Below are 55,940 nucleotides of genomic sequence, written 5' to 3'. Positions count from 1 at the left end.
ACGCGGGTGTAGGTCGTCGTGCGGCCCGGCTCGAACTTCGCGAGGCGATAGGGGCCCGAGCCCAGCGGCGGCTCCAGGGTCGTCTCGGTGACGCTGCGCGGCTTGCCGTTGGCGTCCTTGGCGGTCCACCAGTGCTTGGGCAGGACGCGCAGCTGCCCGATCACCTGCGGCAACTCGCGGTTGCCGGTCTCCGTGAAGGTGAAGGTCACCTCGTGCGGCCCGGTCACCGCGGCCTTGGCCACGGTCTGGTAGTAGGCGGCGTAGAACGGGCTGTTGGCCTTGAGCACGTCGAAGGACCAGACCACGTCCTCGGGCGTGATCGGCTGGCCGTCGTGCCAGCGGGCGTTCTCGCGCAGCCGGTACGAGACCGAGCCGAGATCGGGGGCGATCCGGACCGCCTCGGCGAGCAGGCCGTAGGAGGTGAACGGCTCGTCCGAGGACTCGGTCATCAGCGAATCGTAGATCTGCTGGATGCCGTTCTCGAGGTCACCCTTCAGGCCGGCGACGACGATGTTGAAATTGTCGAACCCGCCCTGGGCCCCGAACCGGACCATCCCGCCCTTGGGCGCGGCCGGGTCGGCGTAGTCGAAATGCTTGAAGTCGGGGCCGTATTTCGGCTGGCCCATCAGCGTGATCGCGTGGGTCCACTGGCCGTTGGCGGCCGGCAGGGTGGCAGGCAACTCAGCCGGCGTCGACGGCATCGCGGCCGGTTCCTGCGCACGGGCCGGGGCGAACTGGAGGCAGGCGGCGAGGAGTGTCGCGGCGAGGAGGCGTCCAGTCACGGTCTGCGCTGTCACGGGCAGGCTGTCTCCGTTGCGTCGGGCCCGCGCGCGGCGCGGACATCTCGAGAGTACCGGGGTCATAGGACGCGGGCGGCCACCCGTCGACCATGCGCCGCCGCACAGGACCGCGCGCGCGCCGCGCGCGACCCGCCGCGGGGCCGCGTCACGCCGCCCGCCCCCGGCGGCCCTCGACCAGCCACATGGCGAGCAGGGCGGCCGCCAGCGCGGCCAGCGCCGCGAGGCCGAGCGCCAGCGGGTAGACCTCGACGCCGCGGATGTTGGCGCTGTCGCTCGGACGGAAGCCGATCCAGTCGCTGCCGGCGAGGCGGCCGCCGCGCACCAGCGCGAGGCGCGGCACCTGGATGCCGCCGGTCTCGGCGACCCGGCGGACCGAGCCGCCCGATCCGTCGGCCGCGGCCTTCAGGCGCTCGGTGTCGCTGAACACGTCGGCCAGCTCGCGCGGGTTGGCCGGCCCGACGCTGACGAAGGCCACGAGGTTGCCCGAGCGCAGGGTGTGCAGGCCCAGGGTCTCCGCGTCGAAGGTCGCGGTGAACAGGCCGGGCTCCTTGGGCTTGAGCGTCAGCGTCGTCACCTTGCCGGTCGGGCCCGTGACAGTGACCGGCTCGGCCTGGTCCGCCATCGTCTGGCGCTCGACCCGCACCTCGCGGCCGCGCCCGGTGGTCTGGGCGCGCAGGGCCTCCTCCTCGAGGGCCGGCTCCTTCATCAGCCAGTGGCCGAGGCGGCGCAGCAGGTCGAGATAGGGGCCGCCCTCCTGGTAGCCCCGCGCCCAGAGCCAGGCGTGGTCGGACAGGAGCAGGGCGACGCGGCCCTTGTCCTCGCGCGACAGCGCGAGCAGCGGCAGGCCCTCGGCCCCCGACAGGATCGGCTGGATCCCCGGCCGGGTCCTGGCCTCGACGATGCGCAGCCAGTCGCCCCAGGCGGGCGGGCTGGCGTCCGAGCCCGGCAGGGCGCGCGTCACCGGGTGGCGCTGGCCGATCTGGGTCGGCGTCGCCTTGTAGGGCTTCTCGACGACCCGCCCGTCGGGGTCGCCGGGCAGGATGCCGGCGAGCCGCGTGCGGGCGAGGCTGGCCGGTCCGGCGAATTCGGGACCGGCGGCGATCAGCAGGGCGCCGCCCTCGCGGACGTAGCGGACGATGTTGTCGAAATAGGCCTGCGGCAGCACGCTCTGGTTGGCGTAGCGGTCGAAGATGATCAGGTCGAAGTCCTTGATCTTCTGGACGAACAGCTCGCGCGTCGGGAAGGCGATCAGGGAGAGTTCCGAGATCGGCGTGCCGTCCTGCTTCTCCGGGGGCCGCAGGATCGTGAAGTGGACGAGGTCGACGTTGGCGTCCGACTTCAGGAGGTTGCGCCACGTGCGCTCGCCCTGGTGCGGCTCGCCGGAGACGAGCAGCACCCGGAGCTTCTCGCGGATGCCCTCGATGGGCAGGACCGCCCGGTTGTTGACCGTGGTGAGCTCGCCCGGCAGCGGCTCGACCTCGATCTCCACCACGTTCGGGCCGCCGTGCTCGATGCGCAGGTTCAGGGAGAACGGCTTGTCGGTGGCGACGTCCCGCCGGCCGATCTCCTCGCCGTCGCGGCGCACCGTGACGACCGCGTGGCCGGTCCCGCCGCGCTCCATGACCTCGGCGCGGATCGTCAGGTCCTTGCCGACGATGCCGAAGCGGGGCGCCTCCAGGAGCTTGATCTGCCGGTCGCGCTCGTCCGGGTGTCCGGTGACGAGGACGTGGAGCGGCGCCTTGATGCCGAGCTGGGCCAGGGAGGCGGGGATGTCGTGCACCACGCCGTCGGTGAGCATCACGATCCCGGCGAGCCGCTCCGGCGGCACGTCGGCGAGCGCCTGGCTCAGGGCCGTGAACAGCTTGGTGCCGTCGTCGCCGTCCTTGGAATCGGGCACGTCGATGAAGCGGGGCTCGATGTCGGTCAGCGCCCCGAAGCGGCGCTGCAGCTCGGCGCGGACCGCGTCGGTCATCTGCGGCCGGTCGCCGAGCTGCTGGGAGCCGGACCGGTCGACCACGACGGCGGCCACGTCCTTCACGGGCTCGCGGTCCTCGCGCACCAGCGCGGGATTGGCGAGCGCCGCCAGCACCAGGGCGAGGACGAGGACGCGCAGCAGCGCGGTCCGGCCGCGGGCCAGGACGGCGAAGACCGCCAGGACGGCGACGATCGCGCCCAGGACGGCGATGGCCGGCCAGGGCAGGAGGGGGGTGAAGCTGAGGCTCAGCATCGGGCGGAGCACTCCGGATCCGTGAGGCGACGCCGCGCTTCGCTCCGGGCACCGCCACGCTCACGCGGCGGCGCGCGCAGGCGCGACGGGCTCCCTCTCCCGTACGGGAGAGGGCTGGGGTGAGGGCCGGGAAGTTTCGGGCTCAAGCGCGCCGTCGACGTGCCGACAGGGAGCGCCGCGTCCGGGGAGACATGGTCCCTCACCCTGTCGCTCTCCCGCACGGGAGAGGAGACCCGCGCCCCGTCCTGCCGACGCGCCGCCGCGCGCGCGCTTCGGATCTGCAGGCACGCAGAGAAGGGAGGGGAGGCGGCCGCGCGCTGTCTGTCCAAAACCATCACTGCCCCAGCCGCTCCAGCAGCGCGGGCACGTGGACCTGATCCGCCTTGTAGTTGCCGGTGAGCGTGTACATCACGATGTTCACGCCACCGCGGAACGCCATCTCGCGCTGGCGCTGGTCGCCGCCCACGACCGGATACAGCGGCTCGCCCCGGCGGCCGACAGCCCAGGCGGCGGCGAGGTCGTTGCCCGTGATGATGATCGGGCTCACGCCGTCCCCCGCGCGGGCCGGGCGGCGCTCGGCGCCGTCCGCGGCCGGCGGCAGCGCCTCCACCCAGGTCTGGCCCGTGGCGTAGCGGCCCGGGAAGCTGTCCACGAGGTAGAAGGCCTTGGTCAGCACGTGGTCGAGGGGCACCGGCTCCAGTTCCGGCACCTCGAGCGTCGCCAGCATCTTCCGGAGATAGGCCCCTTCCGGGGTGGGCGGCCCGCCCGGCCGGGCGGTGAGCGCGTCGCGGGTGTCGAACAGGACCGTGCCGCCGTTGCGCATGAACGCGTCGATCTTGCGGATCGCGACGTCCGAGGGCTGCGGCCGGTTCGGGGCGATCGGCCAGTAGATCAGCGGGTAGAAGGCCAGCTCGTCCTTCGCCGGATCGATCCCGGCGGGCTCGCCCGGCTCCAGGGCGGTGCGCGCGGCCAGCATCTGGGTCAGGCCGGTGAGGCCGGTGCGGCTCGCCTCGTCGACGGCGGCGTCGCCCGTGATCACGTAGGCGAGGCGCGTGACCAGCGCCGATTCGATGCCGTTCGGCCGGTTGGCCGGGGGCTCCTCCGCGCCGGCCGGGCGCACCGGCAGGGCGGCGAGCAGGACCAGGCCGGCGAGGGCCAGCACGGCCGGCCGTCCGCGCAGGCGGGCCGCCAGACCGCCGCGGCGCAGGAAGCCGCCGAGCCACAGTCCCGCCAGGGTGTCGAGCGCCAGCAGCAGCAGCGCCAGGGTGAACAGGCTCGGCCGCAGGTCCAGGGTCTCGGCCCCGGCGAGCGACCCGAACCGGGCGCCGTCGAGGGCCGCGGTGTCGAGGGGCGTCAGCCGGTCATCCGGTTTCAGGGCGTTCACGCTGATGCCTCCGTCCGGCGGGCCGTAGAAGCCCGGCGGATGCTCAAGGTTCGCCCGGTCGGTGTAGTCGGCCGACACCGCGGTGGCCGAGGCCGGCGGCGAGCCCAGCGCGCCGAACCCGTCCAGCGTCACCCGCGGCGCGAGCACCGGCGCGGCGGCCCGCGCGGCGTCGCCCTGCACCGGCGCCGAGGCGCCGGCCAGCGCCACGACGCGCCGAAGCATGTCGATGAACAGCCCGGAGAGCGGCAGGTTCGACCACGTCGTGTCGGCGGTGACGTGGAACAGCACGATCGTGCCCTGGCCGCGCTTCTGCGCGGTGACGATCGGCGTGCCGTCCTGCAGGGACGCCCAGGTCCGGTTCGGCAGGTCGCCGTCCGGCTCGGCCAGGATCTGGCGGCGCACGCCGATATCGGCGGGCGGCGTCAGGCCCGCGAAGGGGCTCTCTGGCGGGAAGGGCGCCAGGGTCTTGGGGCTGTCCCAGGAGAGCGTGCCGCCGAGCGTCCGGCCGCCGCGCCGCAGCCGCACCGGCACCAGCGGGTCGTTGCCGGCGGCGAGCCGCGGGCCGGCGAAGCGCAGCAGCATACCGCCGTCCTTCACGAAGCTCTCGATCCGCGCGGTGGTCCTCTCGTCGAGGGCGCCGACATCGGCGAGCACGAGGACCGAGACCTGGTTGTCGAGGAGCTGGTTGATCGAGTCCGCCGTCCCCTTGGCGCCCCGCGGCTCCTGCACGTCCGCGAAGGGCTGGAGCGCCCGGGACAGGTAATAGGTCGGCGCCAGGAGGGGCTGCGCCTGGTCGAGCGTGCCGCCGAACACGAGGCCGACGCGGCGGCGCTTGCCGCGCTCGTCCTGCAGGACCACGGCGCCGGCCGAGCGCTCGCCCGCGATCTCCAGGCGGCTGATGCTGTTGCGCAGCTCCACCGGCATCTCGAAGGTCGCGTCCGCCTCGGTGGCGTCGGCCGCGAAGGCGAAGTCGCGCTCGGCCAGCGGCAGGCCCTTCTGGTCGAGCGCCCGGATCACCCCGGCGTCGCGCTCGTTCGGCGCCGCCCGCAGGGCGTGCGTCACGAGCTTGCCGGCATTCTCGGTGGCGGTGAGGGCGAGGGCGGGCGGCCTGTCGGCCCGCAGCACCGTCAGGGCCGCGCCCTTGTCGCCCGCGAGGTCGGCGAGGCCCTTGGCGAAGCGCGTGTCGTTCGCGCCGGCGACGCCGTCGCTGATCCAGACGAGGCCGGCGCCGCGGTTCTTGTCGAGGAAGGTCTCGATCGTCGCGAGATGCGCGTCGCGGGAGGGGAGGATCGGGCGCGGCGCGAGGGCGCGCAGGCGCTCCAGGGCGGCGGCCGGTGTCTTCGCCTCGAAGGCCGCGGGGGCGTCGGCGAGGCCGATCACCGCGACGGGCCGGCCGTCCCGGGCGGCGCCCTCGACCGCGTCGGTGGCGACGCGCAGGCGGTCGCGCCAGTCGTGGGCGGCCGGGAAACCGTTGTCGAGGAGCACGAGGAGCGCGCTGCGGCCACCGCCGGCCCCGATGCCCCCGGCGTTCCAGACCGGACCCGCGACCGCGAGGATCAGCGCGGCGGCGATCAGGAGCCGGAGGATCAGCAGCCAGGGCGGCGTGCGGGCCGGGGTCTGCCGCTGCGGGACCAGGTCGGCGACGAGCTTCAGCGGCGGGAAGTTGATCCGCCGCGGGCGCGGCGGGGTCACCCGCAGCAGGAACCACAGGGCCGGCAGGCCGATCAGGGCGGCGAGCGCCAGCGGGGCGGCGAAGGTCAGACCCAGCATGGCGGCCTCACTCCGTGCCGCGGGCGGCGATCAGCGTGGCGAGCCGCAGGGCCGCCTCGCTGGCCGGCCGGTCCGTGCGGTGGATCGTCAGCGTCCAGCCCTGTCCGCGGGCGATGGACGCCAGCGCGGCCCGGTGCTCGGCGATCCGGGCCCGGTAGCGCGCCCCCCAGGCGTCGGCGTCGCCGATATCGAGGCTGAGGCCGCCCTCGAGATCGTGCAGGACGGCCTGGCCGGTGAACGGGAAGGTCTCCTCGATCGGGTCCACGACCATGAGGAGATGGCCGCGGCTGCCGCGGCCGGCGAGGCTCTGCACGGAGGCCGCGATCCGGTCCGGCGCGGTCAGGAAATCGCCGATCAGCACCACCTCGTCGAAGCGGGCGGGGCTGGCGCGGGGCGGCAGGTCCTGAGTCAGGCCCGCGTGGTCGGCCACGAGCGCCTGGGCCAAGCGCTCGACGATCCCGCGGGAGGCGCTCGCGCGGGTCAGCCCGAGCAGGCCCACCCGCTCGCCGCCCTCCACGAAGGCGTCGGCCAGGGCGAGCCCGAGGACGAGCGCCCGCTCGACCTTCGGGGCCGAGGCGAGGTCCGACACGAACCCCATCGAGGCCGAGCGGTCGATCCACAGCCAGATATTGTGGGCCGCCTCCCATTCGCGCTCGCGCACGTAGAGCCGGTCGTCGCGGGCCGAGCGGCGCCAGTCGACGCGCGCCGCGGCCTCGCCGGTCACGAAGGGGCGGAACTGCCAGAAGCTCTCGCCCGGCCCCGCGCGGCGGCGGCCGTGGAGGCCGTGGGCCAGCAGGCTCGACACGCGGCGCGCCTCCAGGACGAGGCGGGGCATCTTGTCGGAGAGGGCGGTCGCGCCCTCGCTCTCGCGCCGGCCTGGGGTGCGCCTGCCGGCGTCGAGGGCGTTCGTCGCGACCAAAGTCAGAGCTTCTCCGCGAGCTTGGCGATCAGGCCCTCGATGGTCTCGCCGTCGGCGCGGGCGGTGTAGCTCAGTGCCATCCGGTGCTTGAGCACCGGCTCGGCCAGCGCCTTCACGTCCGCCACCGAGGGCGCGACCCGGCCCTCGATCAGCGCCCGGGCGCGGGCGGCGAGCGTCAGCGCCTGACTCGCGCGGGGGCCCGGGCCCCAGAGGAGCTTGTCCTTCACGATGGCGTCGCCGCTGTCCGGCCGGGCGGCGCGCACGAGGTCGAGGATCGCCTCGACCACGGCCTCCCCCACCGGCAGCCGGCGCACGAGGCGCTGGGCGGTGAGCAGCTGCTCGGTGGACATCACGGCCCGCGGCCGCGCCTCGTCCACGCCGGTGGTCTCGATCAGGATCCGGCGCTCGGCGGCGCGGTCGGGGTAGCCGACGTCGATCTCCAGGAGGAACCGGTCGAGCTGCGCCTCGGGCAGCGGGTAGGTGCCCTCCTGCTCGATCGGGTTCTGGGTCGCCAGCACGTGGAACGGCCGGGGCAGGTCGTGCCGGGCGCCCGCCACCGAGACGTGGCCCTCCTGCATGGCCTGGAGCAGGGCCGACTGCGTGCGCGGGCTCGCCCGGTTGATCTCGTCGGCCATCAGGAGCTGCGTGAAGACCGGCCCCTGCACGAACCGGAAGGCCCGGCGGCGCTCGGCGTCCTCCTCCAGGATCTCGGTGCCGAGGATGTCCGAGGGCATCAGGTCCGGGGTGAACTGCACGCGCCGCGCGTCGAGGCCCAGCACCGTGCCGAGCGTCTCGACCAGCTTGGTCTTGGCGAGGCCCGGCAGACCGACCAGCAGGCCGTGGCCGCCGGCCAGGATAGTCACGAGGGCGAGATCGACGACCTCCTCCTGGCCGAAGATCACCCCGTGGATCGCCTCCCGCGCCGCGCCGACGGCGGCGAGGCAGCTCTCCGCCGTCGCCACGATGCCGTCGTCCAGGGTGGTGGCCGGGCTGATCCCCTGCGTCATGCCGATATCCATCTCCTGCCCGGGCCCCGCGGGACCCGCCGGCCAATCCCGCAAGTGTGGGGCTTCTGGTGCCGGGCTGGCAAGGTCGGGATCGCCGCACGCCCGTTCGCGGCCGATTTCGCGCTGCGCGAGGCCGGCGCGCATGCCGGCGGACGCGACCTCCGCGTCTCTGGGCGATCGCCGAGCTTGCCCCCGCTCTTGGCGTGGGCGACCCGGACCTTTAGGAAGGCGCCCAAGCCGGGGCGATCCTCACCCGCGACCGCCGGACCGGCCGAACCCTCTGATGTCTCTCGCGGATCGCGGCGTGGGCAGCTTTGCGGGCTTCCCGCGTATCCGGACCTGACCATGCGCCTTCGAGATGTGTTCGTCGTCGGATCGTCGGACAAGGCCGGCCTCGCCGGCGCGGCGCAGTCCCTCGCGCGCCCTCTGACCCGGCGGCTCAAGGGCCGCCGCCGCGGCGAGCCCCGGCAGGCGGACCTCGTCCGCGCGGTCAAGGAATCCGGCCTGTTCGATCCGGCCTGGTACGCGAGGCGCTACCCCGACGTGGTCGGCGAGGGGATCGACCCGGCGGTGCACTACGCGGTCCACGGCGGGCGCGAGGGGCGCTGGCCGCACCCGCTGTTCCACGGCGACCTCTACCTCGATTCCGTCCCGGGCCTCCGGGCCGAGGGCACCAACCCGCTGCTCCACTACCTCGACCGCGGCGCCGCGGCGGGCATCCGTCCCAACCCGCTGTTCGATCCGGACTGGTACGCGACGCGCTACCTCGGCGGCGCGGAGCACCGCGCCCGGGCGTTCTCCGACTTCCTGTCGCGGACCGACACCGACCCGTCGCCTCAGTTCGACACCGCCTGGTACCTGTCGCGCTACCCGGACGCCCGCGCGGCCGGCGGCAACGCCCTGAGTCACTTCTACGAGACCGGCCGGAAGCAGGGCTACCTGCGCAACCCGGAGGAGTTCGCCGGCCTGTCGCGGCACGTCGACCTGATCCGCCGGTCGGGCCTGTTCGACGCCGCGTTCTACCGCGCGCGCTGCCCGGAGGCCGAGACCAGCGGGCTCGAGCCCCTGGAGCACTACGTGATGGCCGGCGGCTACCGCCGCTACGCGCCCCACCCGCTGTTCGATCCCGACTGGTACGCGGCCCAGTCCGCCGCGGTGCGGGCCGACAGCCTCAACCCGCTGGTCCACTACCTCGAGCACGGCGCCGCCGAGGGCCTCGACCCGGGCCCCTGGTTCGACACGCGCTGGTACACCGAGACTTTCCTCGGTGACGACGCGGCCGGGCAGAACCCGCTGGCGCATTTCCTCGCCGATGGCGGGCGCACGACCAGCCCGTCGCCGCGCTTCGACGCGCCCTGGTACCGCGCCCGCTACCCGAAGGTCGCCGCGCTCGGCCTCAACCCGCTGATCGACTACGTCACGACCGGCCTGGAGGCGGGCCGCCTGACCCGCCGCGTCCCCGGCGCCGCGGTGCCGGAAGCCTCCGACGCGCGCCTCTCCTGCCTGAAGCGTGAGCCCCGGCGGCACGGCCGCACCGCCCTGTTCATCACCCACTGCCCCGAGGGGCGGATCCGCGGCCACGTCGAGCCCTACCTGCGGGCGTTCGCGGAGAACGGGACCGACCTCGTCCTGATCATCGCCGCCGACCAGCACAAGAACGCCGTGCCCCAGGCGATCCTGGATCTCTGCGCCTCGGTCTACCTGCGCGAGAACAGCGGCTTCGACTTCGCCGCCTGGGCGCATGTTCTCCTGGAGGACACCGACCTCCTCGATTCCGAGACGCTCTACCTCGCCAACGACAGCCTCGTCGGGCCCCTCGACCGCGACGACTTCGCCGGCCTGCTCGCGAAGATCGACGCCTTCCCGGAGGCGGTGATCGGGCTGGCCGACAATTTCTATTACAGTCACCACCTCCAGAGCTTCTTCCTGGCCCTGAAGCGGCGCTGCCTGTCGTCCTACGCGTTCAGCCACTTCCTCCTGTCGGTGGCGAACTGGCCGGACAAGAACGCGGTGATCACCGAGTACGAGCTGACCTTCTCGCAGCGGATGCGCGCGGCCGGGCTCGGGATGCGCAGCCTGTTCTCGGCCCAGAACAAGCACATGTCGCTGGTCAACGACCCGCGCAACAACCGCACCCTGTTCGACTGGGAGAACATGCTCAGCCAGGGCTTCCCGTTCGTGAAGCGCTCGCTGCTGGGCGAGCACGCCGCGATCGGCGGGGCGGCGGTGCGGGAGGCGATCGCCGAGCGCGGCTTCGACCTCGACCGGCTCGACGTGACCTACACGTATCCGGGCGCCAGGATCTGGGCGGATCTGCGCAGGCCCCAGGCGCCGGCGCGGCCGCTGCGCGTCGCCTTCGTCTCGCCGATGAACTACGCCAACGGCCTCGGCGTCGCGGCCCGCAGCTACGCCCGCGCCCTGCATCGGACCCCCTTCGCGCTGAACGTCCACCCGATGGAGCGGCCGTTCCACGTCCACGCCCGGGTGGCGCCGGCGTGGCAGGCCCGGACCTTCTCGGGCCCCGCCGACGTCGCGCTGGTGCATTTCAACGGCGACAGCTGGCACTCGCTGATGAGCGACCGGCAGCGGGCGATCGCCGCGGAGGCGCGGCTCAAGATCGGGCTGTTCGTCTGGGAGACCTCGCACGTGCCCGGCGGCTGGCTGCCGACCGTCGACGGCCTCGACGCGATCTGGGCGCCCACGGAGTTCTGCGCGGCGATCTTCCGGCAGATCACCGACATCCCGGTCGACGTCGTGCCCTACGTGGTCGAGAACGAGGCCGGCGAGCCGCCGAGCGCCGCCGCCAAGGCCAACCTGCGCAAGACCTTCGCGATCGACCCGTCCAAGCGGGTGATCCTCTATGCCTTCGACGGCTCGAGCTACCTCGCCCGCAAGAACCCGCACGCGCTGATCCGGGCCTTCCGGGCGGCCGGGCTGGGACAGGCGGGCTGGCAGCTCGTGCTCAAGACCAAGCACGTCTTCGACCTGCCGGAGGAGGGCAAGAAGCTCCTCGACCTCGTGGGCACGTCCGGCGACGTGGTGGTGATCGACCAGCCGCTCTCCCAGAACGAGCTGGGCGCGCTGTTCGACCTCTGCGCGGTCTACGCCTCGTCGCACTCCTCGGAGGGGTTCGGCCTGACGATCGCCGAGGCCATGGAGATGGGCAAGGTCGTGGTCGCCACCGATTACGGCGGCTGCCGCGACTTCCTCGACGCCACCTGCGGCTTCCCCGTCAAGGCCGAGGTCACGGCCCTCGACCAGACCTACGGCCCGTACCTGCGGGGCGCCGAGTGGGGGCAGGTGGACGAGGCGGACATGACCCGGGCCCTCAACGACGCGGCCCGGGCGGTGACCGGCGGCGACGCGGCCCGGATCGGCGCCGCCGCCCGGGCGCGCATCCGCGAGCGGCTGTCCATCGGCGCGGTGGCGCGAGTCATGGAGGCGAGCCTGACCCGCCTCCTGGCCGCCGAACGATCCTGACGTTCCGGAGACGCGACCCGTGTTGAAGAAGAAGCCGGTCCCGGCCCCGTCGAGCTCGTGGGGCACGCTCCCGTGGCCGGACGCGATCCTGCCGCTGCCCCTCGACGCGCAGCTCCGCCCCCTCGACGAGCGCCGGCTCGCCCAGGTCGCGGCCGGCCAGTTCCCCGCCTGCCGGGCGATCTTCGTCGCGCCCGCGGCCTCCGAGCTGCGCCCCGACCTCGCCGCGCACCTGACGCGCGCGCTGGCGGAGCGGCCCGATATCGGCATCTTCTACGGCGACGACGCCGTGGTGGACGGCGCCGGCCAGGTCCGCAGCGTCCACTGCAAGCCGGCCTTCAACCCGGCCCTGCTCATGGCCGACGACTACATCGGCTACCCGCTCCTCGTCCGCGTCTCGGCCCTGGCCGGGCTGAGCCCCGACTTCGGCCTGCGCCACGGCAGCGCCGCCTGGTTCCGGTTCCTGCTCGGCGCGATCTCCGCGGGGATCGGCATTGACCGGATCCCTCAGACCCTGATCGCCTCGCCGCTGGAGCGCCCGAAGGCGACCCGTGCGGGGCGCGCCCACGCCCTCGACCGGTGGTTCGAGGCGTCCGGCATGCCGCTGCGCGCCGCCCCCGGGCTGACCGCGGACACGCTGGAGATCCGCCGGAGCTTCGACGCGCGGCCGGCCGTGACCCTGGTCGTGCCGACCAACCAGAGCCGCCCGAAGGACGATCAGGGCCGCGTCGTGGAGGGCGCCAAGCCCCACGTGATCAACCTGCTCGACAGCCTCGGACGCAGCACCTACCCGGCCGACAGGATCCGGGTGCTGATCGGCGACGACGTCGCCGACGACGCGATCTATCGCGGCCGCTCCGACCGCTTCACCGTGACCCGCCTGCTGACGACCCGGGCGCCGGGCGAGCGGTTCAACTACGCGGCCAAGATGAACACGCTCTGGCGCGCGGCCGAGACCGACCTCGTCATCCTGATGAACGACGACCTCGTCGTGCGCCGGCCCGGCTGGATCGAGGCGCTCCTCACCTTCGCGCTGGACCGCGGCGTCGGCGGCGCCGGCGGCCGGCTGCTGTTCCCCACGGGCAAGATCCAGCATGCCGGCATGACCGGCGGCATCTTCGACGTGTTCGCCCACCCCTGGCACAACCGGGACGCGGCCGAGCCGACCTACGGCGACTGGGCCCTGACGCAGCGCGACTGCTCGGCGGTGACCGGGGCGCTCTTCGCGACCCGCAAGGCGGTGCTGGAGGCGGTCAACGGCTTCGACGAGGGCTTCGCCCTCGACTTCAACGACGTCGACCTGTGCCTGAAAATGCGGCAGCTCGGCTACCGCATTGTCTACACGCCCTTCGCCGAGATGGCGCACCACGAGAGCGCCTCGCGGCAGACCAGCTTCGCGCCGGGCTCGCAGATCGCGCGCTTCCTGCGCCGCTGGGGCGACGTCATCGCCGAGGATCCGGCCTACAGCCCGCAGCTGCGCATCGACACCGACGTTGTCGCCCCGCGCGCCGACGCGACGCGCTGGATCGCGGAGCGCCGGGCGGACGCCGCCTGAGCGGGCCCCCGGGGTTAAGCTAAACGCGCGAAGTTCGGCGCGGCGGGCTGGAACGGAGCGACCCGAGCCTCTACCCCCTTGCGGGGACGCGCGGACAGACTCGACCGCGCCGGGGTGGGGAGCCGACCGTGAAGAAGCTGCTCGCCGCCGCGGCCCTCCTCGTCGGCCTCGCCCTGGTCGGCCTCGCGGCGGAGATCCGGCTGCACGAGCGGGCCCGCCCCGTCGCCAGCACGGCGGTCCGGTCGAGCGGGGCCGCCTTCGTCCCGGCGCCGATCCCGGCGGACTGGGTCGTCTCCGGCGACCCCGTCACCGAGGTCGCGGAGGTCTCGCAGACCCATGACGGGAGCGCGCAGGTCTACCTGTGGCGCACCACGGCCAGCGCGTTCCGCTGGACCCACCACGCCGACGAGATCATCACCATCCTCGACGGCGAGGTCTTCGTCACCGACGCGGACGGAAGCCGCCACCACCTGACGCCGGGCGACGTGGCGCATTTCCCGGTCGGCTCCGTCCAGCTCTGGGAGGTGCCCCGGACGCTGCTGAAATCGGCGATCCTCAAGCACCGCGCCCCGACCCTGGTCGAGGCGTCGCTGCGCTGGCTGCGCCGGGCCCGGGCGCTCGTCACCGGCTGAGGCGCGGGCGCCCGTCACTCCCGACGCGCGGCCGCGATGAGGTGCCGTCCAGGTTGAATTCCGCAATCTGGTGACACGGCTTGCTAAGGCTTGGCGCGGCATCATCGGATCCCCGACGCCGCGAATTGACCCGATGGCCCCACCCCGCGACCTGCAGCTCGACGCCGCGCGCGGCCTCGCCGTGCTGCTGGTCCTCTCCGGCCACCTGCTGCAGCCCGTCTTCTACGGCCCGTCGGGCCCCGAGCCCGGGCCGGCCCTCGCGGTCTGGCGGGTGATCTACGCCTTCCACATGCCGTTCTTCTTCCTGCTCTGCGGGATGGTCGACCGGATGAAGGGAGAGATGGATCTCGCCGCCGCCTGCCTCTCCGCGCTGAAACTCGTGGTGGTGGCGCTGACGTTCAGCACCCTCGCGCTGATCCCCTGCGCCCTCGACGGCACCCTGTCGGCGGCGGACGCGCTGCGCGACGCGGTGTACGGCCAGAACTTCGGCCTGGGCGTGCTCTGGTTCCTGGTCGTCCTGGGGCTCGTGCGGGTGATCGACGCCGCGGCGCGCGCGGCGGTCTTTCCGGGCGGCTACTGGATCGTCCTCGGCGGCGCCCTGGCCCTGTCGTGGATCTGCAGCGCGCGGGCGTTCCCGTACTGGCAGGTCCACGCGCTCGTGGGCGCCCTGCCGTTCTACGTCGCGGGCCTGCGGCTCGGGCGGGGCGCGTTCGACGTGTCGGCGCTCCTCGGCGCCTGCGGCCTCGCCGTGCTCCTGGTCTGCGCGCCGCGCAACTTCGTCCACGTCGCGACCGGGCAGTACGGCGACCCGGCGCTGTTCGCCGTGTCGGCCGTGGCGGGCTCGGCGTTCATGCTGGCGGCCGCCGGCCGGCTGCGCGGCCCGCCGCGCGCCGCGGCGGGCGTCCTGGGGCGGGCGAGCTTCGAGCTCTACATCGTGAGCGGCCTCTTCCTCCTCTGGGCGCCGCACCGGCCCGCCTGGGACCGGTGGCATCTCCTGGCGCTGCTCGTGGTTCTCGGCCTGCCTCTGCACCTGATCGCGGCGCGCGCGCTGCGCGGGCCGATCCGGGCGGTCCGCCGGGCCGCCGACGCCGTGGTCGACGGCGTCGTCGACGGGCTCGCCGGCCGCCGGTATCGCGCGCCGCCGGGCTCCGCGCCGAGGCCGGGCTTCTCCGGGGCGGATCCTTAAGACTTGTGCGGGACCATCCGCCGGCATTCCGGCCACAAGACCCTCGATGACAGCGCCACCCGCCCGGGGCCCCGATGTTCGCTGAGCGCCCGCGCGGCGGCGTCGGCACGTGGCCCCTGATCGCCGCCACGCTGGTCGCCACGGTCGTCTGGATGGCGGTCGCCGGGCTGCGCTTCGCCTGGGACAGCGCCCTCGTCACCGGGGTGGCCTGCGGCGGGCTCGAGGTCCTGGCGCAGGTCTACCGCACGCGCCGCCCCGAGCCGCGCATCGCCGCCACGCTCAGCGCGCTCGCGCAGGTCATCGCCTTCAGCGCCTGCGCGGCCGCCCTGTCGTACACGGTCGCGAGCACCGGCGGCCCGCTCTGGGATTCGACCTTCCACGCCTGGGACCGGCGGCTCGGTCTGGACTGGCGGGCCTACCTGGCCTTCGTGGACGGCCATCCGCGACTCGGGCTGGCGCTCTCGCTCGCCTACCGGAGCCTGATCCTGCAGACCATGCTGGCGGTCATCCTGCTGGGCTTCAGCGGCCGGCTTCGAGCGCTGCGGGACTTCGTCCTGGCCTTCGCCCTCGCCGGCACGGTGACGGTCCTGGTGTCGGCGCTGACGCCCGCCCTGGCGAACTTCGTGTTCCTCGGCCTGTCCCCGGCCGACTTCCCCAACCTGCACCCGGCGGCGTCCTACGTCCACGTCGCGGACCTGACCGGCCTGCGCGACGGCACGCTCCGGACGATCAACCTCGATCACGTCGAGGGCATCATCACGTTCCCGAGCTTCCACGCGGCGCTCGGCGGCCTCTACATCTGGGCCTTCTGGAGCCTGCGCGCGGCCCGGATCCCGGCCCTCGTCGTCAACGCCCTCCTCATCGCCGCCACACCGATCGATGGCGGCCACTACTTCGTCGACGTGATCGCCGGGCTGGTCATCGCCGCCGTGGCGATCTGCGCCGCGCGGGCGCTCGGGCGGCGGGCCGCGGACGCGCTCCGCCCCGGAGCGCCCGAGGGCGGCCCCGCGCCGGGACGGGCCTGAGGCCGGCGGCCGGCGGGCGCCTCAGAGCGCCTCGCCCCGCATCAGCCGGGGCCGCGAGTCGCGCGCGGCCGCGGCCTCGCCGATGAAGAAGCGCTTGAGCCCCGGCAGCCGGTCGACGATCCCGAGGCCGAGGTCGCGGGCGAGCCGCAGCGGCAGGGCGTCGTTCGAGAACAGCCGGTTCAGCCCGTCGGTCGCCGCCGCCATGGCGAAGCTGTCGAAGCGCCGGGCGCGCTCGTAGGCGCGCAGCACGTCGGGGCTTCCGGGGTCGAGGCCGAGGCGCAGCGCGCCGGTCACGGCCTCGGCCAGCGCCGCGGCGTCCGCGAGCCCGAGGTTGAGGCCCTGGCCGGCGATCGGGTGGATCACGTGGGCGGCGTCGCCCAGCAGGGCGAGACGCTCGGCGCGGAAGGCCCGGGCGATGCCGAAGGCGAGGGGGTGCCGGCTCGGGCCGCGCTCCAGCGCGAGCGTGCCGAGATCCAGGGTGAACCGGCGCTCGATCTCGGCGAGCACCTCGTCGGGCTCGCCGGAGAGCAGGGCCTCGGCGTCGTCCGATCGCTCGGTCCAGACGATGGACGAGCGGTGCCCCAGGGGACCGCCGTCCCGCAGCGGCAGGATCGCGAACGGGCCCGCGGGCAGGAAGTGCTCGAAGGCGCGGCCTTCGTGCGGCCGCGCGTGGCCGATCGTCGCCACGATGCCGACCTGCGGGTAGGACCAGCCGACCCAGCCGATCCGCGCGGCCTCGCGCAGCCGCGACCGTGCCCCGTCGGCGGCCACCAGCAGGTCGCCCCGCAGGGTCTCGCCGGTGGTGAGCGCCGCGCGGATCGCGGCCCCCTCCGGCAGCGCGCGCACCACCCCGGCGGCGACGATCGCCACCCCCGCCGCCCGGCAGGCCTCCGCCAGGGCCGCGGCGAGCGGCTCGGCCTCGATCATGTGGGCGAAGGGCTCGCCGTCGTCGCGCTCGGCGTCCGCCTCGCGGCCGAAGGTCAGGAAGACCGGCCGCACCGGGTCGGCGAGGCGGCTGTCGCTGATCACCATCTCGGCGATCGGCTCGGCCGCGTCGGTGACCCGGGCCCACAGGCCGAGGCGCTCCAGCATCCGCCGCCCGCCCGCCGCCAGGGCGTAGGCGCGGCCGCGATGCCGAGCGGGGTCGGCCGCGCCCGGGTCGATCACCGTCACGGCCAGGGCCGGCCCGTGGGCCTGCTTCAGGGCGAGCGCCAGGGCGAGGCTGGGCAGGCCGCCGCCGGCGATCAGGAGGCTGCGGCTGCCGGGGCGAGGCGTCTCGGCCGTCATCGGGGCGGATCTCCTAGGGTTGCCGCACGCGGGACGCGTGGATTGGTTCGTCCGAACAGCCTATGTCGCACGCGGGCAACGAACGGAAACCCCGCGGGTCATGACCGACGCCAACACCGACGCGATGACGGACGCCGTCGCCGAGCTGATCGCCATCCTCGACCTGGAGCGCCTGGAGGTCGACCTGTTCCGCGGCCAGAACCCCAAGACGGGCTGGCGGCGCGTCTTCGGCGGGCAGGTGGTGGCGCAGGCGCTGGTCGCCGCGACCCGGACGGTGCCGGACGACCGCCCCGCCCACTCCCTCCACGCCTACTTCATGCTGCCCGGCGACCCGCGCACGCCCATCGTCTACGAGGTCGAGCGGATCCGGGACGGGCGGAGCTTCACGACCCGGCGGGTCAAGGCGATCCAGCACGGGCGCGCGATCTTCGCCACGACGGTCTCCTACCAGGTCGTCGAAGAGGGGCTGACGCACCAGCCGGCGATGCCGGCGGTGGCCGGACCCGAGGGGCTCCTCGACGGCAAGGCCCTGGCGGCCGCCGGCGGCACCGGGATGCCGGAGGCGATCGCCGCCTATTTCGGCCGCGAGCGGCCGATCGCGCTGCGGCCGGTCGATCTCAACCGCTACCTGCCCGCCGGCGCGGGCGGCCGGGCGCCCGACTCGATCTTCAATGTCTGGCTGCGCGCGGCCTCGGCGCTGCCGGACGATCCGGCGCTGCATCGGGCCGTACTGGCCTACGCCTCCGACATGACCCTGCTCGACGTCTCGCTGATCCCGCACGCGCGCTCCGTGTTCGATCCGGCGATCCAGGCCGCGAGCCTCGACCACGCCCTCTGGTTCCACCGGCCGGTCAAGATCGACGACTGGCTGCTCTACGCGCAGGACAGCCCGGTCGCGGGCGGCGCCCGCGGCTTCGCGCGCGGCCAGATCTTCGACCGCGCCGGCCACCTCGTGGCGTCGGTGGCCCAGGAGGGTCTGATCCGGCCGACGCGGGATTAAAGCGGGTTCCCGCGCGTGTGTTACCGGCGTGCCACAGCGCGGACTGCACGGATTCGGGCAGATTGCCTCGACTTTGTGCGTGATCGCCCCGGAGCCTGCCCGCGATCTGTCCGTTTCGGGCTAATCCATGGGCAAAATGACGATCGGTGAAAATGTTCCCGGTCAAGCTTGTCTGGCATAGTCCTTGAATAGCGGCCTTCGACCGCGGGTCATCCCGAGCCTGCGGACGGTCCGTTCCGGCTCGTCCCGCAGGTCGGGTGACGGCAACGGTTCCCGAGGACTTCGAAGGGGGCGTCGCCCATGAAAATCGTGATGGCCATCATCAAGCCGTTCAAGCTCGAGGAGGTGCGCGACGCGCTCACCGGAATCGGCGTCCACGGCCTGACGGTGACGGAGGTGAAGGGCTATGGCCGCCAGAAGGGCCACACCGAGATTTACCGCGGCGCGGAATACGCGGTCAGCTTCCTGCCCAAGCTGAAGATCGAGGTCGCCGTCGCCTCGGACCTGACGTCCAGCGTGATCGACGCCATCGCGGGGGCCGCGCGGACCGGCCAGATCGGCGACGGCAAGATCTTCGTGATGCCGCTGGAGAAGGCGGTGCGCATCCGGACCGGCGAGACCGACGCCGACGCCCTCTGATCCGCGGCCCGGCGCGTCCGGGCCCGCCGATCGCCAGACCTCCTGAAACAATACGGACTTGAGACCGGGAGCCACGTGCCCATGAAACTTCGTCATGCCCTCATGCTCGGCTTGGGAGGGGCGGCGATCGCCGCCCTCCTGATCGAGCCGTCCCTCGCGCAGACCCCGACACCGGAAGCCGCCTCGCCGCCGCCCTCGCCGATCCCCAACAAGGGTGACACGGCCTGGATGATGATCTCGTCGGCCCTGGTGCTGATGATGAGCATCCCCGGCCTCGCGCTGTTCTACGGCGGCCTCGTGCGCACCAAGAACATGCTGTCGGTGCTGACCCAGGTGTTCGCGATCGTGTCGATCGTCGGCCTGCTCTGGGTGTTCTACGGCTACAGCCTCGCCTTCACGAGCGGCGGCGGCCTCAACGACTTCGTCGGCGGCTTCTCGAAGGCGTTCCTGAAGGGCGTCGACGCGAACTCGACGGTCGCGACCTTCTCGAACGGCGTCGTGATCCCGGAATACGCCTATCTGTGCTTCCAGATGACGTTCGCCATGATCACGCCCGCGCTGATCGTCGGCGCCTTCGCCGAGCGGATGAAGTTCTCCGCGCTGGTGGTGTTCACGATCCTCTGGGTCACGATCATCTACTTCCCGATGGCCCACATGGTCTGGTACTGGGCCGGCCCGGACGCCGTCGGCAACGCCGCCAAGGCTCTGGCCGCCGCCACCGACGACGCCTCGAAGGCGACCGCCCAGGCGGCCCTCGACGCGGTCAACAAGGATGCCGGCTTCCTCTTCCAGAAGGGCGCCCTCGACTTCGCCGGCGGCACCGTGGTGCACATCAACGCGGGCATCGCCGGCTTCGTCGGCTGCCTGATCATGGGCAAGCGCATCGGCTACGGCCGTGACCTGCTCGCCCCGCACTCCCTGACCATGACGATGATCGGCGCCTCGCTGCTGTGGGTCGGCTGGTTCGGCTTCAACGCCGGCTCGAACCTCGAGTCCAACGGCACCGCCGCGCTCGCGATGCTCAACACCTTCGTGGCGACCTGCGGCGCCGCGGTGGCGTGGCTGTTCGCCGAGTGGGCGCTCAAGGGCAAGCCGTCCCTGCTCGGCATGCTGTCGGGCGCGGTCGCCGGCCTCGTCGCGGTCACCCCGGCCTCCGGCTTCGCCGGCCCGATGGGCTCGATCGTGCTGGGCCTCGTCGCCGGCGTGGTCTGCTTCGTGATGTGCTCCACCGTGAAGAACGCGCTGGGCTACGACGACTCGCTGGACGTCTTCGGCGTCCACTGCATCGGCGGCATCCTGGGCGCGCTGGCGACCGGCATCCTGGTCGACCCGAATCTCGGCGGCGTCGGCATCCCCGACTACACCTCGAAGCCGGGCGAGCTGGCCGTCGGTGCCTACGACATGATGAGCCAGCTCATCGTCCAGGCCGAGGCGGTCGGCCTGACCCTGCTGTGGTCGGGTATCGGCTCGGCGATCCTCTACAAGCTCGTCGACGTGACGATCGGCCTGCGCGTCACGCAGGAGGAGGAGCGCGAGGGTCTCGACATCGCCGATCACGGCGAGCGCGCCTACAACTACTGAGACTGACGGCGCGGCCCTGCTGGGCCGCGTCTCCCGAACGAGAAAACCCCGGCTCCGCGAGGGCCGGGGTTTTCTTTTGCGTCAGGCCGTCTCGCTTCGCCCCGCTCGCGAAGACGATGCGGGGTGGCGATCGGGCATCGACCCCGAAGCGCTCACGCCGCCCGCGTCAGCGCCGCCTTCTCCTCCGCGAAGGCCCAGTCGAGCCAGGGCGTCAGCGCTTCCAGATCCGAGGTCTCCACGGTGGCGCCGCACCAGATCCGCAGGCCCGCCGGGGCGTCGCGGTAGGCGCCGATGTCGAGGGCGACGCCCTCGCGGTCGAGGCGCTCGACGATCCCCGCCGCGAAGGCCGAGACCGCCGCGTCGCCGCGGGCGAGCACGTCCGGATCGGCGATCACGAGGCAGACGCCCGTGTTCGAGTAGGTCGCGGGATCGGCGGCCAGCGGCGCGATCCAGGGCGTGCGCGCGACCCAGTCGTAGACGACCTTCGCGTTGGCGTCGGCCCGCGCGTGCAGCGCCTTCAGGCCGCCGATCCGCTCGGCCCAGTCCAGGGTGTCGAGGTAGTCCTCGACGGCCAGCATCGAGGGCGTGTTGATCGTGTCGCCCTTGAAGATGCCCTCGATCAGCTTCCCGTCCTTGGTGAGGCGGAAGATCTTCGGCAGGGGCCAGGACGGCGTGTGGCTCTCCAGCCGCGCCACGGCGCGGGGCGAGAGGATCAGCATGCCGTGCGCCGCCTCGCCGCCCATCACCTTCTGCCACGAGAAGGTCACGACATCGAGCTTGTCCCAGGGCAGGGGTTGGGCGAAGGCCGCCGAGGTCGCGTCGCAGATCGTCAGCCCCGCGCGGTCGGCCGCGATCCAGTCGCCGTCCGGCACCTTCACGCCGGCCGCGGTGCCGTTCCAGGTGAAGACCACGTCGCTGTTCTTCGTGTCGATCGCCGCGAGGTCCGGCAGGATCCCGTAGGGCGTCTGGTGGATGCGCGGCGCGATCTTGAGCTGCTTCAGCGCGTCCGTCACCCACTCCTTGCCGAACGCCTCCCAGGCGGCGACCTCGACGGGCTTCGGCCCGAGCATCGTCCACATCGCCATCTCGACGGCGCCGGTGTCGGAGGCCGGCACGATGCCGATCCGGTACTCGGCCGGCACCTGCAGCACCGCGCGCGTCAGGTCGATGGCCCGGCCGAGCTTGGCCTTGCCGAGGGGCGAGCGGTGCGACCGGCCGAGCGCGGCGTCGGCCAGGGCGGCCGGGGTCCAGCCGGGGCGCTTCGCGCAGGGACCGGAGGAGAAATGGGGCACGCGCGGGCGCTGCGTGGGGCGGCTGGTCATGGCGGATCCATCCTTGCAGAGGGCCGCGCTCCCGCGGGGAGGCGCGTCCCGACTCGCGCATGCGCCGAAACCGGCCGGCTTGCAAGCGCCCGTCCCACCGGCAGTCTTCGCGGCGCTGCCCCCGGTCGGGACAGGGGCCCGGGCGGCGGGGAACAGTCGATTAATCCGGGCCCGTTAGCCTTAATGAGGTGCCGCGTTGCGTTTGAGGTGCGCCGATGTCTTTCCACAGCGCCGCGATATTGGCGGTCTGGTCCGTTCTACTCTTGGTTATTGGGGCCTTAATACCCCGCATCGTGCTGGCGAGCCGGACACCGCGCGTCGTGCCGCGGCCGCTGCAGCTCGACCCGCTGGATTACGACCGCGACGGCCCGGTGATCGACCTCGAGCCGGCCTGACCGGCCACAGACCCGTCGCGCAGATCGGGGCGGCGCTCGGCGGTGATCCGCTCGGCCTCCGCCCGCCGCCAGCGGGCGATGGCGGCGTGGTTGCCGCTGGACAGGACGTCCGGGATCGCGCGGCCCTCCCAGTCGCGGGGGCGCGTGTAGTGCGGGTACTCGAGGAGCCCGCCCTCGAAGCTCTCCTCGACGCCGGATTCCATCTTGCCCATCACGCCGGGCAGGAGCCGCACGCACGCATCCAGCACCACCAGGGCGGCGATCTCGCCGCCGGACAGCACGTAGTCGCCGATCGAGACCTCCTCCAGGCCGCGCCCGGCGATCACGCGCTCGTCGACGCCCTCGAAGCGGCCGCAGACGATCAGCGCGCCCGGTCCCGCCGCGAGGTCGCGCACGCGCGCCTGGGTGAGCGGCCGGCCGCGGGGCGACATGAGCAGGCGCGGGCGCGGGTCGTCGGCCCCGGTCGCGGCGCCGACGGCCGCGGCGTCGATGGCGGCTGCGAGCACGTCGCAGCGCAGGACCATCCCGGCCCCGCCGCCGGCCGGCGTGTCGTCGACCGAGCGGTGGCGGCCGAGGCCGTGCTCGCGGATGTTGCGGGCCTCCAGGGTCCAGTCGCCCCGCGCCAGGGCGTCGCCCGACAGGGAGAGGCCCAGCGGGCCCGGGAACATCTCCGGGTAGAGGGTGAGGATCGTGGCCCGCCAGGGCGTGTCCGCGCGCGTCATGGCGCTTGATGGCGCGCGGGGTGCGGCACGGTCAACGGGCCCGGCACCGCGGACGCGCCCCGCGGGTTGTCGGCCATGATCCGCGCCCTCGCCCTCCTCGCCGTCGCCGCCCCTGCCGCCCTGGCCGGCCCGGCCCGCGCCGCCGAGCCCCTGGCGCCCCCGGGCGCGCCCGCCGCCGCCTTCCCCAGGCCCGACCGGCCCGTGGCCGAGATCGTCGCGCCGCGCTGGTCCTCGGAGGCCGAGCGCGACAGGGCCGGCGAGTTCGAACAGGTCGCCACGGGGATGGGCATCGCCCCCGGCGAGACGGTGGCGGATATCGGCGCCGGCAGCGGCTACTACGCGGTGCGGCTGAGCCCCCGGGTCGGGCCGCGGGGCCGCGTGCTCGCCGAGGACGTGACGCCGTCCTACCTGGCGGCCCTGGAGACGCGGGTGCGGCCACTCGGGAACGTCACGGTCGTGCGCGGCGAGCCGCACGACCCGCGCCTGCCCCCGGCCTCGGTGGACGCGGCGATCCTCGTCCACATGTACCACGAGATCACCCAGCCCTTCGGCCTGCTCCACAACCTCGCCGCCGCGATGCGCCCGGGCGGCCGGGTCGGGATCGTCGACGCCGACGCGATCCCGTCGCGGCACGGCACGCCGCCGGCGCTCCTGCGCTGCGAGCTCGCCGCCGCGGGCTACCGGGAGACCGGCTTCCGGCCGCTCGCGGACGGGGCCTACCTGGCGGTGTTCGCCGCCCCCGCCCCGGAGGCGCGCCCGAGGCCGGAGACGATCCGGCCCTGCCGCGACGACGCGACGGCGCGGTAGCGGCGTCTCAGGAGCGCCAGCGCAACTCGCGGCGCTCCAGCGGGTTGACGAACGGGCGACCGTCGCGGGCCGATTCCAGGGCCTCGCGCTTCAGCCGGAAATACCATTGCGAGGGCAGGTCGCCCTGGCCGAACAGCACCATGGTGGGCTTGCGGTCGAGCCCGTCCTGCGCGTGCTGGAGCACCTGCTGGTCCTGGGTCAGGAACTGCCGCATCAGCGGGCGCGCGACCGGCTTGAGCAGGTTCAGCGCCGGCATGCTCCAGTAGAGCGCGTTGGTGAGCAGGGTCCGGTCCGGCGTCAGCGGCGTCGCGAAGGTGTAGTTCGCCACCCGCTTCTCCCCCGCGCGGATGCGCTCCAGCCGCACGCCGGGCAGGCGGAACTCGATCTCGACCTCGGGGATGCCGCCGAGCAGGCGGTAGACCGGCGAACTCGTCGTGGTCGCGTGGCTCGTCATCACGAAGCCGTGGGGCACCGGCTGGAAGGTCTTCACCTTCTCGCGGAGCTGCTTCGAGGGCCGGAACCACCACGAATCGTGGACGAAGGCGACGTGCCCGGGATCGACGAGGCTCAGCGTCGTCAGGTCGAAGGAGGCCTCGACCTCCAACTCGACCACGAGGGAGCCGGCGGGCTCGAAGTCCAGCGCCGGCACCTCCGGCACCGCGCCCGCGGCGGGGCCGAGATGCGGGTTGACCCACAGGAAGCCGGCGCTCTCCCGCACGGGGAAGCGCTGCACCTGGATGCGCGAGAAGTCGGCCGCGTCGTGCTCCGACAGGGTCGGGACGTCGCGGCAGCGCCCGTCGGTGCCGAAGCGCCAGCCGTGGAACGGGCACATCAGGGTGTCGCCGTCGAAGCGGCCCTTCGACAGGGCCATGCCACGGTGGGGGCAGCGGTCGCGCAGCGCGAAGGGCGTGCCGTCGGGGGCGCGGCCCAGCACGATCTGCTCGCCGTTCAGCGCCACGGCCCGCAGGGCCGATCGGCCGCCCGCCCTGCCGAGGCTCCGGGACTGCCCGACGCAGTACCACGCGTTGCCGAGCGGCTGGCGCATCGCGTCGGGATCGAGCGCGGCCTCGTCGGCGGGGCGCGGCGGGTTGGCGAAGGGCGCGTTCAAGGCGGTTCGGGCAGACCTCGGGACGCCCGTCATACGCCCGGCCGCCGGGGCGGGGAAGCGCCGGCCCCTGGGAGAGCCCGGTCCGGCGCGGCGCCGGTTCGGCACCGATCTGGGGAGGACAAACGGGCGCAGGCGCGGGGCTTCACAAGCCGGGTGCGGCCACCTACCTTCGCTTCACCCGCAACCAACGAAAGGAGGTGATCCAGTGTCTCATTGTCATCAGCCGTGTGTCTCGGCTCATCGGACCTGGACCGTCGCCTCCGGCGCGTCGCTCTAAGACGCGCTAGAGACCCGATCTCGGGACAGTTCCGCCGGACGACACGGTTCGGCAATGGAAGGGCCACCCTCTCGGGTGGCCCTTCGGCGTTTCAGGGTCCGGGTGCGCGCTCAGCGCCGCTGGGACTGGAACAGCGGTTGGGCCAGCGCCTCGGTCCGGGCGCGCCACAAGTCGCGCTCCTCGCGCAGGGCGTCGCGCTCGCCCGCCAGGGTCAGACGCTCGGCCCGCAGGGCGTCCCGCTCCGCGATCGCCCGGTCGCGCTCGGCGCGCAGCTCCTCGCGCTCGGCCCGGAAGCGCTCCCGCTCGCCGCGGAACTCCTCGCGCTCGATGCGGACGTCCTCCTGCTCGGCCCGGAGATCCTCCAGGGAGCCGATCTCGTCGCGGATATGCTCGCGCAGGGTCCGGATCTCGTCGGCCAGGATGGCCTGCAGCTCGTCCTGGCGCTCGGCCTCGACGCGCAGCTTGGCCTTCAGCATCAGGTTCTCGGCCATCAGCTCGGCGATGTCGGGATCCTCGGCCGCGACCCGCGGGGCCTCGTGGGTCGCGACGACGCGGGGCGACCACGCCGTCTCGCCGCCGCGGGCCCGCTTCGCCTCGGGCGGGGCCTCCGCCGGCCGCGCCTCGCCGCGGGTCTCGACCGGCGCCTGGGCCTTCATCGCCGTCAGCCAGTCGCGGAGCGGACCGGTCGAGGGAAAGCTGCCGGGCTCGGTCGGCGAGTGAGAGCGGGCGGGTTCCGACATCGGCGGGCGTCCTGAGCGAATATGGGCTGAAGACAATCCCAACATGCTTAACGATCGGTAAAAGTTAACGCGGTTCGTCCCGCCCGTCCCGGCGCCGGAGCGAACCGCGGTGGCCCGGACCGGGCGCGAAAATTGACTTTCCGGCCGGCTGCCGCTACGCCCCGGCCTCCCGATCCGTTGCAGATCGACCGATGCCAAGCCGACCGGTCCCGTGAGGCCGGAGGTCAACGCCCGACAGCGCGTCCGCGCCCTCGGACGCGATGGGCGTTGGCCGATATGCGAGGACGGGATCCGCCGGCCGAGGCACCCGCATGACGCGAGATCAAGAAGCGTTGAAGATCGAGGACGCGATCAACGAGACCTGCCCGTGGTCGGGCAAGCCGATCTCGGCCGACTCGCTGACGCTCTACAACGGCGCCGTGGTGGGCTTCTGCAACCCGGAGTGCCGGGACAAATTCGCGAGCGCCCTGCGCAGCTTCGAGGCCGCCCTCCAGGCGCGCCGCGTCGAGCGCGCCGGGCTCGAGCAGTAACGGCGGGGCGTCAGGATCATGTTCGAAGGCCTGTCCGACCGCCTCTCCGGCATCCTCTCGGGACTCACCCGTCGCGGTGCCCTGACCGAGGCCGACGTCACCGCCGCCATGCGCGAGGTGCGCCGCGCCCTGCTGGAGGCCGACGTCGCCCTCGAGGTGGTCCGCGGCTTCACCGACCGGGTGAAGGAGAAGGCCGTCGGCGCCGTCGTGCTCAAGTCGGTGACGCCCGGCCAGATGGTCGTGAAGATCGTCAACGACGAGCTCGTGGCGATGCTCGGCACCGACGCCGAGACCGTCGATCTCAACGCCCCCGCCCCGGTGCCGATCCTGATGGTCGGCCTGCAGGGCTCGGGCAAGACCACGACCACCGCCAAGATCGCCCGGCGCCTCTCCGACCGCGAGAAGCGCAAGGTGCTGCTCGCCTCCCTCGACACGCGCCGCCCGGCCGCCATGGAGCAGCTCGCGGTGCTGGCCAAGCAGGTCGGCGTGGAGAGCCTGCCGATCGTCGCCGGCCAGTCTGCGGTGCAGATCGCCAAGCGCGCCATGGACGCCGCCCGTCTCGGCGGGTTCGACGTGGTGATGCTCGACACCGCCGGCCGCACCACGGTGGACGAGGGCCTGATGGCCGAGGCCGCCGAGGTGAAGGCCGCGACGAAGCCCCACGAGGTGCTGCTCGTCGCCGACGCGCTCACCGGCCAGGACGCGGTCAACACCGCCCGCGCCTTCGACCAGCGCCTCGGCGTCACCGGCATCGTCCTGACCCGGATGGACGGCGATTCCCGCGGCGGCGCGGCTCTGTCGATGCGCGCCGTCACCGGCAAGCCGATCAAGCTCGTCGGCGTCGGCGAGAAGGTCGACGCGCTGGAGGAGTTCCACCCGGCCCGCGTCGCCAACCGCATCCTCGGCATGGGCGACATCGTCTCGCTCGTCGAGAAGGCCGCCGAGACCATCGACCACGAGCAGGCGCTCCGCACCGCGGAGAAGATGCGCAAGGGCAAGTTCGATCTCGAAGACCTGTCCATGCAGCTCGCCCAGATGGAGAAGATGGGCGGCATCGGCGGCCTGATGGGCATGCTGCCCGGGATGGGCCAGATCAAGAAGCAGGTCGAGGGCGCCAACCTCGACGAGAAGATGTTCAAGCGCCAGCGGGCGATCATCTCGTCGATGACCCCGCAGGAGCGGAAGAACCCCGACCTCCTCAAGAACAGCCGCAAGAAGCGCATCGCGGCCGGCTCGGGGGTCGACGTCTCGGAGATCAACAAGCTCCTGAAGATGCACCGGACCATGGCCGACATGATGAAGGCGATGGGCCAGGGCAAGCGCGGGATCGGGCAGGCGCTCGGCTCGATGTTCGGCCTGGGCGGCGGCGGGATGGGCGGTGGAATGCCCGGCCTCCCGCCCGGCATGCCGGAGCCGACGCCGGAGCAGATCGCGCAGCTCGAGAAGCAGTTCGGCGGCAAGCTGCCGCCGATGCCGCCGGGCCTGGGCGGGGGCGGGATGCCCAAGCTTCCCGGACTTCCGGGCCTCGGCGGCCCGAAGCTGCCGGGTCTCGGTGGGTTCATGCCGGGGAAGAAGAAATGAGCGTGCTCGCGGCCCAGGCCGTCGATCCCGAACTCGCGCGCCTGCGGGACAGCATCGACAATTTCGATGCGGCGCTGATCCACCTCCTCGCCGAGCGTTTCCGCTGCACGCAGCGGGTCGGCGAGCTCAAGGCCCGAAAGGGGATCCCCCCTTCCGATCCGGACCGGGAGGCCCGTCAGGTCGCCCGGCTCCGCAAGCTCGCGGTCGAGGCCAAGCTCGACCCCGACTTCGCCGAGAAGTTTCTGGCCTTCGTGGTCAAGGAAGTCATTCGGCACCACCAGTCGATCAAGGCGGACCACGAGTCCCAGATCGAGCAACAGCGAAAGTAGTCAGACCATGGCCCTCAAGATCCGTCTCACCCGCGGCGGCGCCAAGAAGCGCCCCTACTACCGCATCGTCGTCGCCGACGCCCGCGCCCCGCGCGACGGCCGCTTCATCGACAAGGTCGGCGCCTACGACCCGATGAAGGCCAAGGACGATCCGGCCCGCATCGTGCTCGACAACGAGAAGATCCAGAGCTGGCTCGCCAAGGGCGCGCAGCCGACCGACCGCGTCCTGCGCTTCCTCGACCAGGCCGGCCTCGCCAAGCGTCCGGCCCGCAACAACCCGCAGAAGGCGGAGCCGGGCGAGAAGGCCAAGGAGCGCGCCGCCAAGCGCGCCGAGAAGGCCGCCGCCCCCGCCGAGGACGCCGCCGCGTAAGGCGCACCGGTCATGGCGCGCCGCCCCGCAGGTCCCACCTCCCGCGACGGCGGCCGCCGAGGCCGCACGAGCACGGCGATCGGCAAGATCGCGCCCGACGCGGCGACCTCGCCCAAGGCACCGGCCCCCAGGCCGGCGCCGCCGCCCGTGCCGCCCGATCCCAACCTCGTCCTGCTGGGCGAGTTCGGGCGGGCGCACGGCCTCACCGGCGAGGTCCGGCTCAAGTCCTACACCGGCGATCCGCAGGCGATCGCCGGCTACGGAGCGCTCCAGACGTCCGACGGCCGGACGCTGGCGTTCGCCGACGTGCGTCCCGCCCCCGGCTCGTCGCCCGACATGCTGATCGCCCGGGTCAAGGGTGTCTCGGGCCGCAGCGCCGCGGAGGCGCTCAACCGCGTGGCCCTGTTCGTTCCCCGCGACCGTCTGGCCGCGCCCGAGGACGACGACGAGGTCTACGCCGCCGACCTGATCGGCGCCGCGGCGGTGGACGAGGCCGGAACCCTCGTCGGGACGATCGTGGCCGTGCCGAATTACGGCGGCGGCGATCTCCTGGAGCTGCGACCGCCGAACGGCGGCGCCACCGCGCTCCTGCCCTTCACCAAGGCCTTCGTGCCGGTCCTCGACGTGGCGCAGCGCCGCGTCACCGTGGCCGCGCCGGAGGATCTGTTCGCGGCACCGGGCGAGAAGCCCGCCGACGATCCGGGCTAGGGCTCGGGGGCCGGTCCGCGGGCCGGGGCGCGTCCGGAATCCGGGCGCCGTCCCGGCCGCGGCCGCCGCCCTCAGTGCCCCCCGGCCGGCGCCCCACCGCCGAGCTTGACGCTCTTCAGGCTCAGGGCCAGCGGGACCGCGCAGGCGGCGACGAGGCCGAGCACCCAGAACACGTCGATATAGGCCCAGTAGGCCACCTGGGTGCTGAGCACGCTCCCGATCCACGCCGTCGCCTGGTTCTGGGCCTCGACACCGGCGTAGCCGTGCTCGGAGAAGTACTGCGTCGCCTGCCGCATGGTCTCCTGGTAGGCCGGCGAGGCCGGGTTGACGCTCTCCACCAGGCGGCTCTGATGGAACTGGCTCCGGTAGGCCAGGATGTTCTGGGCGAGCGAGACACCCATCGAGCCGCCGACGTTGCGGGCGACGTTGATCAGCGCCGAGGCCTGATCGGTCTGGTCCTTGCGGATCCCCTCGTACGAGGCCGAGGTGATCGACAGGAACACCATCGGCAGGCCGATGCCGATATAGACCCGCGACCACGCGAAGAACGCGAAGGTCGTGCTGCCGTCGATCCGGGTCAGGTCGTACATGCCGAGCGCCACGATCGTCATGCCGGTGGCGATCAGCCATTTCGGCTGGACGTAGGACGAGATCCGGCCGGTGAGGAACATCATCACCACCGTGACGATGCCGCCCGGGCCGAGGACGAGGCCCGACAGGGTGGCGGTGTAGCCGTAATATTCCTGCGTGATCTGCGGGATGAACTGCGTGGTGGCGATCAGGATCGCCCCGGTGAACATCATCACCAGGAAGCACGACCCGAACTGGCGGTTGCCGATCAGGCGGAGGTCGACGACCGGGTTCTCGCGGGTCAGCAGCCACGGGATCATGGCGATGAACGAGACGACCATCAGCACGCCGGAGACGTTCATCAGCGTCGAGGTGCCGAACCAGTCCTTCCGCTGGCCCTCGTCGAGGATCACCTCCAGCGAGCCGAGGAACAGGGCGACCAGCACGAAGCCGACGATGTCGAAGCGGATGCCCTTGCGGACCAGGGCGCGGCGCTCCTTCTTGGCCGCGTCGCTGTCCTCGATCAGCCAGTACATCAGCCCGAGGGCGATCACGCCCACCGGCCCGTTGATCAGGAAGCACCAGTGCCAGGAAGCGTTGTCGGAGAGCCAGCCGCCGAGCGTCGGGCCGATCACCGGCGCCACCACGATGGCGACCCCGTAGAGCGCGAAGGCCTGGCCGCGCTTCGCCGGCGGGAAGGAATCGGCCAGGATCGACTGCGCGAGCGGCGCCATGCCGCCGCCGCCGAGCCCCTGCATCACCCGGAACAGCAGCAGGGATTCCAGGCTCCAGGCGAAGCCGCACAGGATCGACGAGACGGTGAACAGCGCCACCGACCACATGAAGAAGGCCTTGCGGCCGTAGCGCTTGGCCAGGAAGCTCGACGCGGTCAGGGTGATCGCGTTGGCGACGAGGTAGCTCGTCACCACCCAGGCCGCCTCGTCGGGACCGACCGCGAGCCCGCCCGAGATGTAGCGCAGGGCCACGTTGGCGATGGTGGTGTCGAGCACCTCCATGAAGGTCGCCAGCGCCACCACGCCCGCGATCAGCCACGGATTGTGGCCGCCCGGGGCCTTGCCGGACGCGGCCTTGCTTCCTCTCGCCTGCCCCGCACCCGGCTTGCGTCCGGGCGCGGCCGCGCTCGCCTGGCCAGCCACGGCGCTCACCGCACCGTGACGGTCGGGACGATCGACATGCCCGGGCCGATCGACACGTCCGTCGGCCAGTTCTTGACCACGATCTTGACCGGGATGCGCTGGGTCACCTTCACGTAGTTGCCGGTGGCGTTCTGCGCCGGCAGCAGGCTGAAGGCGGTGCCCGAGCCGGGCTGCACCGAGGCCACGGTGCCCTGGATCTTGCGGCCGGGATAGGCGTCGATCTCGATGTCGACCGGCTGGCCCGGCCGCATGTCGGTGATCTGCGTCTCCTTGAAGTTCGCCGTCACCCAGATGTCGTCGGGCACGAACATCGCCAGGGTCTGGCCGGCCTGCGCGAGCTGGCCGACGCCGCCGGTGAGCCGCACGATGCGGCCGCCCTGCACGGCGCGCACCGTCGTGTAGCCGAGGTTCAGCTCGGCCTGCTCGACCTGCGCCCGGTCGCGGCCGAGCTGCGCCTGGGTCGAGGCCTTCTGGGCCTGGAGCGAGCCGACCTGCTTCTGCGCGGCGACCACGCTGGCATTGGCGCTCTGCACGGCCGCCTGCCGCTGCTGCAGCGTCGAGGTCGCCGACTGCGACTGCTGGACCGAGCCGGAGCCGCGCTCGGCGAGGTCCTTGTAGCGGGCCGCGTCCTCCTGGGCGAATTTCAGCGCCGCCTCGGCGGTGGCGACCTGCGCCTTGGACACGTCGATGTTGGCGTACTGCGCCTGGATCTGCGCGTCGATGTTCTTGATGCCGGCCTCGTCGGCGGCGACCTGCGCCTTCGCCTGGTCGAGGGCGATGTCGTAGTCGCGCTGGAAGACCTGGAACAGGATCTGGCCGGCCTCGACGTGCTGGTTGTCGGTGACCGGCACGTCCACCAGGTAGCCGCCGACCTTCGGCTGGATCGAGATGCTGCGCGCGTCGACGAAGGCGTCGTCGGTGCTCTCGTAGGGATGCATGTAGAGCAGCCAGTAGAAGAACACCCCGACGCAGAGCGCGACGACCGCGAGGCCGCCGAGCAGGAACGCGACGGGGTGGCGCCGCAGGACGCTGGGGCGCCGCGCGCCGTCGTCGTCATCCTCGGCGTCGTCTCCCGCCTGCCCGTCCTGCGCCTCGGGCGCGTCGTCGGCCCCCTCCGTGCCGGGCTTGCGCGCGGCCTCGCGGTCGGCCCCGCGATCGGCGGCCGGCTCGGTGCGGCCGAGATCGAGCACGTCGCGTTCGCGCGCGACGGCCGGGCCGTCGGCCGGCCGCGGGCGCGCCTCGTCCTCGGAGAGGTGCCGCTGATCGTCAAACATGGGAAGTCGTCGCCCGATGGGCCGGCCACCCGGGGGTGACCGGGCTTGTCGCATCGCCCGCCTCAGGCAGCAAAAGCCGGCCGCAGGCTCAAGGTTCCACGCGCAGATCGGCCCGTCTAGGAACGCATGCCGCACTGCGGCGTTCTGCGCCCGGAACCTTCGCGGTTCTCGGCCTGAAGGCCCAGGAGTTCGCCATGACCAGCAGCCCATCCCCGACGCCGAACAGCCCCGGATCCGGCCCCGCGACCACGCCCTCCGGCATCCCGCTCGTCGGCGTGGCGCGCCTCGACGCCATGAGCGCGGCGCTGGCGCGGAACTGGTGGCTCGTCGCCCTGCGCGGCGTCATCGCGATCCTGTTCGGGGCGGTCGCGTTCATCGCCCCGGGCGCCTTCGTGCTCTCACTCGTCCTGTTCTTCGCCGCCTACATGCTCGTCGACGGAATCTTCGCCGTCGTCGGCGCGGTCCGGGCCGCGCAGCGCCACGAGCGCTGGGGCTTCCTGCTGCTCGAGGGCCTCGTCGACATCGTCGTGGGCGTCGCGGCGGTGCTGGTGCCGGCCGCGGCCGTCTGGGCGTTCGTCCTGCTGCTCGCCGCCTGGGCGCTGGTCACCGGCGGCCTGATGATCGCCGCGGCCTTCCGCCTGCACCTCCATTACGGGCGCTGGTGGCTCGTCCTGGGCGGGGTCGTGTCGATCCTGTTCGGCCTCGCGCTGCTCATCAACCCGGGCATGTCGGCCCTGGTGCTGACGTGGTGGATCGGCTCCTACACCTTCGCCTTCGGCATCCTCCTGCTGATCCTGGCCTTCAAGCTGCGCGCCCAGCACGGGGCCGTCGGTCCGGGAGCGCCGCTCGGCCGGTGAGCCGGCCCCGGCCGGACCGGACCCCGTGGCCCGATCCACACGGTCGCGGCGCGATCGACGCTGCGCCCGTCCCGCGACCCCGCACCGGCGGGACACCGGGACGGATGCGGCTTAGAAGGCTCGGTCGGCCGGATCGACCGGTCCCGGAACACGCACCACGATGACGCCCGACGCGCCGGAACGCGCCCCGGCCGACGGGCCGAAACCGCCGAAGCCGGATCCCGCCGCCGACGCTCCGGACCCGCGGTTCGCCGCCCGGGAGGCTGGGCGCGCCGCGCGCGACCTCGCGCGCCATCTCCGGACCCTCCTCGCCGCGGCCGGACTCGGCCTCGCGCGGACCGGCCGGGCCCTGTCGGCCCGCGCGGCGGAGCGCGCGGCGCGAGCGCGGGCCGATCTCCCGCCCGCCGCCGAGACGGGCGCGCGCGTCCGGACTCGGCGACGTCGCCCGATCCTCGGCCGCCGGCACCCGGCCGTGATCGCCGCCGCCCTGGTGGTCCTGCTGCCGGCGCTGGCGCTGGCGATCTACCTGTTCGCCGCCTTCGTGAGCCTGCCGCCGCTGGGCGGCGCCGTGGTCGAGACCGGCCAGCGGGCGATCACCGTCGAGGCCGACGACGGCCGGGTCTTCGCCACACGCGGCAGCTTCCGGGGCCAGAAGCTCACCGCGGCCGACCTGCCGCCGCACCTCGCCCAGGCGATCGTGGCGATCGAGGACCGCCGCTTCTACAGTCACTGGGGCATCGACCTGCGCGGCCTCGCCCGGGCGACGTGGCGCAATCTCCGCGGCGGCGGCGTGCGCGAGGGCGGCTCGACCATCACCCAGCAATACGTTCGCCTGACCTCCCTCAACCAGGAGAAGACGCTCTGGCGGAAGGTGCAGGAGGCCTTCCTGGCGCTGCGGGTCGAATCGACGATGAGCAAGGACGCGATCCTGCTCGGCTACCTCGACTCCGCCTATTTCGGCGCCGGCGCCTACGGGGCGGACGCGGCGGCGCGGCGCTACTTCGGCAAGCCCGCCAAGGCGCTGAACCTGCCGGAATCGGCGATGCTGGCCGGGCTGGTGCGGGCGCCCTCGCAGCTCGCCCCGACCCGCAACCTCGGCGGCGCCAAGGAGCGCGCCGACGTGGTGCTCCAGGCCATGGTCGAGACCGGCGCGATCACGCAAGGAGAGGCCGATGCCGCGCGCAAGCAGAGCGTGACCCTCAAGTCGCCCCCCGAGGCGCCGCCCGGCACCAACTACTTCCTCGACATGATCGCGGGCGACGTGAAGCGCCTCGCCGGCACGGACGGCGACATGACGGTGCGCTCGACCCTCAACCTCGACCTGCAGAGCCTCGCCGAGGGCGTCGTGGCCCGCCGCCTCGACAAGGACGGCGCCCGCCGCAAGGTCGGCCAGGCCGCCATGGTGGTGCTCTCGAAGGAGGGCGCGATCCTCGCCATGGTCGGCGGCCGCGACTACGAGGACAGCCAGTTCAACCGCGCCGTCCAGGCCAAGCGCCAGCCCGGCTCCCTGTTCAAGCTCCTCGCCTACCTGACGGCCTACGAGAAGGGCTACACGCCGGAATCCGTGATGGTCGACCGCCCGATCCAGATCGGCGACTGGCAGCCCGAGAACGACGACGGCCGCTACCGGGGGGCCGTGCCCCTGCGGACCGCCTTCGCGCTCTCGATCAACACCGTGGCGGCCCAGCTCGGGCAGGATGTCGGCATCCCGGCGGTGATCGCCACCGCCCGCAAGCTCGGGATCCAGTCCGACCTGCCCAACGTGCCGAGCCTCGTCCTCGGCTCGGGCGCCGTGAGCCTCCTGGAGATGACCCGCGCCTACGGCTCGGTCCTGTCCGGGCGCACCCCGCTCCAGACCTACGGCATCCAGGCGATCCGCGGGGCCGCGCCGCAGCCGCTCTACGTCCGCACCGACGCGGCCCCGGGGCCGATGCTGGCGCAGGAACCGCGCACGATGATGCTCGACTCGCTGCAGGCGGTGGTGGAATCCGGCACCGGCCGCGCAGCGCGGGTGCCGGGCCAGATCATCGGCGGCAAGACCGGCACGAGCCAGGATTTCCGCGACGCGTGGTTCGTCGGCATGACCCCCGACCTCGTGGTCGGGATCTGGGTCGGCAACGACGACGACAGTCCGATGAACCGCATGTTCGGCGGCGAGATGCCGGCCGGGATCTTCCACGACTTCGTCCAGCGGGCCACCGAGAAGCTCGCGAAGGGCAGGGCCCGCCCCTCGGCGGAGCGGGCCGAGCCGGCCCGGGCGACGGCACCCGCACCCGAGCCGGCCGCGGTTGGCGAGGTCCGCGGCGTGCCGGAGGTGATCGACACCGGCACCCTCAACCTGCGCGGGCGAGTCGTGCGCCTCCTCGGCGTGGTCGGCGAGCGCGGCCACCTCGCCCGCCAGCTCGCCAGCTACCTGCGCCGTCGCGAGGTCGTCTGCAGCGGCCTGTCCGACGGGGCCACGGCCCGCTGCCGCATCGAGGGCGACGACCTCGCCGGGCTGATCCTGGCGGCGGGCGGCGCCCGCGCCTCGGAGGACGCCCCACCGGACCTCCTGGGCGCGGAGGAGCAGGCCCGGGCCGAGCGGGTCGGCCTGTGGGGCCGGTGACGCCCTAGCCCGCCCCGAGCTTCGCCAGAGTCCGCGGGTCGGGGACGCCGTCGAAGTAGCGCGCGAGCGCGTCGGCGAAGACCGGCTCCCCCGGCACGGCGCGGGCGAACAGCGTCATGCTGGAGCGGAACTTCAGATCGTCGGGCGAGCCGAAGATCGCGTGTGCCGAGCGCCCGGCGACGGCGTTGACGGCCGCCGTGCAGGCGCGCAGGCGCGCGCCGAGCACCGGGTGCGCCGCGTAGGCCTCGGCCTCCGCGAGCGACCCGATGGCGTAGCGCTGCGCCATCGGGCTCGCGCCGAGCCCGGCGATCTGCGGGAAGACGAACCACATCCAGTGGCTGCGCTTGTCCCCGGCCTGCAATTCCGCCAGGGCGCGCGGGTACACGCCCTCCTGCGCGGCGACGAAGCGGCCGAGTTCGTAGGTGTCGGTCATGCGCGGCTCCGATGCCCCTGCCTCGCTGGGTCAACCGCGCGGCGCCGGCCGCGGATGCACGCGCGAAGGCGCGCGCGAACGCGGGCGCGGATCCGGGTCGCCGCAGACGCCGCGTCGGGATTGGTGTAAGCGCCGCCCATGCTCGGAACGCTCGTCGCCTACATGGTCGCGAACCCGGCGATGAGCCACGCGCTGACGGCGATCCCCGAGACCGCCGGAATGGCGGCCGCGCTGATCCTGCTGCGCAGCCCCCGCCCGGAAGGCGTCGCGGCGCTCGTGGTCTCGACCTACTATTACGGCCGCGAGGCCGGGCAGCGGGAGCACGACATCAAGCATGCGGGCTGGGACGCCGTGCAGGCGCATCTCGGCGCCGAGTTCCTGTACGGCTGGTCGCTGCCGAACCTGCAGCAATGGGTGGCACCGACCTGCGCCGCCTGGGCGGTGGCGGCGGCGATCTACCTGGTCCGGTCGCGGGCGGCGCGGGCGGTGCCCGCTCGGCCGCCGGGGCGCGGGCGGCCCTGATGGGCAGCCCGGCCGCACCCGCCGCGCGATCGCGCGCGGCGCCGGGTGCCCGGCTCAGGCGCGGGTGAACGGCCCGTCCGCTGGCCCGATCTCGCTGCGGTCCCCGAGAAGCCGCCGCCCCGAGGCGATGATCTGGACCGTCTCGCGGCTGCTGCACTGGCGCCGCGCCAGGGCCTCCAAGTCGCGCAGGTAGTCGATCACCGGGCTGCGCTGCTTGTCGGCGCGGCCGATCACCGGCTCGACCTTCGCGGTCACCAGACCGCCGACCGTGTCCCAGAACTCCGCCGGGCGGGTCGCGGCGTCGCCCATCGCAGGCTCGTGCATCGCTGATCTCCTCTGGCCTCGCCGCCGCTCTTGTCGAGCGTTTCGGCCGCCGGCGCATTAGCTCATGTTGAAGACGATCCTCCGGATCGCCGGGCTCGCGGCATCGTCATCCGCGCGCCGGGCGGTCCGACGGGACGGCATCCGGTGGCGCGGCCCGCAACGGACAGCGCCGCCGCGCGTGTCTCGGATGGACAGCAGGGAGCCCGTATGCCCGCCGACAACGTCCCGACCCAAGATGGCCGCGCGCCGGAGCCCGCCCGGACGGGCGCGCCCCCCGCCGGGGAGAGCCGCCTCCGCTCGATCGCCAAGGCCATGAGCTGGCGCGTCGTCGGGAGCCTCGACACGCTGCTGCTGTCCTATCTGTTCACCGGAAGCGTGCTGGTCGCCGGCTCGATCGCCTCGACCGAGACCGTGACCAAGACCGTGCTGTACTACCTCCACGAGCGTGGCTGGGGCCTGATTCCCCTTGGCCGCGCCTGAATGCCGTCGGGGGATGGCGATGCCCGCGATCCCCGCCCCGCCGCCCGCCGGCGCGACACCCTCGAGAGCCCGGACCGGAGAGAGCCGCATGCCGCAGATCACCGTCGGAGGACTCGGCCTCCGCTACCACCTTGAGGGTCCCGAGGACGCTCCGGTCGTCGCCTTCTCGAACTCGCTGGGGGCGACCCTTGAGATGTGGGACGCGCTCCTGCCGGCGCTCGCGGGACGCTACCGGACGCTGTGCTACGACACCCGCGGCCACGGCGGATCGGACACGCGCGACCGGCCCACGGCGGTCGCGGATCTGGCCGGGGACCTCGCGGGCCTGCTGGACGCCCTCGGCATCGGCCGGGCCCATCTGGTCGGCCTGTCGCTCGGCGGGATGACCGTGCAGGCGCTGGCGAGCGCCGATCCCGGACGGGCGCTCAGTGCCACCCTGATGGCGACGGCGGCCTTCCTGCCGAGCCAGCAGAGCTGGGATGAGCGGGCCGCGACCGTGCGCGCCCAGGGAACGTCGGCCGTGGTCGAGGCGACGCTGGGGCGCTGGTTCACGCCGGGCTTCGCGGCGCGCGACCCCGAGGCGGTCCGGGCTGTCCGCGAGCGATTCCTGGCCTGCGATCCGGCCGGTTACGCGGTCTGCTGCGGGGCGATCGGACGCATGGATCTCCGTCCGGCGCTCGGAGCCATCACCGCGCCGACCCTGGTCATCGCCGGCCGCGACGATCCCTCGACACCTCCGGCCATGGCCGAGGAGATCTGCGGCGGCATCGCCCAGGCCGAGCTCGTCGTGCTGCCCCGCGCGGCGCACCTGCTGGCCGTCGAGCGCGCGGGCGCGGTCGGCGCCTACCTTCGCGCCTTCCTCGACCGCGCCGCGCCGGGCGCGTAGCCGGGCCGCCGCGGCGTCCCGGCGATCGCCTCAGGGGAGGGGTCGCGCGCCGCGAGCGGGATCCTGCGCCGCTTCAGTGGCAGGCGATGCCGACATCGGCGGGCGACATGCCGCGCGCCAGGCGCCGCCCGGTCCGCAGCAGCGCCTGTTCGAGCAGCGCCACGGTCAGCGGATCGCCGTCCTGCTCGGCCAGTTGATAGGCGGCGAGCAGCGCGTCGCCGAGCTCGCCGAGCCGGTCCGTCGGGTCCGCATCCGCGACGTCGGCGTCCCGCCCGGTGCCGGTGTCACGCCCGTCGGCCAGCGCGCACAGTTCCGCGCGGCGTCTCGCGTTCGCTTCGTCCTCTGGTGAGCCGTCGCGCATCGTGTTGGTCCCTCAACCAGTTCGAGGGTGCACCTACAGGTTGCGAGCCGTCAACTCCCCCCGGCGTGCCCGGCGAGCGGTCGAGCGTCGCATCTCTCCGGATGGGTAAACCGGGTGCCGAACGGTCCGCCGGCCCGCGCGACGGAGCGCGGAGACGCCGATGCCCGATGCCGTATGAGGGCCGATGCGGGGGCATGCCAGAAAAGGTCGGCGACAAACCACAACTTTTGCGTGCAGATCCGGCGGATGGCGCGGTCCGGCAAGGTGAACGGATGGTTAAAACGCGGTGAGGCCCCCGCGGCAGCTCCGCGGGGGCCTCACTCATCGACGCACCATCAGGAGCGTCCGGCCGGTATTACTTGATGAGGGCGAGGAGGGCCTTGCCGGCCTTGGAGTTCAGCTCCTTGGCGTCGAGCGTGCCGTCGTTGTCCGGATCGGCCATCTTGAAGCGCTCGCCGACGGCCGCGAGGTACTCCTTCTTGTCCAGGGTGCCGTCGTTGTCCGGATCGGCCTGCTGCACGCCGGCCTTGCTCAGGCGGCCCTTCAGCTCCTTGGCGTCGAGCGTGCCGTCCGAGTCCTTCTCGAGACGGTCGAAGGTCGCCGAGGCCACCGCCTCCACTTCCTTCATGTCGACGGTGCCGTCGTTGTCGGTGTCGATCATCTTGACGGCGCTCGCTCCGCTCACCGGCTTGGCGAGAGCGGCCGGAGCAGAGAGGCCGCACACCGCGAGGGTCACCGCCGCGAAGCCACTGATGAAACGGAGGGTCATTGCCAGATGCTCCCGAAATTTGATGCTCGATCTTCCTAGTCTCCGACTCGCCGTGCTGCAAGTGCGAAATTCGACCCTGTGGGTTGAGCGCGCCGTCTCGGCTCGGTCGCCGGCGAGTCGGCATAGAAAAAGGGGCCGGCGCGAGCCGGCCCCCGAAGAGGACGCGCAATCACCGGACGGCGATCCGCGCGGCGAGTCAGTATCCGTAGCCGCGCCGCATCACCGGGCGGTCGTCGTCGAAGCGCTGCCGCCGGTAGAGGCGGTCCTCGTCGTAGGCGCGGTCGCGTCGATACTCTTCGCGGCGGAAGTCGCGCTCCCGATTGGCGCGGGAGCGCAGGTCGACGCTCGGCCCGTCGGGGCCGATCTCGATTCGCTGCGCCGCGGCGGGGACGACGCTCGCGAGGGAGGCGGCCAGGACGGCGCCGGCAAGCAGGGTCTTCATGGGACTCTCCTTCGTGCGTTCGGGGTCCAACCCGTCTTCGCGCCGATCGTTCCCGATGTTCTCCCGTTCTTCCCGCGCGCCTCACAGTTTCGGATGGATCAGGCGAGCGTCGCGAGGTCCTGAAACCAGTGCTGCGCCTGGACGTAATTCTTCACCCGCGACGACAGCGCGTGCGGATTGGTGTCGTGAACCACCCAGACCTGCACGGCGTCGTCGACGACGATTTCGTGGATGCGCGCGAGCAGCCGGTTCTGCTCGGCCACGTCGAGGCTCGCCTTCACCTTGTCGCAGAGGGCGTCGACCTCGGGGTTGCGGTAGTGGCTCCAGTTCACGCCGTTCGGCGCGATCTGACGCGAATCGTAGAAGCGCAGGATCGCGTAGAACGGGTCGGACGTGACGTAGGCGATGTTGCCGGCGCTCACGCCCTTGAGGCTCGGATCCGCGGCGCCCTGGCGCCACGCCGTGTAGGCGACCTCCAGCTCGACGGTCTTGAACTCCACCTGGATCCCGATCTCCGCCCAGCTCTGCTGGACGAACTCGTTGATCGGCAGCGACAGCATCTGCCCGGTGCCGCCGGTCGGGATCAGGACCGTGGCCTTCGCGGGGTTCTTCACCGAGTAGCCGGCCTCCTCGACGAGCTTGCGCGCCGCCTCGACGTCGGTCCGGATCCTGAAGCCCGGCTTGCCGAACCACGGGCTCGACTCCTGGACCTGCCCGACCGCGGGCTGGGCGAGACCGCCCATCAGCTCGACGACGCCCGCGCGGTCGATGGCGAGGTTGGCGGCCTTGCGCAGGCGCAGGTCGCGCCAGGGCGATCCCTCCAGCATCGACAGGTGGTAGTTCCAGACATGGGGCGTCTCGTTGCCCACGACCCGCATGCCGGCGGCCTTCAGGCGCGGCACCGCGTCGGGCGCGGGCGCCTCGATCAGGTCGACGCTGCCGGACAGGAGCGCGTTCACCCGGGCGAGGTCCTCGGGCACGCAGGTGAGGGTCAGCTTCGCGAGCTTCGGGACCCGCTTCGGGTTCCAGTAGCCGACGTTCGGCAGCAGCTCGAGGCGCACCCGCGGCACCAGCTGCCCCATCCGGAACGGCCCGGTCCCCGAGGGCTCGAAGGCGAACTTCGCCCAGTCCTTCCCGACCTTCTCGTACTGCGCCGGCGACGAGATCAGGAACCAGAGCATCTGGTAGGGGAACAGGCTGTCGGGCGTCTTGGTGACGACCTGGACGGTCTTGGCATCGAGCTTCCGGTAGCTCGCGACCCCGGGCAGGCGCGGGCGGACCTGGGCGGCCTGCCGCTGGTCGAAATGCGGCGCCTCCTTGTTCAGCACCTTGTCGAAGTTCCAGATCACCGCGTCGGCATCGAAGGCCGAGCCGTCGTGGAAGGCCACGCCCTCGCGCAGGTGGAAGGTCCAGACCTTGGGGTCGGCCGGGTCGGCCTCCCACGCGGTGGCGAGGCCCGGCACCATCTTGCCGGGCCGGTCGGCGACGTCGAGCTCCCAGGCGACCAGGGGGTCGTAGAGGGTCAGGCCGGTGAACTGGTAGCCGCCCGCGCCCCGGTCCGGCTGCCCGGTGGTCAGCGGCAGGTCGGTCATGGAGATGCCGTAGGTCAGGGTGCCGGGGGCCGCGCCCTGCGCGCCGGCCCGGCCCGCCGCTCCCAGCGCCGCGAGGGCGACGCCCCCGGCCATCAGGGATCGGCGTGTCGGCTTGATCGGGTCCATCGTGTCTCTCGGCTGAAGGCGCGGGCGCCGCACGGAGCGGCACCGGCCGTCAGGCGCGCGACGGCGCTGCCCCAGCCTCCTCCCCATGCTGCATACAGAATGATGCACGCATCGTGCCCAATGCCCGCCTGCGCCTGCCGTCGCTTCCCGAGACAGCGCGGAGACAGCCCGGAGACAGCGCGGGTCAGGCCTCCCAGACTTGGCCCGGCCGGAGTGCGACGAAGCGCTCGGCCGGGATACCGGCGCCGCCGAGGGCCGCCGCGAGCGCCTCGACGGGCCGCTCGATGCCCTCGTCGGTGAGCTGGAACGTGCCCCAATGGTGGCCGAGGGCCTGCTCGGCGCCGAGCAGGGTGAAGGCCTTCACGGCCTCGGCCGGATCGACGTGCTGGGCCTGCATGAACCAGCGCGGCTCGTAGGCGCCGATCGGCAGCGTCGCGAGGCGCGGCGGCCCGAACCGGGCCCGGACGTCGGAGAACAGCGCGCCGTCGCCGAAGCCGGTATCGCCGACATGGTAGTGCACGCCGCGGGGCGAGGTCAGCACGAAGGCGCACCACAGTGCCATCCGTCGGTCGTTGACGCCCCGGGCCGACCAGTGGTTCGCGGGGGTCAGGTGGACCTGCAGCCCGTCGCCGAGATCGACCGACTGCCCCCAGTCGCGGGTCTCGACATGCATCGTGTCGTCGTAGCCGCGCAGGATCGTGTCGTTGCCCAGGGGCGCCACGATCAGCGGCTGGTGCGCCTGCCAGATCCGGGCGAGGCTTGGCCCGTCGAGATGGTCGTAGTGATTGTGGGTGATGAGGACCGCGTCGATGGGCGGCAGGTCGGCGAGGGCGATCCCCGGCGGGTTGACGCGCTTCGGCCCGGCGAAGCGGACCGGGCTCGCGCGCTTGGCGAAGACCGGATCGATCAGGATGTTCCGGCCGGCGACCTGCACGAGGTAGCTCGCGTGGCCGATCAGCACGACCCGCAGGCCTTCGACCCGCTCCGGTGGCCGGTCGGCAGGATAGGGGCTGGGGAAGCTCTTCGGCCAGGGCTCGCGCTGCCGCTTGGCCTGCCAGCGCAGCACGTCCGGCAGCGCCTTGTCGGTCGACTGTCCCGGCAGGAAGAACCGCAGCCCGTCGAAATGGTCGGAGGTCGGGCCGCGGTAATAGGGATTCCGTCCGCGCCGGTGCGCGGCGTAGCCGACGCCGCCGAGCGTCATGACCGTGGCCGCACTCGCGACCGTGAGCAGGCTGCGCCGTTTCATGGATCCGAGATGGCCGGAACCGGGGGGCGGTCAAGCGCCGCCGCGGCGCGGCGGGGAGCCTCAGGGCGGATTCGGCGCGGTCTCAGGGGCGCATCGCGGGCGCGGAGGGCGCCCGCCTCACTCCACCATCTCGGCGGCGAGGGACAGGCGCGCTCGGTAGACCACCTTGCCGACGCCGTCGCGGACGCAGGCCACGTAATCCTGGCGCTCGACGTCCGGCAGCATGTCGCGGGCGATCGCCGACATGATCCGGGTGACCTTGGCGCGGGCCGCCGGCAGATCCGGCAGGTCGAACCCGACCTCATCGTGGATCGGCTGCGAGCCGTCGTGCAGATCGATGAAGTAGCGGGGCATCGGCGCCAAGCGTCTCTTAGAGAAGTAGTCTGCCGACAGGATTGGTCTTGCTATGGTTAACAGTGCCTTAAAAGCCGAGGTCTGACGCTGCTCGGCGGTCGGGCGAGAGCCCGTCTCCGGCCCCGATGCGCCGCCCCTGAACCGCCGGATGCTCCGGGGCGCCGCGGGCGGGGCCGGAAGCCGGAACCGCGGTCGGCGCGAGAGCCGTTCCCGATCGCGTCGCGACGGTTCGGAACGAAGACGATTCCGTGCGGGAGAGCCGCGCCATTCCTCATTTTCACGCCCCCCTCTCCCGACGGGTCTCGGGCCTGCCCGAGATCCGCCCGAGGTGACATCTGGGCGCCTCGATCGGGGACGGCGCCTCGATCGGGGACGATGTCGGCAGGGAGGACTGTCAATCCGACAGACCCGGCGCGCCGAAGCGGCGATCCAACTTGCTCAGGCAATTGGCTCAGGCGAGCGGGCGCCCCGACGGGGTCCTCACACCCCGTCCGGTGGCAGCGCCTCCGTCACCTCGACGCGGCGGTTGCCGGCCACGGGAGCCGTCTCCTCGGCGGCGGCGACGTCGCTCTGGACCGGCGCCTTGTCGAGGGCCTCGGCGACCGCCGCCACGCCCTGGTAGCGGGTCAGCCGCCGGTCGATCATGCCGTCGATCCGGTCGTGCAGCTCGGACACGGTCAGGCTGCGGCGCTTGCCGCCCGTCTTCTCGGTGAACAGGCTGCGATTGGCCCGGGCCGCCGTGCGGAACTCGCGTCCGGCGACCTCGTCGGGCTTCTCGGAGGAGAGCGACAGGAAGCGGCCGGCGCTCGCCGTGCCGAGGAAATGGGCGAGGTACAGCTCGGTCGTGGTGAGCGCGCGCCCGACCCGGGCCTCGATCCGCTCGCGATCGCGCTTGATCAGCTCGGCCGCCATCAGCGCGGCGACGCGCGGGTCGTTGCGCAGGCCGAGCACCCGGGCGCGCATGCTGCCCGCGACGGTGATCGCGGCGCCCCGGCCCTTCACGGCGGCGGCCTCCTCGGCGAGCCCGTAGCGGGCGCCGTAATCGCGGATCATCTCCAGCCAGGTGCGGGCGACGAACTGGAACAGCCCCTGCGCCGAGGATGTGGCAGCCTTCGCGTCCGTGTCGAAGCTCGATTCCTTGTCGGCCAGCGCCATCATGTAGACCGGATCGACGCCGGCCTCGTCGGAGGCCTTGACGATCGTGTCGACCACCTTGCGCGGCACGCTGCGCTCGCCGAACTTGACCGCGTCCTGCTCCTGCGTGACCCGCGGCAGGGCCGCGAGGTCTTCCTGGATCAGGGCCGTGGTGGCGGGCTCCTGCTCCGGCACCGGCAGGCCGTTCCAGGCGTCCTTGGCCGCCCGAGCCTCTGCGGGAACCGCGGGCTCGGACGCGCGTTGTGCGAGGGCCTGCGCGGCCCGCGGGCTGGTGTCGACCCGGTCATGGGCCTGGGCGGCCGGCGCGAAGTAGGCGGGCGCGAAGGCGGCCTGCGGCAGGCCGAACCCGGCGACGAGCCCCAGGGCCAGCGTCCCGGAGATCCGGCCGAGGCCGGTGCGGCGAAGTGACCGGCGCCCTGTCTCGCGTCCGGCCCGCGGCAGCCACGCCACGGCTTCATCCTCGAAATGGCCCGTGCCGGTCAGGGTCTGCGGCACGAGTCGGCTCACGTCGTCGGCGCGACGCGCCGGCTCCGGGAAAACCCCCATCATTGGTCCTCTTCAGATCGGTCCTTGCGTCCGCCCGGCTCTGACGGCCGGGTTTTTTCCGGAAGCGGCGGCCCTATCGACGCCGGCCGTGACCAGAATGGGACGGCCCCGTGATCCAAGCGTGGCACGGTCAAGGAAGGGTTAACCCTGCTCGTTAGGGTCACGTTAACGCCGCCGGCCGGCCCCGCGCGGGAGGACGGTGGGGCAATGTTGTCGCATTCGGCTTGGAACGCGGCACCGCCGAGCCAGTTAGGTACGGCCCCGGGGGGGCGAATTTCCGTCCCAGGACGGACCCTTCAAGACGCCACCCGCGTCCGCACAAGGACATCAGTTACCGATGAGCATGCAGTCCGGTCGCCGCGTCGGTGTCGCGTTCGTAGGCATGGGAGGCGCTGTCGCCACCACTGCCATCGCCGGCATCGAGATGATCAAATCCGGCTCCAACCGTCTCGACGGGCTGCCGCTCGCCGGTCTCTCTGTGGCCGGCATGGCCGACTACAAGGACCTCGTCTTCGGCGGCTGGGACCTGAACGGCGACGACCTCGCCTCCGCGGCGAGCGGGCACGGCGTGCTCTCGAAGGACGATATCGAGAACGGCGCCCAGGTCCTGAAGGGCATCACGCCCTGGCCGGCGGTCGGAAGCGCCAAGTTCTGCAAGAACATCGACGGCCAGAACCGGATCGTCGCCAAGGACCACCGCGAGGCGGTCTCGGTGATCGCCAACGACCTCCGCCGCTTCCAGAAGGAGAGCAACCTCGACGACGTCGTCGTGGTGAACCTCGCCTCCACGGAGCGCTGGCCCGACCTCAACGACCCGACCCTGAACTCGACCGCCGCCTTCGAGAAGGGCCTGGATTCGAGCGACGAGGCGATCTCCCCGGCGATGCTCTACGCATACGCGGCGATCAAGAGCGGCATCCCCTACGCCAACTTCACCCCGAGCGTGGCCGCCGACGTGCCGGCGCTCCTGGAGCTCGCCAAGGAGCTGAACGTCCCGGTGGCCGGCAAGGACGGCAAGACCGGGCAGACCATGATGAAGACTGTGCTGGCCCCCGCCTTCAAGGCGCGTGCGCTCCACGTCGACGGCTGGTTCTCGACCAACATCCTGGGCAACCGCGACGGCCTCGCCCTGAACGACCCGAACTCGCTGCAGTCGAAGCTCAACACCAAGGGCACGGTGCTCGACTCGATCCTCGGCTACCCGGTCGAGGACCACCTGGTGCACATCCACTATTACCGGCCGCGCGGCGACGACAAGGAGGCCTGGGACAACATCGACGTCACCGGCTTCATGGGCCAGCGGATGCAGATCAAGGTCAACTTCCTCTGCAAGGACTCGATCCTGGCCGCGCCGCTCGTCATCGAGATCGCCCGCGTGCTCGATCTCGCGAGCAAGCGCGGCGACGGCGGCGTGCAGGAGCAGCTCTCCACCTTCTTCAAGGCGCCGATGGTGAAGAACGGCCACGGGCCGGAGCACGCCTTCGGCAAGCAGGAGCAGATGCTCCGCGACTGGCTGGGCGTGCACTAGGCGTCGTCGAAACCAGGGGGCGGCTTTTCGGAACGAGACGATGCCAAGCGAGACTCAGTCGCCCCATTCCGGCGCCGCCGCGCCGGAGGCGTTGCGCGACCTCCTGGTCGAGATGAACGACCTCAAGCGCGTCCGCTCGGCGGGCCGCCAGGGGTCGATTGCCGAGCGGCTGTTCGCGCAGGGGTGGGGGCTCCTCACCGGCGGCGGCGCGCCCGACGACGTCGCCCTCGACATCGCGGCCGTCACCCTCGCGGCGACGCGCCTCTGCGACCTCGACGCGGCCTTCCTGACCGCGGCGGGGCTCTCGGACGAGGCCGCCTCCGCGGTGCTGGTGGCGGGCTTCGACGCCGTCACCGGGGACCTCGATCCCGATCTCCGCGACCGCCTGCGCGCGCGGCTCGCGCCGCGTCCGGCGGGCCGGCCCGGGCCGCTGCCGGGCTTCGTCGGCGCCCTGGCGCAGCAGCCGCGGGCGGGCGTCACCTGTCCCGGCCGCGCCCGGATCCTGCTGGAGCCGCCGGAGAACCACGCCGAGCATTGCCTGATCGTGGCGGTCTACGGCGTCTGCCTCAGCCCGTTCTACCGGGCCGATCCCGGCACCGTGTTCCTGGCCGCGATGGCCCACCACTTCCACAACGCCGCGATGCCGGATGCCGGCTTCACCGGCGAGATGCTGCTCGGCGACCATCTCGGCCCGATCATGGCGACCACGACCGCCTGGGCGCTCGCCGAACTCGCCGAGCCCCTGCGCGGTCAGGTCGAGCGCGCCCGCGCGGTCCTGCCCGACGACGCCACCGCGGAGGGCCGCGCCTTCCACGCGGCCGACTGCATCGACCGCGTCCTGCAGATCGCCCAGCACCTGCGCGGCGCCTCGACCACGATGGGGATGGTGCTCGACGAGTGGGAGCTGGTCCATGCCGGCCCGGTGAAGGGCTTCCACGATCGTGTCCTCGCCGACATGCGCATCCCTTGATCGCCGGACCCGGTCGCCCATCTGCCCGGGCGGCCCCGAGAACCATGATCCCGTTCGAACTCAGATCGCCGGACACCGGCAACCCGCTGAAGGCCGACGGCCCGCACGCCCTGCGCGACGCGGAGACCGGCGCGCGCTGGCCCGTGATCGACGGCATCCCGTACCTGCGGATCAACCGCGACGCCCTGGTCGAGCGGGTGCTCGCCCATCTCGACGCCGGCGAGCCCGACGAGGCGCTGGCCGCCCTCCTGGTCGATCAGGACGATTGGTGGAACGGCCCGCCGGCCGATCCCGCCGGGATCATCCGCCTGATCAAGGAGCGCCGCACCGCGACCCTGCGCGACGCGGTCGAGCTCCTCGGCTGGGGACGCGTCGGCGACTACTTCCTGCACCGCTGGAGCGACCCGACCTTCCTGGCCGGCCTGTCGCTGCTGGAGGCGCACTGGAACGAGCCCGTGTGCGTCTTCGAATTCGCCTGCGGCATCGGCCACTACCTGCGGGAGCTGCAGCGGCGCGGCTGCAAGGTCGCCGGGGCCGACGTGGTCTTCGCCAAGCTCTGGGTGGCCCGCCACTGGGTCGTCGCCGAGAAGGCGCAGCTCGTCTGCTTCGACGCCGGCTCAGCCCACTGGCCGATCCCGGGGGCTCCCGTCGATCTGGTCGTGTGCAACGACGCCTTCTACTTCCTCGACGACAAGGCGGCTCTGCTCGAGAGTCTCCGCCAGAATGCCGGCGATGACGGCTGGCTGGCGCTGAGCCACATCCACAACCGCGACTGCCCGGGCTTCTCGGCCGGCCGAGCGGTGACGGCCGAGGAGATCGCCGAGCTGTTTCCCGACGCCCTGGTCTACGACGATGCGGAGTTGACCCGGGCGCTGGTCGCGGCGCGGGCGCCGGGCCCGCAGGAGCCCGCGGCCCTGCGGAGCTGCGAGGCGTTCTCGCTGGTGTGCGGTCCCGGCATGCGCCCGGCGCCGCGCGCGCTGGTCGACGGGCTGACCCTGCCGAAGCCGGGGACCGTGCTGCGGCTCAACCCGCTCTACGCGCCCGAAGGCGAGGGTTACGTCATCCGCTGGCCCTCTGAGCGCTACGAGGCGGAATACGGCCCCCGCGCCACCTACCCGCTGCGCTCACCCGGACCCGAGACGCTGACTTTCGACGAAGGCCTCGAAGCGTCGGAGACGCAGCGCGTGCGCGTGCGCGAATTCGTCGATCTGCCGGAGCGTTGGTGATGGACGCGGTCGGCTGGGGCATCGTCGGCTACGGCTGGGTCGCCCGCGACTACATGGAGCCGGGCATCCGCGCCGCCGGCCACCGGCTGGTGGCGGTCAGCGATCCGAATCCGGACAGCCGCGCGGCCGCCGAGCGGGCCGGCGCCCGCGGGCACGCCGATCTCGCCGGCCTGATCGCCGAGCCCGCGGTCGAGGCGGTCTACGTGGCGACACCGAACCATCTTCACCGTGGCGCCGTCGAGGCGCTGGCTGCGGCCGGCAAGGCTGTGCTGTGCGAGAAGCCCATGGCGGCGACGCTCGGGGACGCCGAATCCATCGTCCGGGCCGTCGAGTCGCAAAACATCTTCTACGGGACCGCCTTCGACCAGCGGCACCACCCGGCCCACCGGGCGATCCGCGCGCAGGTCGCAGCCGGGCGGCTCGGCACGATCACGACCGTGCGGATCGTCTACGCCTGCTGGCTCGGGCGCGACTGGTCGGAGGCCGGCCAGCCGAACTGGCGGATCGACGCCGCCCAGGCCGGCGGCGGCGCCCTGATGGACCTCGCTCCGCACGGGCTCGACCTCGTGGACTTCCTGCTCGGCGAGCCGATCACCACCATCGCGGCCCTGACCCAGACCAAGGCCCAGGATTACGCGGTCGATGACGGCGCCCTGCTGATCGGGCAGACGGCGGGCGGTGCCTTGGCGAGCCTGCACGTCGCCTACAATTGTCCCGACGCACTGCCCCGCCGCCGCCTGGAGGTGGTCGGCACGAAGGGCCTGCTCGTCGCCGAGAACACGATGGGCCAGACGGCCGGCGGCTCGCTGACCTTCATCGACGGCGCCAGCGGCCGCGCGGAGCCGCTCGCCTTCGACGCCGACAGCTCGCCCTTCGCCGAGCAGGTGCGCGCCTTCGGCTCGGCCCTGCGCCGGCCCGAGGAGCGGGCCGCGTACTCGGCCTCGCGCGACCTTCACACGATGCGGCTCGTCGCCCGCGCCTACGGGCAAGGGTAGCGACCGCAGGACAGGATGACACAACACCGAGCCGGGACCCGATCCATTCAACCCGTGCCCTCATCCTGAGGTGCTGCGCAGCAGCCTCGAAGGAGGGCTCCAGGGAGCACAGCGCCTTCTGGAGCCCTCCTTCGAGGCCTCGGCTGCGCTTCGGCATCTCAGGATGAGGTGGGTGGATGGGACAGGGCTCGGCGCCGGTTCGCGGCAGACGGGAACACGACTTGACCCAACCAGACGCCTTTCACGACCAGGACGACCGCGCCCGCCACGAGCGGATCAAGGCGCCGCGCCCCTACCGCTTCGGCGCCAAGCGGCCGATCGAGGGGTTGCCCGGGACCCTGCCGGACCCGGTCAAGGCCTATCTCGACGTCCTGCCGGAGGGGCGCGTCGTCGGCTTCCCGCTGGCGCCCCTCGATCGCACCGGCGTCCCGGTCTGGTTCGTGGCCCTGTTTCTCGACGACCCGTTCTTCGTGGGCGCGATGCCGTCGGGCATCGGCTACGGCGCCACCGACGACGAGGCGCTGATCGGCGCCGTCGCGGAGATCGCCGAGAACCTGATGCCGTCGCTCGCGGTGCTGCCGCGGGCGAAGGAGCGGGCGAGCTACACCGATCTCGTCCGGGTCTACGGCGCCAAGTCGGTCGCCGACCCGCTGACCCTCTGCCTGCCCGCCGGCTCCCCGGTCGGCCGCGACACGGTGCTCGAATGGACCCCCAGCGTCCGGCACGCGACGGGCGAGATCGTCCTGATGCCCCTCGACGTCGCCGCGACCGACTATTTCGAGCTGTCGGAGGGCTACAAGCCCTTCACCAACCTGATCACCAACGGCCTCGGCGCCGGCCCGGACGTGCCCTTCGCGCTGGGCCACGGCGTGCTGGAGCTGCTGCAGCGGGACGGCAACGGGCTGCTGTTCCGGGCCCTCGACCAGGGCGTGATGCTCGACCTCGAGGGGATCGGTCCGGAGAACGCCGCGATGCTGGCCCGGCTCAAGGAGCTCGGGATCCGGGCGCTCCCGAAATTCGCCACCGACCAGTTCGGCCTGACCAACCTCTACGTCGTCGGCTACGACGAGGATCCGGCGCGGACCCCGGCGCCGATCGCCCTCTCGGCCTGCGGCGAGGCCTGCGACCCGGACCGGGAGCGGGCGCTGCGCAAGGCGCTCCTGGAGTTCCAGGCCGCGCGGGTCCGCAAGACCTTCGGCCACGGCCCCCTCGACATGGCCGCCACGGTGACGCCGCCGGGCTACGTCGACGCGTTCATCCAGAAGGCGCTGCCCAGCCTGGACCTGGAGGAGAGCCGCGCCCTGCAGGCCATGCTCGAATGGATCGAGATGCCGGCGGCGGACCTGCGCGGCGTGCTGGCCGACACGGTCTATTCCGAGCGCAGCACGAAAAGCTTCGCCGAGCTGCCCTCGACCCCGGCCGCCGACGGCCACGCCCGGGGGAAGATCGCCTGCGACCGGCTGCTGGAGGCCGGGTTCGACGTGCTCTACGTCGATTGCACGCCCCCGGGGGGCGGGGTCGGCGTCGTGAAGGCGATCGTGCCGGGGCTCGAGGTCGAGACCATGAGCTACTACCGGATCGGCGAGCGCAACACGAAGAAGCTTCTCGACCGCGACCACCCGCTGATCACGTTCGGCACCGAGAGCGAGACCCTGCGCCCGGTGCGTCTCACCCCGGAGGCCTTGGAGCGGTTCGGCGGCCAGCCGCTGTTCGACGTGGCCCTGGCCGAGCGGATCGTCGGGCGGCACTATCCGCTCTACCGCGAGCCGGAATCGCACCACGCGCCCTTCCGCCTCGCCCAGCGGAAGGGGAGGGCGGCGTGACGCTCCGGTTCGCCTACAACACCAACGGCGCGGCCAACCACCGCCTCGACGACGCGCTCCACCTGATCAAGGCGGCGGGCTACGATGGCGTGGCGCTCACCCTCGACATCCACCATCTCGACCCCTTCGCCGAGACCTGGGCGGCGGAGGCCGGCCGGGTGGCGAGTCTGCTGGAGAAGCTGGAGCTGACCTGCGTCATCGAGACGGGTGCCCGCTTCCTGCTCGATCCGTCCGCCAAGCACGAGCCGACGCTCGTGACCGCCGACGCCGCGGGCCGCGCCCGGCGCGTCGGCTTCCTGAAGCGCGCGATCGAGATCGGCGCGATGCTCTCCGCCGAGGCGGTCTCGTTCTGGGCCGGCGTGCCGAAGCCCGGCGTCGATCACGGCGAGGCCCGGCGCTGGCTGGTCGAGGGTCTGCACGAGGTCGCGGCCTTCGCGGCCGAGTCCGGAATCGTGCCCTGCCTGGAGCCCGAGCCCGGCATGCTGATCGAGACGCTCGACGATTACGCGGCGCTCGACGTGCCGGGGCTGAGGCTCGCCCTGGACACGGGTCACTGCCTCGTCACCGGCGAGCGCGAGCCGGCGGCCGCCGTGCGGGAATTCGCCGACCGGATCGGCACCGTGGCGATCGAGGACATGAAGCGCGGCAGCCACATCCACCTGCCCTTCGGCGAGGGCGACATGGACGTGCCGGGCGTGCTGGAGGCTCTGGAGGCGGTGGGCTTCGGCAAGCTGATCTGCGTCGAGCTCTCCCGCGAGAGCCACCGGGCCGACGTGATGATCCCGCAGGCGCTGGACTATCTCCGCGGCTGCCGGCGCCCCGGCCCGGTCCTGGCGGGCGAGCAGGAGACGCGGCGGCAATGGCAGTGAGGGCCGAATTGCGGCGAGGCGAGGATCGGGCACGGGAGAGGGAGCGCCTCGGCGCCTCTCTCGGTCTCTGCGAAGGTGCGGTGCGATGAGAATCCTCTTCCTCAGCCGCCGCTATTTCCCGGCCATATCGGGCATGAGCGTCTACGCGCAGAACCTGCTGCGCGAACTCGTCGGCGCCGGCCACGACGTCACGATGATCTCGCAGTACCGGGGCGACGCCTTCGGCACCCGGGTCTACGGGGGCGGGCCGCCGCCGCCGGTGCCGGGCGTGCGGGTGATCGGCCTGGAACAGCTCGGCGAGCAGACGTCGGGCGATTTCGAGCGCGACATCGCCACGATGGTGGACGCGATCGCCCGGGAGCACGCCCGGAACCCCTTCGACATCCTGCACGCCCAGTACGGCTACCCGACCGGCTGGGCGGTGCTGCTCGCCGCCCGCAAGCTCGGCGTGCCGAGCGTCGTCTCGATCCAGGGCGGCGACGGCCACTGGGTCGGCTCCTGCTGCGAGACCCACCGGGTCGCCATGTGCGAGGTGCTGGCCCACGCCAACGCGCTGCTGATCGGCGGCGCCTCCTTCGTGGACGAGGTCTGCGAGCGGCTCGGGTCGGACCCGGCCCGCTTCACCATCGTGCCCGGCGCGGTCGACACCGATCGGTTCGCGCAGGGCACGTCCGACGGGCTGCCGGCGCCCCATGACGGGCCGGTGCGGCTGTTCTACCACGGCCGGGTCGACCGTCGGAAAGGCGTGCTGGACTTCATCGAGGCCCTGGCGATCCTGCGCGCGCAGGGCACGCCCTTCGCGGCCACGATCTCGGGAATCGGGCCCGACGTGGACCCGGCCAAGGCGCTCGCCGCGGAGCACGCCTTCTCGGAGCGCGCGATCGCCTTCACGGGCTACGCGGAATACGGCTCCGTGCCCGACCTCTACCGCCGCGCCGACGTGTTCGTCTCGCCGACCTACGCGGAGGGCTTCTCCAACACGATCCTGGAGGCGCTGGCGGCCGGGCTCGCCACCGTGTCGTGCCACGCGGTCGGCGTCTCGGACTGCCTGCGCGACGGGGAGAACGGGCTGCTGGTCAACCCGGGCGACGTCCCGGCGCTGGCCGCGGCGCTCACCCGGATCGTCACGGACGCCGATCTGCGCCGGCGCATCGCGACGGCCGGCCTGGAGGAGTGCCGGCGGGTCTACTCGTGGCACGCGGTCGGGCGGCAGATCATGGAGGTCTACGCGCGGGTGCGCCACGAGCAGCCCGCCACCGATTTTCCCGAAGACCTGCCCGACGACCCGACCTGCCGCTTCCGCGCCGAGCCGCACCTGCTCTGAACGGTCCGCCAGCTTCGGGAATCCCGATCCACCCCCTCATCCTGAGGTGCCCGCGTCAGCGGGCCTCCCAGGATTCCTCCAGGGATCACAGCGCTGCTTGAAGGGCTCCTTCGAGGCCCCCGCTGCGCAGCGGTACCTCGGGATGAGGTCGCGGGTCGGACGTCGTGCCCGCCGACAGGCTCTGAACCATGCCCACCGCGCTCGCCCTCTCCCCCCATCTCGACGACGCGGCCTTCTCGTGCGGCGGCCTCCTGGCAAGCCTCGCGCAAGCGGGCTGGCGCGTCGTGATGGTGACCCTGTTCACCGGCAGCGTCGCCGAGCCGAAGGGCTTCGCGCTCGCCTGCCAGCTCGACAAGGGCCTGGGACCGGAGATCGACTACATGGCCCTGCGCCGGGACGAGGATGTCCGCGCGGCTGCCGCGCTCGGCATCGCCCCGCCCGTGCACCTGCCGTTCCGGGAGGCGCCGCACCGGGGCTACGGCTCGGCGCCGGAACTCTTCGCCGAGACCCGCGCCGATGACGGCATCGCGGACGACCTCGCGCCCGCCGTCGCGGCGCTGATCGCCGCGGACAAACCGGATCTCCTCCTCGCCCCCCAGGCGATCGGCGGCCATGTCGATCACGTCCAGGTGGTCCGGGCTCTGCGCGGCCTCGACCCGCTTCTCCCGATCCTGTGGTGGCGCGACTTCCCCTACACGGTGCGCGAGGCTGCGCCCCGGGAGCCGCTCGCGGACCTCTTCGCGGAACTTCCCGAGGCGACGGTGACCCTCGACCCGGAGTGCCAGGCCCGGAAGCGCGCCGCCTGCGCGGCCTATGCCAGCCAGATCGGCTTCCAGTTCGGCGGCGTGGCCGGCCTCGACGCGCGCCTCGCCCGGGAGACGGGCACCGAGCGCTTCCGCCGGTCGCGTCGCGGCGGCCCGACGATTCCCGGCCTCGATGCCGGCTGAGCCGCGGGCCCCGAAGGCGCTGGCCGATCCGGAGGCCCTGGCGGCCCGCCGCGCCCTGATCGACAGCCCCCACATCGCCCCGATCCGGGCCCTCGCGGCGCGCATCGCGGCCGAGCGCGGCGCCCCGGTCCCGGCGCCCGACCCCCTGGATGGCGGCGTCGGGGCGCGGATGCTCCTCCTCCTCGAGACGCCGGGCCCGGCGGTGCTGCGCACCGGCTTCGTCACCCGCGACAGCGCGAACGGCACGGCCGCGAACCTGTTCCGCTTCCTCGCCGAGGCCGGGCTCAGCCGGGCCGACACGCTGATCTGGAACGCGGTCCCCTGGCTGATCCACGCCGAGGGCGCCCGCAACCGGGCGCCCCGCCGGGCGGAGGTCGCGGCGGCCGCGCCCTATCTGGCCCCGCTCCTCGACCTGCTGCCGCGCCTCGCCGTGGCGGTGCTGGCCGGCCGCTTCGCCGGGGAGGCGGCGCCGTCCCTCGCGGCGCTCCGCCCCGACCTGCCGGTGATCCGGGTGCCGCACCCGAGCCCGACCTATGTCTGCACCGCGCCGGAGGTGCCCGAGCGGATCCGGCGCGGCCTCGCGGAGGCGGCCGCGATCCTCGATCGGGCCTCCGGCTGAGGATAGATCGCCCGTCACGGGCCTGCCTTCCCTGGCCTTGCGCGCCGGTTCGGCCTACATGCGGGGCAACGGGCCGCGGTCCGGGAGATTCCGGCACGGGCTGACGGCCTTCGGCCGGGCCGCGCAGCCGGAAGGGCGGACGCCGATCGGCATGAATTTTCAGGGACAGCACCGGAGCCCGGTCGAGCCGGTCGAGCCGGTCCAGCACGATGCCGGAGCGGGCTCGAAGCGGAAGAGCCGGCGCAGCCGCTATGCCTGGATCGGCACGGCGGCCAGCATCGTGCTGTTCGCGGTCTCCCTCGGCGTCCTGTGGAAGCTCGTGCAGAGCGTCAGCTGGGCGGAGGTGCGCAGCGCCATCGCGGCCGCGACCGCCGAGCAGCTCGGCCTCGCCTTCCTGTTCGTCGGCGTCAGCTACCTGTTCCTGACCGGCTACGACGCGCTGGCCCTGCGCCAGCTCAAGATCAAGGTGCCGTACCGGATCACCGCGCTCGCCTCGTTCACGAGCTACGCGGTGAGCTTCACCCTCGGCTTCCCGCTGCTCACCGCCGGGACGATCCGCTAC

Annotated in this window: 50 protein-coding genes (2 of these 50 running past the window's edge); 29 read left to right on the top strand and 21 right to left on the bottom strand. The window is 72.7% G+C overall.

Annotation, left to right across the window (positions count from 1 at the left end):
• The 5 genes from J3A75_RS24595 to J3A75_RS24575 all read right to left on the bottom strand — a co-directional run.
• Positions 1-797: the start of an extracellular solute-binding protein gene (locus J3A75_RS24595; protein WP_024829199.1), read on the bottom strand. The gene continues 1,129 nt to the left of window position 1, outside the view; only the first 797 of its 1,926 coding nucleotides appear in the window; the start codon lies at positions 795-797; its stop codon lies off the left edge, out of view.
• Between the two features lie 148 nt (positions 798-945).
• Positions 946-3,027 (bottom strand): hypothetical protein, encoded by a 2,082-nt coding sequence (locus J3A75_RS24590; protein WP_209650798.1) that lies wholly within the window; start codon positions 3,025-3,027, stop codon positions 946-948.
• Between the two features lie 334 nt (positions 3,028-3,361).
• Positions 3,362-6,181 carry a DUF4159 domain-containing protein gene (locus tag J3A75_RS24585; RefSeq protein ID WP_209650797.1) on the bottom strand — a complete coding sequence of 940 codons (2,820 nt, stop codon included), beginning with the start codon at positions 6,179-6,181 and terminating at the stop codon, positions 3,362-3,364.
• Positions 6,182-6,188: 7 nt separating this feature from the next.
• Positions 6,189-7,100, bottom strand: coding sequence for a DUF58 domain-containing protein (locus J3A75_RS24580; RefSeq protein ID WP_012320572.1), 912 nt, complete (start codon positions 7,098-7,100; stop codon positions 6,189-6,191).
• Between the two features lie 2 nt (positions 7,101-7,102).
• Complete coding sequence (locus J3A75_RS24575) at positions 7,103-8,107, bottom strand: AAA family ATPase (RefSeq protein ID WP_012320571.1); 1,005 nt, start codon at positions 8,105-8,107, stop codon at positions 7,103-7,105.
• 345 nt (positions 8,108-8,452) lie between these two features.
• Between J3A75_RS24575 and J3A75_RS24570 the strand changes: the two genes are divergently transcribed.
• From J3A75_RS24570 to J3A75_RS24550, 5 genes are all read left to right on the top strand, one after another.
• Positions 8,453-11,587 carry a rhamnan synthesis F family protein gene (locus tag J3A75_RS24570; protein ID WP_070999989.1) on the top strand — a complete coding sequence of 1,045 codons (3,135 nt, stop codon included), beginning with the start codon at positions 8,453-8,455 and terminating at the stop codon, positions 11,585-11,587.
• Between the two features lie 19 nt (positions 11,588-11,606).
• On the top strand, positions 11,607-13,139 hold the full coding sequence (locus tag J3A75_RS24565; protein WP_070999988.1) for a glycosyltransferase family 2 protein: 1,533 nt from the start codon (positions 11,607-11,609) through the stop codon (positions 13,137-13,139).
• Positions 13,140-13,267: 128 nt separating this feature from the next.
• The gene (locus J3A75_RS24560; protein ID WP_070999987.1) at positions 13,268-13,771 is read left to right on the top strand and encodes a cupin domain-containing protein; all 504 of its coding nucleotides are present in this window, start codon (positions 13,268-13,270) and stop codon (positions 13,769-13,771) included.
• 133 nt (positions 13,772-13,904) lie between these two features.
• Positions 13,905-14,957 carry an acyltransferase family protein gene (locus J3A75_RS24555; RefSeq protein WP_053621499.1) on the top strand — a complete coding sequence of 351 codons (1,053 nt, stop codon included), beginning with the start codon at positions 13,905-13,907 and terminating at the stop codon, positions 14,955-14,957.
• Positions 14,958-15,031: 74 nt separating this feature from the next.
• Positions 15,032-15,982, top strand: coding sequence for a phosphatase PAP2 family protein (locus J3A75_RS24550; protein WP_070999986.1), 951 nt, complete (start codon positions 15,032-15,034; stop codon positions 15,980-15,982).
• Between the two features lie 21 nt (positions 15,983-16,003).
• Here J3A75_RS24550 and J3A75_RS24545 read toward each other — a convergent pair whose 3' ends face one another.
• Entirely contained in the window at positions 16,004-17,269 is a 1,266-nt protein-coding gene (locus tag J3A75_RS24545) for an FAD-dependent monooxygenase (RefSeq protein WP_070999985.1), read from the bottom strand.
• Positions 17,270-17,369: 100 nt separating this feature from the next.
• Between J3A75_RS24545 and tesB the strand changes: the two genes are divergently transcribed.
• The 3 genes from tesB to J3A75_RS24530 all read left to right on the top strand — a co-directional run bounded on the left by tesB (position 17,370) and on the right by J3A75_RS24530 (position 20,489).
• On the top strand, positions 17,370-18,269 hold the full coding sequence (gene tesB / locus J3A75_RS24540) for an acyl-CoA thioesterase II (protein ID WP_209650796.1): 900 nt from the start codon (positions 17,370-17,372) through the stop codon (positions 18,267-18,269).
• A 300-nt stretch (positions 18,270-18,569) separates the two neighbouring features.
• On the top strand, positions 18,570-18,908 hold the full coding sequence (locus J3A75_RS24535; protein ID WP_010683623.1) for a P-II family nitrogen regulator: 339 nt from the start codon (positions 18,570-18,572) through the stop codon (positions 18,906-18,908).
• 81 nt (positions 18,909-18,989) lie between these two features.
• Positions 18,990-20,489, top strand: coding sequence for an ammonium transporter (locus J3A75_RS24530; protein WP_024829209.1), 1,500 nt, complete (start codon positions 18,990-18,992; stop codon positions 20,487-20,489).
• A 152-nt stretch (positions 20,490-20,641) separates the two neighbouring features.
• Here J3A75_RS24530 and J3A75_RS24525 read toward each other — a convergent pair whose 3' ends face one another.
• Together J3A75_RS24525 and trmD are read right to left on the bottom strand one after the other, a co-directional pair.
• Entirely contained in the window at positions 20,642-21,811 is a 1,170-nt protein-coding gene (locus J3A75_RS24525) for a phosphoserine transaminase (RefSeq protein ID WP_024829210.1), read from the bottom strand.
• Positions 21,812-22,163: 352 nt separating this feature from the next.
• Positions 22,164-22,928: a tRNA (guanosine(37)-N1)-methyltransferase TrmD gene (trmD, locus tag J3A75_RS24520; protein ID WP_058607401.1), complete on the bottom strand. Its 765-nt coding sequence runs from the start codon at positions 22,926-22,928 to the stop codon at positions 22,164-22,166.
• Positions 22,929-23,003: 75 nt separating this feature from the next.
• Here trmD and J3A75_RS24515 point away from each other — a divergent pair, with 75 nt between their 5' ends.
• On the top strand, positions 23,004-23,735 hold the full coding sequence (locus tag J3A75_RS24515) for a class I SAM-dependent methyltransferase (protein ID WP_012320559.1): 732 nt from the start codon (positions 23,004-23,006) through the stop codon (positions 23,733-23,735).
• 7 nt (positions 23,736-23,742) lie between these two features.
• Here the strand turns inward: J3A75_RS24515 and J3A75_RS24510 are convergent, their stop codons facing one another.
• Together J3A75_RS24510 and J3A75_RS24505 are read right to left on the bottom strand one after the other, a co-directional pair.
• Positions 23,743-24,780, bottom strand: coding sequence for an aromatic ring-hydroxylating oxygenase subunit alpha (locus J3A75_RS24510; RefSeq protein WP_409518687.1), 1,038 nt, complete (start codon positions 24,778-24,780; stop codon positions 23,743-23,745).
• Positions 24,781-25,230: 450 nt separating this feature from the next.
• Positions 25,231-25,860, bottom strand: a complete 630-nt coding sequence (locus tag J3A75_RS24505; RefSeq protein WP_070999984.1) for an ATPase — start codon at positions 25,858-25,860, stop codon at positions 25,231-25,233.
• A 311-nt stretch (positions 25,861-26,171) separates the two neighbouring features.
• On the opposite strand from J3A75_RS24505, the gene J3A75_RS24500 reads away from it, so the two are divergent.
• Genes J3A75_RS24500 through rimM form a run of 5 tightly spaced genes read left to right on the top strand, consistent with a single transcriptional unit; the run spans position 26,172 to position 29,378 of the window.
• Complete coding sequence (locus tag J3A75_RS24500) at positions 26,172-26,390, top strand: glutathione S-transferase (RefSeq protein ID WP_012320556.1); 219 nt, start codon at positions 26,172-26,174, stop codon at positions 26,388-26,390.
• 18 nt (positions 26,391-26,408) lie between these two features.
• Positions 26,409-27,971 carry a signal recognition particle protein gene (gene ffh / locus J3A75_RS24495; RefSeq protein ID WP_024829213.1) on the top strand — a complete coding sequence of 521 codons (1,563 nt, stop codon included), beginning with the start codon at positions 26,409-26,411 and terminating at the stop codon, positions 27,969-27,971.
• Complete coding sequence (locus tag J3A75_RS24490; RefSeq protein ID WP_012320554.1) at positions 27,968-28,300, top strand: chorismate mutase; 333 nt, start codon at positions 27,968-27,970, stop codon at positions 28,298-28,300. The genes ffh and J3A75_RS24490 overlap by 4 nt, the downstream gene beginning before the upstream one ends.
• A gap of 7 nt (positions 28,301-28,307) precedes the next feature.
• On the top strand, positions 28,308-28,670 hold the full coding sequence (rpsP, locus tag J3A75_RS24485) for a 30S ribosomal protein S16 (protein ID WP_012320553.1): 363 nt from the start codon (positions 28,308-28,310) through the stop codon (positions 28,668-28,670).
• A 12-nt stretch (positions 28,671-28,682) separates the two neighbouring features.
• The gene (rimM, locus tag J3A75_RS24480) at positions 28,683-29,378 is read left to right on the top strand and encodes a ribosome maturation factor RimM (RefSeq protein WP_070999983.1); all 696 of its coding nucleotides are present in this window, start codon (positions 28,683-28,685) and stop codon (positions 29,376-29,378) included.
• 71 nt (positions 29,379-29,449) lie between these two features.
• Here rimM and J3A75_RS24475 read toward each other — a convergent pair whose 3' ends face one another.
• Positions 29,450-31,114: a DHA2 family efflux MFS transporter permease subunit gene (locus J3A75_RS24475; RefSeq protein ID WP_024829214.1), complete on the bottom strand. Its 1,665-nt coding sequence runs from the start codon at positions 31,112-31,114 to the stop codon at positions 29,450-29,452.
• Positions 31,111-32,379, bottom strand: coding sequence for an HlyD family secretion protein (locus tag J3A75_RS24470; protein WP_043074222.1), 1,269 nt, complete (start codon positions 32,377-32,379; stop codon positions 31,111-31,113). The genes J3A75_RS24475 and J3A75_RS24470 overlap by 4 nt, the downstream gene beginning before the upstream one ends.
• Before the next feature lie 194 nt (positions 32,380-32,573).
• On the opposite strand from J3A75_RS24470, the gene J3A75_RS24465 reads away from it, so the two are divergent.
• Together J3A75_RS24465 and J3A75_RS24460 are read left to right on the top strand one after the other, a co-directional pair.
• Positions 32,574-33,236 (top strand): HdeD family acid-resistance protein, encoded by a 663-nt coding sequence (locus tag J3A75_RS24465; protein WP_024829216.1) that lies wholly within the window; start codon positions 32,574-32,576, stop codon positions 33,234-33,236.
• Positions 33,237-33,396: 160 nt separating this feature from the next.
• Positions 33,397-35,841, top strand: coding sequence for a PBP1A family penicillin-binding protein (locus J3A75_RS24460; protein WP_070999982.1), 2,445 nt, complete (start codon positions 33,397-33,399; stop codon positions 35,839-35,841).
• 4 nt (positions 35,842-35,845) lie between these two features.
• On the opposite strand, the gene J3A75_RS24455 is transcribed toward J3A75_RS24460, so the two are convergent.
• Entirely contained in the window at positions 35,846-36,274 is a 429-nt protein-coding gene (locus J3A75_RS24455; protein ID WP_012320547.1) for a DUF1810 domain-containing protein, read from the bottom strand.
• Between the two features lie 138 nt (positions 36,275-36,412).
• On the opposite strand from J3A75_RS24455, the gene J3A75_RS24450 reads away from it, so the two are divergent.
• The gene (locus J3A75_RS24450; protein WP_012320546.1) at positions 36,413-36,796 is read left to right on the top strand and encodes a hypothetical protein; all 384 of its coding nucleotides are present in this window, start codon (positions 36,413-36,415) and stop codon (positions 36,794-36,796) included.
• A gap of 54 nt (positions 36,797-36,850) precedes the next feature.
• On the opposite strand, the gene J3A75_RS24445 is transcribed toward J3A75_RS24450, so the two are convergent.
• Positions 36,851-37,120: a hypothetical protein gene (locus J3A75_RS24445; protein ID WP_012320545.1), complete on the bottom strand. Its 270-nt coding sequence runs from the start codon at positions 37,118-37,120 to the stop codon at positions 36,851-36,853.
• A gap of 207 nt (positions 37,121-37,327) precedes the next feature.
• On the opposite strand from J3A75_RS24445, the gene J3A75_RS24440 reads away from it, so the two are divergent.
• On the top strand, positions 37,328-37,600 hold the full coding sequence (locus J3A75_RS24440; protein WP_024829219.1) for a DUF2061 domain-containing protein: 273 nt from the start codon (positions 37,328-37,330) through the stop codon (positions 37,598-37,600).
• Between the two features lie 88 nt (positions 37,601-37,688).
• Entirely contained in the window at positions 37,689-38,486 is a 798-nt protein-coding gene (gene pcaD / locus J3A75_RS24435; RefSeq protein ID WP_209650795.1) for a 3-oxoadipate enol-lactonase, read from the top strand.
• A 73-nt stretch (positions 38,487-38,559) separates the two neighbouring features.
• On the opposite strand, the gene J3A75_RS24430 is transcribed toward pcaD, so the two are convergent.
• The 7 genes from J3A75_RS24430 to J3A75_RS24400 form a co-directional block, all read right to left on the bottom strand.
• Entirely contained in the window at positions 38,560-38,847 is a 288-nt protein-coding gene (locus J3A75_RS24430; protein ID WP_070999981.1) for a hypothetical protein, read from the bottom strand.
• Positions 38,848-39,202: 355 nt separating this feature from the next.
• Entirely contained in the window at positions 39,203-39,616 is a 414-nt protein-coding gene (locus J3A75_RS24425; protein WP_012320541.1) for a histidine kinase, read from the bottom strand.
• Positions 39,617-39,812: 196 nt separating this feature from the next.
• Entirely contained in the window at positions 39,813-40,058 is a 246-nt protein-coding gene (locus J3A75_RS24420; RefSeq protein WP_024829221.1) for a hypothetical protein, read from the bottom strand.
• Between the two features lie 98 nt (positions 40,059-40,156).
• Positions 40,157-41,776: an ABC transporter substrate-binding protein gene (locus J3A75_RS24415; RefSeq protein ID WP_209650794.1), complete on the bottom strand. Its 1,620-nt coding sequence runs from the start codon at positions 41,774-41,776 to the stop codon at positions 40,157-40,159.
• A 184-nt stretch (positions 41,777-41,960) separates the two neighbouring features.
• Positions 41,961-43,022 carry an MBL fold metallo-hydrolase gene (locus J3A75_RS24410; protein WP_029361336.1) on the bottom strand — a complete coding sequence of 354 codons (1,062 nt, stop codon included), beginning with the start codon at positions 43,020-43,022 and terminating at the stop codon, positions 41,961-41,963.
• 117 nt (positions 43,023-43,139) lie between these two features.
• Complete coding sequence (locus tag J3A75_RS24405) at positions 43,140-43,376, bottom strand: DUF6894 family protein (RefSeq protein ID WP_012320537.1); 237 nt, start codon at positions 43,374-43,376, stop codon at positions 43,140-43,142.
• A gap of 480 nt (positions 43,377-43,856) precedes the next feature.
• Positions 43,857-45,077, bottom strand: coding sequence for a transglycosylase SLT domain-containing protein (locus J3A75_RS24400; RefSeq protein WP_209650952.1), 1,221 nt, complete (start codon positions 45,075-45,077; stop codon positions 43,857-43,859).
• 337 nt (positions 45,078-45,414) lie between these two features.
• Here J3A75_RS24400 and J3A75_RS24395 point away from each other — a divergent pair, with 337 nt between their 5' ends.
• The 10 genes from J3A75_RS24395 to J3A75_RS24350 all read left to right on the top strand — a co-directional run.
• Positions 45,415-46,605, top strand: a complete 1,191-nt coding sequence (locus J3A75_RS24395) for an inositol-3-phosphate synthase (protein WP_012320535.1) — start codon at positions 45,415-45,417, stop codon at positions 46,603-46,605.
• Between the two features lie 40 nt (positions 46,606-46,645).
• Positions 46,646-47,575 (top strand): hypothetical protein, encoded by a 930-nt coding sequence (locus J3A75_RS24390; protein WP_070999980.1) that lies wholly within the window; start codon positions 46,646-46,648, stop codon positions 47,573-47,575.
• Positions 47,576-47,619: 44 nt separating this feature from the next.
• Positions 47,620-48,801, top strand: a complete 1,182-nt coding sequence (locus J3A75_RS24385) for a class I SAM-dependent methyltransferase (RefSeq protein WP_058606201.1) — start codon at positions 47,620-47,622, stop codon at positions 48,799-48,801.
• Positions 48,801-49,796 carry a Gfo/Idh/MocA family protein gene (locus tag J3A75_RS24380; RefSeq protein WP_070999979.1) on the top strand — a complete coding sequence of 332 codons (996 nt, stop codon included), beginning with the start codon at positions 48,801-48,803 and terminating at the stop codon, positions 49,794-49,796. The genes J3A75_RS24385 and J3A75_RS24380 overlap by 1 nt, the downstream gene beginning before the upstream one ends.
• 221 nt (positions 49,797-50,017) lie before the next feature.
• Positions 50,018-51,619 carry a YcaO-like family protein gene (locus tag J3A75_RS24375; protein ID WP_070999978.1) on the top strand — a complete coding sequence of 534 codons (1,602 nt, stop codon included), beginning with the start codon at positions 50,018-50,020 and terminating at the stop codon, positions 51,617-51,619.
• Positions 51,616-52,488 (top strand): sugar phosphate isomerase/epimerase family protein, encoded by an 873-nt coding sequence (locus tag J3A75_RS24370; RefSeq protein ID WP_012320530.1) that lies wholly within the window; start codon positions 51,616-51,618, stop codon positions 52,486-52,488. Before J3A75_RS24375 ends, J3A75_RS24370 begins: the two co-directional genes overlap by 4 nt.
• Before the next feature lie 85 nt (positions 52,489-52,573).
• The gene (locus J3A75_RS24365; RefSeq protein WP_070999977.1) at positions 52,574-53,812 is read left to right on the top strand and encodes a glycosyltransferase family 4 protein; all 1,239 of its coding nucleotides are present in this window, start codon (positions 52,574-52,576) and stop codon (positions 53,810-53,812) included.
• A gap of 188 nt (positions 53,813-54,000) precedes the next feature.
• The gene (locus tag J3A75_RS24360) at positions 54,001-54,759 is read left to right on the top strand and encodes a PIG-L deacetylase family protein (protein ID WP_070999976.1); all 759 of its coding nucleotides are present in this window, start codon (positions 54,001-54,003) and stop codon (positions 54,757-54,759) included.
• On the top strand, positions 54,749-55,378 hold the full coding sequence (locus J3A75_RS24355) for a uracil-DNA glycosylase (RefSeq protein ID WP_012320527.1): 630 nt from the start codon (positions 54,749-54,751) through the stop codon (positions 55,376-55,378). The genes J3A75_RS24360 and J3A75_RS24355 overlap by 11 nt, the downstream gene beginning before the upstream one ends.
• Positions 55,379-55,529: 151 nt before the next feature.
• Positions 55,530-55,940, top strand: partial view of a lysylphosphatidylglycerol synthase domain-containing protein gene (locus J3A75_RS24350; protein WP_012320526.1) — the 5' end (the start) only. It continues 678 nt past the right edge of the window; 411 of the gene's 1,089 nt are visible here — the first part of the coding sequence; the start codon lies at positions 55,530-55,532; the stop codon falls past the right edge of the window.

The organism is Methylobacterium sp. PvP105 (genome assembly GCF_017876975.1).
GTDB lineage: Bacteria > Pseudomonadota > Alphaproteobacteria > Rhizobiales > Beijerinckiaceae > Methylobacterium > Methylobacterium radiotolerans.
This window is presented reverse-complemented; position numbering and strand designations above follow the sequence as displayed.

Excerpts from the sequence above, each read along its gene's own strand:
- J3A75_RS24590 (WP_209650798.1), bottom strand. The coding sequence starts at position 3,027 with ATGCTGAGCCTCAGCTTCACCCCCCTCCTGCCCTGGCCGGCCATCGCC.
- J3A75_RS24585 (WP_209650797.1), bottom strand. The coding sequence starts at position 6,181 with ATGCTGGGTCTGACCTTCGCCGCCCCGCTGGCGCTCGCCGCCCTGATC.
- J3A75_RS24575 (WP_012320571.1), bottom strand. The coding sequence starts at position 8,107 with ATGACGCAGGGGATCAGCCCGGCCACCACCCTGGACGACGGCATCGTG.
- J3A75_RS24570 (WP_070999989.1), top strand. The coding sequence starts at position 8,453 with ATGCGCCTTCGAGATGTGTTCGTCGTCGGATCGTCGGACAAGGCCGGC.
- J3A75_RS24555 (WP_053621499.1), top strand. The coding sequence starts at position 13,905 with ATGGCCCCACCCCGCGACCTGCAGCTCGACGCCGCGCGCGGCCTCGCC.
- J3A75_RS24550 (WP_070999986.1), top strand. The coding sequence starts at position 15,032 with ATGTTCGCTGAGCGCCCGCGCGGCGGCGTCGGCACGTGGCCCCTGATC.
- J3A75_RS24545 (WP_070999985.1), bottom strand. The coding sequence starts at position 17,269 with ATGACGGCCGAGACGCCTCGCCCCGGCAGCCGCAGCCTCCTGATCGCC.
- tesB (WP_209650796.1), top strand. The coding sequence starts at position 17,370 with ATGACCGACGCCAACACCGACGCGATGACGGACGCCGTCGCCGAGCTG.
- J3A75_RS24535 (WP_010683623.1), top strand. The coding sequence starts at position 18,570 with ATGAAAATCGTGATGGCCATCATCAAGCCGTTCAAGCTCGAGGAGGTG.
- J3A75_RS24530 (WP_024829209.1), top strand. The coding sequence starts at position 18,990 with ATGAAACTTCGTCATGCCCTCATGCTCGGCTTGGGAGGGGCGGCGATC.
- J3A75_RS24525 (WP_024829210.1), bottom strand. The coding sequence starts at position 21,811 with ATGACCAGCCGCCCCACGCAGCGCCCGCGCGTGCCCCATTTCTCCTCC.
- trmD (WP_058607401.1), bottom strand. The coding sequence starts at position 22,928 with ATGACGCGCGCGGACACGCCCTGGCGGGCCACGATCCTCACCCTCTAC.
- J3A75_RS24515 (WP_012320559.1), top strand. The coding sequence starts at position 23,004 with ATGATCCGCGCCCTCGCCCTCCTCGCCGTCGCCGCCCCTGCCGCCCTG.
- J3A75_RS24510 (WP_409518687.1), bottom strand. The coding sequence starts at position 24,780 with ATGCGCCAGCCGCTCGGCAACGCGTGGTACTGCGTCGGGCAGTCCCGG.
- J3A75_RS24505 (WP_070999984.1), bottom strand. The coding sequence starts at position 25,860 with ATGTCGGAACCCGCCCGCTCTCACTCGCCGACCGAGCCCGGCAGCTTT.
- J3A75_RS24500 (WP_012320556.1), top strand. The coding sequence starts at position 26,172 with ATGACGCGAGATCAAGAAGCGTTGAAGATCGAGGACGCGATCAACGAG.
- ffh (WP_024829213.1), top strand. The coding sequence starts at position 26,409 with ATGTTCGAAGGCCTGTCCGACCGCCTCTCCGGCATCCTCTCGGGACTC.
- J3A75_RS24490 (WP_012320554.1), top strand. The coding sequence starts at position 27,968 with ATGAGCGTGCTCGCGGCCCAGGCCGTCGATCCCGAACTCGCGCGCCTG.
- rpsP (WP_012320553.1), top strand. The coding sequence starts at position 28,308 with ATGGCCCTCAAGATCCGTCTCACCCGCGGCGGCGCCAAGAAGCGCCCC.
- rimM (WP_070999983.1), top strand. The coding sequence starts at position 28,683 with ATGGCGCGCCGCCCCGCAGGTCCCACCTCCCGCGACGGCGGCCGCCGA.
- J3A75_RS24470 (WP_043074222.1), bottom strand. The coding sequence starts at position 32,379 with ATGTTTGACGATCAGCGGCACCTCTCCGAGGACGAGGCGCGCCCGCGG.
- J3A75_RS24465 (WP_024829216.1), top strand. The coding sequence starts at position 32,574 with ATGACCAGCAGCCCATCCCCGACGCCGAACAGCCCCGGATCCGGCCCC.
- J3A75_RS24460 (WP_070999982.1), top strand. The coding sequence starts at position 33,397 with ATGACGCCCGACGCGCCGGAACGCGCCCCGGCCGACGGGCCGAAACCG.
- J3A75_RS24455 (WP_012320547.1), bottom strand. The coding sequence starts at position 36,274 with ATGACCGACACCTACGAACTCGGCCGCTTCGTCGCCGCGCAGGAGGGC.
- J3A75_RS24450 (WP_012320546.1), top strand. The coding sequence starts at position 36,413 with ATGCTCGGAACGCTCGTCGCCTACATGGTCGCGAACCCGGCGATGAGC.
- J3A75_RS24445 (WP_012320545.1), bottom strand. The coding sequence starts at position 37,120 with ATGCACGAGCCTGCGATGGGCGACGCCGCGACCCGCCCGGCGGAGTTC.
- J3A75_RS24440 (WP_024829219.1), top strand. The coding sequence starts at position 37,328 with ATGCCCGCCGACAACGTCCCGACCCAAGATGGCCGCGCGCCGGAGCCC.
- pcaD (WP_209650795.1), top strand. The coding sequence starts at position 37,689 with ATGCCGCAGATCACCGTCGGAGGACTCGGCCTCCGCTACCACCTTGAG.
- J3A75_RS24430 (WP_070999981.1), bottom strand. The coding sequence starts at position 38,847 with ATGCGCGACGGCTCACCAGAGGACGAAGCGAACGCGAGACGCCGCGCG.
- J3A75_RS24425 (WP_012320541.1), bottom strand. The coding sequence starts at position 39,616 with ATGACCCTCCGTTTCATCAGTGGCTTCGCGGCGGTGACCCTCGCGGTG.
- J3A75_RS24420 (WP_024829221.1), bottom strand. The coding sequence starts at position 40,058 with ATGAAGACCCTGCTTGCCGGCGCCGTCCTGGCCGCCTCCCTCGCGAGC.
- J3A75_RS24415 (WP_209650794.1), bottom strand. The coding sequence starts at position 41,776 with ATGGACCCGATCAAGCCGACACGCCGATCCCTGATGGCCGGGGGCGTC.
- J3A75_RS24410 (WP_029361336.1), bottom strand. The coding sequence starts at position 43,022 with ATGAAACGGCGCAGCCTGCTCACGGTCGCGAGTGCGGCCACGGTCATG.
- J3A75_RS24405 (WP_012320537.1), bottom strand. The coding sequence starts at position 43,376 with ATGCCCCGCTACTTCATCGATCTGCACGACGGCTCGCAGCCGATCCAC.
- J3A75_RS24400 (WP_209650952.1), bottom strand. The coding sequence starts at position 45,077 with ATGGGGGTTTTCCCGGAGCCGGCGCGTCGCGCCGACGACGTGAGCCGA.
- J3A75_RS24395 (WP_012320535.1), top strand. The coding sequence starts at position 45,415 with ATGAGCATGCAGTCCGGTCGCCGCGTCGGTGTCGCGTTCGTAGGCATG.
- J3A75_RS24390 (WP_070999980.1), top strand. The coding sequence starts at position 46,646 with ATGCCAAGCGAGACTCAGTCGCCCCATTCCGGCGCCGCCGCGCCGGAG.
- J3A75_RS24385 (WP_058606201.1), top strand. The coding sequence starts at position 47,620 with ATGATCCCGTTCGAACTCAGATCGCCGGACACCGGCAACCCGCTGAAG.
- J3A75_RS24380 (WP_070999979.1), top strand. The coding sequence starts at position 48,801 with ATGGACGCGGTCGGCTGGGGCATCGTCGGCTACGGCTGGGTCGCCCGC.
- J3A75_RS24365 (WP_070999977.1), top strand. The coding sequence starts at position 52,574 with ATGAGAATCCTCTTCCTCAGCCGCCGCTATTTCCCGGCCATATCGGGC.
- J3A75_RS24360 (WP_070999976.1), top strand. The coding sequence starts at position 54,001 with ATGCCCACCGCGCTCGCCCTCTCCCCCCATCTCGACGACGCGGCCTTC.
- J3A75_RS24355 (WP_012320527.1), top strand. The coding sequence starts at position 54,749 with ATGCCGGCTGAGCCGCGGGCCCCGAAGGCGCTGGCCGATCCGGAGGCC.